This window comes from Microvirga lupini (assembly GCF_014191055.1).
Lineage (GTDB): Bacteria > Pseudomonadota > Alphaproteobacteria > Rhizobiales > Beijerinckiaceae > Microvirga > Microvirga lupini_A.
Genome location: NZ_JACHWB010000005.1, coordinates 56,958 through 113,343, shown reverse-complemented (window position 1 = coordinate 113,343; position 56,386 = coordinate 56,958). Strand labels below are relative to the sequence as shown.

Below are 56,386 nucleotides of genomic sequence, written 5' to 3'. Positions count from 1 at the left end.
ACCGGGCTCTCACCCGCTTGCCGCAGGCGCTCCATGACGGCCGCCGCCTGATCGGCCGAGGCGACCACGATCATGCCGATGCCGCAGTTGAAGGTGCGCAGCATTTCGGCTTCGGCCACGCCGCCGGTCTTGGCGAGCCAGCCGAACACGGGCGGGACCGCGATGGCATCGAGGTCGAGGCGCACGCCGACGCCGTCGGGCAGGACGCGCGGGATGTTGTCCGGGAAGCCGCCGCCGGTGATGTGGCAGAGCGCGTTGATGCCTACGCCGCCTTTGAGCACCTCGAGCAGGGTCTTCACATAGATCCTGGTCGGCTCCAGCAGGGCTTGGGCGAGGGTCTTGCCGGAGGCAAAGGGAGCCGGCGCATCCCACGCGAGGCCCGAATGCTCGACGATCCGGCGCACCAGGGAGAAGCCGTTGGAATGAACGCCGGAGGAGGGCAGGCCGATGAGCACGTCGCCCACGCTCACGTCCTTCGGCAGCAGCGTGCCGCGCTCGGCGGCGCCGACCGCGAAGCCTGCGAGGTCGTAGTCGCCCTTGGCGTAGAGCCCCGGCATCTCGGCCGTCTCGCCGCCGATCAGCGCGCAGCCCGCCTGGAGGCAGCCCTCGGCGATGCCCTTGACGATATGGACGCCGACTTCGGGCGAGAGCTTTCCGGTGGCGAAATAATCGAGGAAGAACAGAGGCTCGGCGCCCTGCACGATGATGTCGTTGACGCACATGGCCACGAGGTCGATGCCGATGGTGTCGTGGATGCCCGTATCGATGGCGATCTTCACCTTGGTGCCGACCCCGTCATTGGCCGCCACCAGGATCGGGTCCTTGAAACCCGCGGCCTTGAGGTCGAACAATCCGCCGAAGCCGCCGATCTCCGCATCCGCTCCGGGCCGGCGCGTGGAGCGCACCAGGGGCTTGATCTGGTCGACCATGGCGTTGCCGGCATCGATATCGACGCCCGCTTGGGCATAGGTCAGGCCGTTCGTCTGCTTCTCGGTCGTCATGGCTCACCCCGTGTTGAGGGGGCAGTAAGGCGGGAGGGACCGGGAGGCAAGGGGAGACTTCGCATTTTGCGAAGCGCCCACACCTCGTCATCCCGGACGAAGCGCAGCGGAGATCCGGGGTCGGGTTCAGGATGGAGCGCGTGTTTCCCTCCCCCTTGCGGGGAGGGGCAGGGGTGGGGGTGGTCCGACAGGGTGAGCGGGCAAACCAGCTCAACGCTGTAGTGCTCTTGAGTCATGACTATGATCCGCAGAGTTCCGACTTTTCGACCCCCACCCGGCCGCTTCGCGGCTGCCCCTCCCCGCAAGGGGGGAGGGAACAGAGTCTCACTCGTCCAGCGATCCCGAATCGGCTTAGCCGTCCGGGATGACCGCCTTTTCCCCTTATCCCCAACCCTCCGTCGCCCGATTGAACTCCGCCCTTTGAGCGTCCATCATCGGCCCGATGACCATTCCGAACATCATCACCATCGGCCGCCTCATCATCGTGCCCATCGTGATCGTCATGATCATGCAGCAGCGGTGGGGCGCGGCCTTTGTCCTGTTCGTGGTGGCGGGGATCTCGGATGCGGTCGACGGGTTCATCGCCCGCCGGTTCGACATGCGGAGCGAGTTCGGGGCCTATATCGACCCCATTGCCGACAAGGCGCTCCTGGTCTCGATCTACGTGACGCTCGCCATCGTGGGCGCCATCCCGGGCTGGCTTGCCATCATCGTGGTATCCCGGGACGCGATGATCGTGGCGGCGGTGCTCCTGTCCTGGGTCATGAGCCGCCCGGTCGAGATCAAGCCGATCCTGGTGAGCAAGCTGAATACGGGCGCGCAGATCGCCTTTGCGGCCTTCGCGCTCGCCGCCAATGCTTTCGGGGCCGAACTCGCGGGGCTTGAGGATGTTGCCATGGTGCTGGTGGCCACCTTGACCGTAGCCTCGGCGGGTGCCTATCTCGGGGGCTGGCTGAGGCACATGACCACCTGAAGGCCAGAATTGCTAGGTATGGAGTGCCGATGACGGTCCAACGGCAGATCGGGTTCTGGATTGCGGCGCTGGTCGTCGCGGTGCTGCTGCTGTTCGTGCTGCGCGGCATCCTGCTGCCCTTCGTGGCGGGCTTCGCGCTGGCTTACCTGCTCGACCCCCTGGCAGACCGGATGCAGAAGCTGGGCGTCGGTCGCCTGGGCGCGAGCCTGCTGATCCTCGTTCTGTTCGTGCTGGTCTTCATCACCGCCCTGATGATCCTGGTGCCCTTCGCGGCCCAGCAGGTGGGGGCTTTCGTGGAGAGGCTGCCCGGCTATGTGGCGCGGCTTCAGGAGCTGGGAGCCGAGCAGCTCGGGCCGCTCATCCGGCGCCTCGGCATCGAGGATGCGTTGCCCGCCGCACCCCCGTCCGTCGGCAATCTGATCAGCCAGGGCATCGCCTGGATGACCACCTTCCTGCAGGGGCTGTGGTCCGGCGGCCAGGCCCTGATCGGCATCTTCTCCCTGCTGGTGGTAACGCCGGTGGTGGCCTTTTACATGCTCGTCGACTGGGACCGCATGGTGAGGACGGTGGATTCCTGGATGCCCATGCGCCACCGGGACACGATCCGCGCCATTGCCCGCGACATCGACCGGGCGATTGCCGGCTTTGTGCGCGGGCAGGCTCTGGTCTGTCTCATCCTCGGCACCTTCTATGCGGTCAGCCTCGCGCTGATCGGGCTCAATTTCGGGGCGCTCATCGGCATGACGGCGGGCATCCTGAGCTTCATCCCCTATGTGGGCTCGCTCACCGGTCTCATCCTGTCGGTGGGCGTCGCCATCGTGCAGTTCTGGCCGGACTGGACCATGATCGCCGCGACGCTGGGCATCTTCATCTTCGGCCAGTTCGTGGAGGGCAACATCCTGTCACCGAAGCTGGTGGGCGAATCCGTCGGCCTGCACCCTGTCTGGCTCATGTTCGCGCTCGTTGCCTTCGGCGCCCTGTTCGGCTTCGTCGGCCTGCTGCTGGCAGTGCCGCTCGCGGCGGCCATCGGAGTCATTGCCCGCTTTGGCCTGCGCCAGTATCTCGCCAGCCCGCTTTACCGGGGCGCGGATCCGGTGCTCCTCAAGCCCCGCATCGAGATCGATCACAAGGCCGACCTCGATGCGTGAGGCCCCCAAGCAGCTGGCCTTCGACCTTCCCCTGGATCCCCGCTTCGGGGCCGAGGACTTTCTCGTCAGCCCCTCCAACGAGCAGGCCTATGGCCTCATCGAGAGCTGGCCCGACTGGCCGGACACGATCCTCCTTCTCGTGGGACCCCGCGGCAGCGGCAAGAGCCATCTCGCCTCCATCTGGGCGACGAACGCCCACGCCTGGACGGTGGATGCCAGTGCGATCACCCATGACAAGGTCCCGCACCTCGTCTCGAATGGGGCGCTCGCCATCGAGGATATGGACCGGGGTGAGCGCGACGAGGCGGCCCTGTTCCATCTCCTGAACCTGGCCAGGGAGAAGAGGGCGTCGCTGCTCATAACCTGCGAAACGCCGCCCGACCGCTGGTCCCTGAAGACGCCCGATCTCCTGTCGCGCCTGCGGCTGGCGCCCAGCGTCGCCCTGGACGCGCCGGACGATGCGCTGCTCAAGGCGGTGCTGGTGAAGCTGTTCGTCGACAGGCAACTCGTGGTCGATACCTCCGTTGTCGATTATATTGCTCTGCGGATCGAACGCTCGCTCGCGAAGGCCTCCGAGGTCGTGGCTCTCCTCGACCGGGAGGCCTTGAGCCGGGGTCGGCGCGTCTCGCGGGCGATCGCGGCCGAGATCCTTGGCGCTGCGCAGGAAGCGGAAGACCAGGAAACGGAAGAGAACGAGTGAAGCCCGAGAACAACGCCCTGTTGTCGAACCGTCGTGAAACCGTCACGAAGCCCAGAGCAAAACGGACGCCGAAGACAGAAGCGGCGGAGAACGAGGTGCGCAGCGCGATTGCCCTGAAAGAGGTGGAGACCGTCAGCGAGGCTCCCTTGCCGAAGGCCCCGCCGGATATCGAGTTCGACGGCGCGGCCCTGCGGAAGTTCCCGCAGCGATTCATCAACCGGGAGCTCTCCTGGCTCCAGTTCAACCGGCGGGTGCTGGAGGAGGCCTCCAACGGCAATCATCCGCTCCTGGAGCAGCTGCGCTTCCTGTCGATCTCGGCCGAGAACCTGGACGAGTTCTTCATGGTCCGCGTCGCGGGTCTGCGCGGCCAGGTCCGCTCCGGCGTCGCGACCATGTCCCAGGACGGGCTCTCGCCGCAGGAGCAGCTGGCCAAGATTTCCGTGGCGGTGTCGAACCTCGCCTCCGATCAGCAGAGGCGCTGGCGCGAGCTGCGGGACATGATCCTGGAGGAGGGCATCGTTCTCGTCGAAGGAGCGGGCCTGACCAAGGCCGAGGCGTCCTGGCTCGAGGATTACTTCCTCAACCATGTCTTCCCGGTGCTCACGCCGCTCGCCATCGATCCGGCCCATCCGTTCCCGTTCATTCCGAACCTCGGCTCCTCTATCGCCCTGAAGCTGGTGCGCCAGAGCGACGGCAAGGTGCTGAACGCCCTGATCCGTCTGCCGTCGCGGGGCGAGCGCTTCATCCGCCTGCCGGATTTCGCCGAGACCGGCGCGACCCGGTTCATCGCCCTGGAGCAGATGATCGTGCTCTACACGAGCAGGCTTTTTCCCGGCTACGAGGTGCAGGGGCAGGGCGCGTTCCGGGTGATCCGCGATAGCGATATCGAAGTCGAGGAAGAGGCCGAGGATCTGGTGCGCCTGTTCGAGACGGCGCTCAAGCAGCGCCGCCGCGGCAGCGTGATCCGTCTCGAGGTCGAAGCGGCCATGCCTGAGGACCTGCGCCTCTTCGTGGCCGAGGAATCGGAGGTATCCGCAGACGAAGTCTTCGTGGTCGAGGGTATGATGGGCCTGCGCGACCTGTCGCAGCTCGTGGCGCTGGAGCGTCCCGACCTCAAGTTCAAGCCGTACAATCCGCGCTTTCCGGAGCGCATCCGCGAGCACAGTGGCGATTGCTTCGCGGCCATCCGCGAGAAGGACATCATCGTCCACCATCCGTATGAGTCCTTCGATGCGGTGGTGCAGTTCCTGCATCAGGCGGCCCGAGATCCGAACGTCGTCGCCATCAAGCAGACGCTCTACCGCACCTCGTCCAACTCGCCCATCGTGGCGGCTTTGGCCGAGGCCGCCGAGGCGGGCAAGTCCGTGACCGCCCTGGTGGAGCTGAAAGCCCGCTTCGACGAGGAAGCCAATATCCGCTGGGCGCGCGATCTGGAGCGTGCGGGCGCGCAAGTGGTGTTCGGCTTCATCGAGCTGAAGACCCACGCCAAGCTGTCGATGGTTGTACGCCGCGAAGGCAGCCAGCTCATCACCTATTGCCATGTGGGCACCGGCAACTACCACCCGATCACGGCGCGCATCTACACGGATCTCTCCTACTTCACCGCCGATCCGGCCATCGGTCGCGACGTGTCGCGCATCTTCAACTTCGTGACCGGCTATGCGGAGCCGGCGGAGCTGGAGCGCATGGCGGTCTCACCGCTCACCCTCAAGAAGCGTCTGCTCCAGCACATCGACGAGGAGATCGCCCACGCCAAGGCCGGACGGCCCGCCGCGATCTGGGGCAAGTGCAACTCGCTCGTCGATCCCGTCATCATCGACGCGCTCTACGATGCCTCCGCCGCCGGCGTGCAGATCGACCTCATCGTGCGCGGCATCTGCTGCCTCAGGCCCGGCATCAAGGGCCTGTCGGAGAATATTCGGGTCAAGTCCATCGTCGGGCGATTCCTGGAGCACACGCGCATCTACGCCTTCGGCAACGGGCAGGGCCTGCCCAATACGAAGGCCCACGTGTACATCTCGTCCGCGGATCTCATGTCCCGCAATCTCGACCGCCGCGTCGAGGCCCTGATGCCGATCGTCAACCCCACCGTGCACCAACAGGTGCTCGACCAGATCATGCTCGCCAACCTGCTCGACAACGAGCAGAGCTGGACGGTCCTGCCCGACGGAACCAGTCAGCGGGTCGTGCCCTCCAAGGGCGAGGAACCATTCAACGCGCACAAGTATTTCATGACGAACCCAAGTCTGTCTGGCCGTGGCAAATCCCTCAAAACCTCAAGCCCCAAAGCGCTCGCCAAGCGCGGGCAGCGCTAGCATGCCGGCCCTCAGCTTCGAGGCTCCCGGACGGCTCAAGCTCGGCCGCCCTGTTGCGATCATCGACATCGGCTCCAACTCCGTGCGTCTCGTGGCCTATGAGGGCCTCTCCCGCGCCGTCACGCCGATCTACAACGAGAAGGTTCTCTGCGGTCTCGGCCGTCATGTGGCGACCACCGGCCGCCTGGACGAGGACGCCGTCGACCGGGCCCTTCGGGCGCTCGCCCGCTTTCGGGTTCTCTGCGACACGATGAACGTGTCGGACATCTTCGTGCTCGCCACCGCGGCGGCGCGCGATGCGTCCAACGGCCCCGCCTTCCTGGAAGCAGCCGCCAAGGCCTGCGGCCAACCGATCAGCCTATTGTCCGGCGCCGAGGAGGCGCGGGCCTCGGCGCTCGGCGTCATTGCCGGCTTTCATGATCCGGATGGCATGGTCGGCGATATGGGCGGCGGCAGCCTGGAGCTGGTGGACGTGCGCGGCTCGCAGGTGGGGCAGGGCATCACCATGCCGCTCGGCGGCCTCGCCCTGCAGGACGTCAGCGGCGGCTCGTTGAGAAAGGCCCAGAGGATCGTGCGCGAAGCCCTTGAACGCGCACCGGAATATCTCGAAAACCTGCATGGCCGCACCTTCTACGCGGTGGGCGGCACATGGCGCGCCCTCGCCAGGCTGCATCAGGCGGCACGGGACTACCCGCTCCATGTGATGCACGGCTATCTCATCGATCCTGACGACGGCCTCGACTTCCTGCGCCTCGTCGAAGAGGCCGACGCCAAGACCCTGAAGGATATCGAGAGCGTCTCGGAAGCCCGCCGCCCGCTGCTCGCCTACGGGGCCATGGTCCTGGAGGAGATCATCCGCCTCGGCCAGCCGATCGAGGTCGCGATCTCGGCCTTCGGCGTGCGCGAGGGCGTGCTGTTCGACAAGCTCGACCCGCAGACCCGCGAGCGCGACCCGCTGATCGCAGCGGCCAGCGATCTCAACCTCCTGCGCTCCCGCTCGCCGCGCCATGGAGAGGAGCTGTGCGCATGGACCGAGGCCTTCATCCGAAGCCTCGGCCTGCCCGAAGTGGAGTACGACGTCCGCCTGCGCCGCGCGGCCTGCCTGCTCGCCGATATCGGCTGGCGCGCTCATCCCGATTACCGGGGCGAGCAGAGCCTCAACCTCATTGCCTACGGGGCCTTCGCCGGGCTCGACCATCCGGGCCGTGCCTATCTGGCGCTGTCGATCTTCTTCCGGCATGAGGGGCTCTCGCCGGACAAGGTGGGCTCGCGCATCAGGACGCTTGCCGGCCCGCGCCTCCTGGAGCGGGCCCGCCTGCTCGCCGCCCTGATGCGCGTGGCCTATCCGGTCTCGGTCGCCATGGAGGGCGTGCTGCCCCAGGTGCCGCTGCTCGCCCGTGGCGGCCAGGTGGTGCTGCAGTTGCCGGCCCATCTGGAGCCGCTGGCCAACGAACGCCTGACGGGCCGCATGCGTGGCCTTGGCAAGCTTCTGAACATGGAAGCCGTGATCGAGATCCTCTGACGGAGCCGCTGAGCCGCTGTTGGAGAGGAGCTATGCCGCTTGGGCTAATTCATGTTAATTATCCGGCGCCTCTGCTCGGTTACTTTCAAGGCATAGAGGTGCCCAACCACCTGGGGATGCCCATGCAGCTGATTGATCTCGCGGCCGTAAGAAATGCAGAACGCTCCTCGGAGCCTTACGATTATCTTCTCGCTTCCAATCTCCTGAAGGCGGACGTCATCGACGACCTGCGTCGTGATTTTCCGGACATCAACAAGCCGGGTTACCTGACCGTCGACGAGGTCAAGCTCCATGGCCGCTTCAAGCAGCTCATCGAGGAGCTCGAAGGCCCCGAACTGACGGAGGAGCTGTCCAGGAAGTTCGGCCTGGATCTCCACCAATATCCGCGCCTGACCACCATCATGAGGAAGTCGCAGCCGAAATACGGCTCGATCCACACGGATGGCCCGTCCAAGGTCATGACCATGCTGGTCTACATGAATGACGAATGGCAGCAGGACGAAGGCGGTCGCCTGCGCGTTCTCTACGACGAGAAGAACTACGACAAGTACAAGCTCGAAGTGCCGCCCACCATGGGCACCATGTTCGCCTTCCTGCGCTCCGACAATTCCTGGCATGGCCATCTGCCCTTCGCCGGCGAGCGCCGGGTGGTCCAGATCGCCTGGGTGAAGAGCCAGGCCGACGTGGACCGCAAGAAGAAGCACAACAAGCTGGCCCAGTTCTTCAAAGGCATCTTCGGGCGGTAAGAGCCTGCTTTCACCTCATGGGCACGCTTGTAGCGCCCATCCACACATTTATCGGCCTCAAGACGTGGATGCCCGGAACAAGTACGGGCATGACGGGGAACAGGACTTCCACGCGGCTTCTGTGAGGCATAGCCGGTATGACGAAGCTCACCCGTCCTGACATCAAGACGCTTTCGAGCCGTGTCGTCTACGAGAACCGTTGGATGCGAGTCCGAGAGGATACCATCGAGCGGCCGGACGGCTCGCCCGGTATCTACGGCGTGGTTGAGAAGACGGATTTCGCCGTTATCGTTCCCCTCCACAATGGCCTGATCCATCTGGTGGAGCAGTATCGCTATCCCGTGCAGGGTCGCTATTGGGAATTGCCGCAAGGCTCATGGGAGGATGCGCCCGGCACCGATCCGCTGGAACTCGCACGAGCCGAGCTGCGCGAAGAGACGGGGCTGACGGCCACTACCATGACCCATGTGGGCCATCTGTTCGAGTGTTACGGCCACTCGACTCAAGGATACCACATCTATCTCGCTCACGGGCTTCAGGCGGGTGAAGCGCAGCGCGAGCCGTCCGAGCAGGACATGGTGAGCCGCGCATTTCCGGTCGAGAGCGTGCTCACGATGATTGCCGAAGGGGTGATCAAGGACGCGGCGACTGTCGCAGCCTTGGGCCTGCTGCGGCTGAAGGGACTGCTTTAGCGCCATCCCCACCCATCTCGAGATGAGGTGAGCAGCGTTTCTCGGGGCTGCATATCCGTCGTTGGCCGCATCTCCTGGGCTGACGATCTGACCAGCTACGCCTTTTCGTTCTGAATACAGTCCCTCAAGACGCTGATGTTACAGCCAAGGTGCCGTAGCGCACATGCAACATTCCCTAAGGAAACTATGTCTGACCAAAGAAGGTATGCTTAAACGATAAAGCATTTCTTCGCCGTCCTGTTATAGGCAGTCAGTAATCGAATCACCAACAGGGATAAACATAATGGGAACTTCTGCATTCTGGGGCGCGGACATCTACGTAAACGGCCTCGGAGATAACGATGAACCGCACATCACGGCTTTGGCCGACGGCCGTTTCGTGGTGGCCTGGGTCGATAACGACGCGCAGGAAGTCCGTGCGCAGATCCTAAACGCAGACGGCTCGCTCCGAGGCAGCCAGTTCACCCTCAACACAACTTCGGTAGGTGAGCAGCAATTCCCGAACATCACAGCTCTGGCCGACGGCCGGTTCGTGGCCGTCTGGACGGATCAAAGAGCCTATTTGGACAACAGCGAGAATGCCGATATCTGGGGGCAGCTCTTCAGCGTCGATGGCAATAAGATAGGCACTGAGTTCCAGGTCAACGATGGGATCAGCATTCCGTCAGCCCATGCTTTGGTTCAGCCGGGGATCACGACACTCAGCGATGGCGGGTTCGCTATTACATGGCGGGACCATCAGCCTCCGGAGAATGAAGATTACGTCGAGATGTGGCTTGCACGTTACGACAGCAATGGTGTCCGTGTTGGCCCGGTAGCGTCTCTCGGGCAGACCCAGGCCTATCAGACAGCAAAGCCCGTTATTCAGGGTTTGGATGACGGATCCTCCGTGATCCTCTGGACCGAGGGGACGGTTACCAATGCCGTGAAGTTAGCTGGGCGGATCATCGACGCCGATGGAAGCAAGATCGTCGATCTCATCATAGGCGACATACGCCCAGACAGCGAGAATACCGTTCAGATCGATCCGCAGATCGCGAAACTGGAGGATGGCGGTTTCGTCGTAACGTGGAAACTGGATGAAGGAAGCACACCTGTCCATGAGTACGGCATCTGGGCTCGTGTGTTCAACAGCGACGGTTCGCAGCGGACAACTGCCTTCGAGATCACCCCTCCGGCCGGTGTGGAAATTGACCCGGTGGTGACCGCTCTCAAGGACGGTCGCTTTATGGTCACCTGGGCCGATTTCGGCCAGCTCGACAACGGTGCGCCTGGGTACAAGGTGAAGAGCCAGGCTTACAAAGCAGACGGGACGGCGGACGGTAGCGCCATCACCATCCACGCTCCTGACGGATGGAACAATGGCAGGATGCCGAGCATCACGACCCTGGAGGATGGCCGCGTGGCGGTCAGCTGGTGGCATGACGGCGAGCCGACGATCCGTGTGAAGATCATCGATCCGCGCGAGGCGGGCATTGAGCTCTCGTCCAGGACGCTCACTGCACAAAAGCTGGCGCTCAGCAATGACTGGATCGGGACAGGTTTTGGCGATGTCTTCGATGCCGGTGGAGGAAACGACCTGATCGAAGGCGGGGGCGGGGCGGATGGCATCGCAGGCGGCGATGGCTTCGACACGGTCACTTTCGCTCATGCCGCGTCGGGAGTTGTGGCTAGCATGCAGGGTGGCACGGGCGGCGATGCGGCAGGCGACGTGTACTCATCCATCGAGCGCCTGATCGGCTCGCGCCACAATGACACCTTTTACGGCAACGGCTCGGCGGTGCTGCAGGGCTCCGGCGGCAATGACACTTATCATGTCATCGGACGCGATCAGGTGGTTGAGACCGCAGGCGGCGGCTATGACAAGGTCGTCGTGACCGGCACCAGCTATCAGCTCGATGTCGGCGCGGAGGTGGAGGAGGTTCTGTTCGCCAACGTCTCGAGCCGGAAGTCCTACAGCCTCACCGGTTCCAGCGCCGCCAACACCCTGAAGGGCAATGTGGGCAAGGACACCCTCAAGGGGCTGGACGGCAACGACAAGCTTTATGGCGGGTCGGGCGACGACAAGCTCCATGGCGGCTCCGGCAACGATCTGCTCTCGGGCAGCAAGGGCAAGGACAGCTTCGTGTTCGACACGAAGCTTGGGACCTCTACGACTGATCGGAAGGTCAATTTCGACACCATTGCCGATTTCTCGGCGAAGGACGACACGATCCGGCTGGAGAACAAGATCTTCACGAAGCTGAAGAAGACCGGCACGCTGAAGAAGGACTTCTTCGCCACCGGCACCAAGGCCAGCGATAAGAACGACTACGTCGTCTACAACAAGAAGACCGGTGTGCTGTCCTACGATGCCGACGGATCGGGCAAAGGCAAGGCGATCGAGTTCGCCCAGGTCAAAAAGGGCCTGGCCCTCTCCCATCTCGATATCTTCGTGATCTGATGCGCAGACCTGCCGTGTTCGGCGGCAATGAGATGAACAATAAGGCGGCTTGGGCCGCCTTATTGCATGGTGGCAGGGGGCTCGGCGTAGCCGGCCGTGTAGGAGGCTTTGGCTTGAGCTGACGATCGTCAGCTCAAGCGGCTCCAATCTCCCTGAGCTTCACCCGTCCGCGCTCCAGCACCAGCCCGAGCTGGCCGTTCTTGAGCGCCAGGGCTTTCTCGCCGAAAAGCTTGCGGCGCCAGCCGTGGAGGGAGGGGACGTCGGCATTGTCGCTGTCGGCGATGGCTTCCAGCTCTTCGACCGTGGCGATGATCTTCGGCGCGACGCCCTCCTGCTCGGCCACCGCTTTCAGCAGGACCTTCAGCAGGTCGACCACGGAACCGGTGTTGCTGCGGCCGCGACTGCGCTCCGGCATCGGGATCGTGGCGGGATCGCGGGCGAGCGCCCGCTCCACGGCCTCCAGAATTTCGCCGCCGGTGCGGGAGCGCTCGAACCCGTTGGGAATCGTGCGCAGGCGTCCAAGCGCCTCCACGCTGCGCGGCGCCGAGGTGGCGATGTCGATGACGGCGTCATCCTTGAGGATGCGCCCGCGTGGCACGTCGCGGTTCTGCGCCTCGCGCTCGCGCCAGGAGGCAACCTCCATGAGCACGGCGATCTCCCGCTGCTTGCGCAGGCGGCCGGCGAGGCGGCGCCAGGCATTGTCGGGATCAGCCTGATAGGTCTCGGGCGAGGTGAGGATCGCCATCTCCTCGCCGAGCCATTCGAGCCGGCCGTTCGCCTGCAGCTGGCTGACCAGCGCCTCGTAGACCTTCACCAGATGGGTAACGTCGGACAGGGCATAGGTGAGCTGGGCGTCGCTCAAGGGGCGGCGCGACCAGTCGGTGAAGCGGGAGGACTTGTCGATCTTCGCCTTGGCGAGATCGTTGGTCAGCTGCTCGTAGGACACCGAGTCCCCGTAGCCGCAGACCATGGCGGCAACCTGGGTGTCGAACAGGGGCTCGGGCACGATGCCCCCGAGATTCCAGACGATCTCCAGGTCCTGCCGGGCGGAATGGAAGACCTTCACGACATTCCGGTTCGCCATGAGGGCCATGAACGGCTCGAGGCTCATGCCCTCGGCGAGCGGGTCGATCAGCACGGCATCGGCCGGATCAGGACCCGCCATCTGGATCAGGCAGAGCTTCGGGTAATAGGTGGTCTCGCGCAGGAATTCCGTGTCGACGGTGACGAACGGGTGCTGGCTGAGGCGGTCGCAGGCGGCGGCCAGGGCGTCGGTGGAGGTGATCAGGTCCATGAAGCGTTCATAACCCATTGGGAAAAAGCCCGCGAGTCCGCTGTCAGGATATCCGCCAACGGCCCTAAGATAAGGTAAAACATTACCGATTGACTTACGTAGCCGGAGCTTTGTTACTTTGTATCACTGGCCGCTGAGCCAGGGTTTGGTGCCTAACAACACCTCAACGGTGGGGGAGGTCTTCATGAAGAAGACGCAGACCAAGACGGATAAGAAGGCCATCAAGGCCGTCGTCGAGCTGAGCGAGAAGGAACTCGCCGGCGTCGCGGGCGGTCGCCGGATCATCGTCTATCAAACCGATTGCTGATCGCGTCGGGCGCTCACACGCCCGGACTGTCAGGCAAGAGGGCGCGATCACACGGTCGCGCCCTTTTCTACGTCAGGTCCGGCCGAGGCCCTGGCGGGCCGCCTCGGCGAAGGCGAGCGCGTCGCCGTCCATGGGCGGGGAGACCCGGCCCTCGCGCAGCACCACGATCCGGTCCGCGGCGCGGATCGTCTCCGGCCGGTGGGCGATGACGATGCGGGTAATCTTCAACTCGGCCAGCGCCCGGTTCACCTCCCGCTCCTTGTCGAGGTCGAGGCTCGACGTGCCCTCGTCCATGAAGAGCATGCGTGGGCGACGGTAGAGGGCGCGGGCGAGGAGCACCCGCTGGCGCTGCCCGCCCGACAGGGTGGTGCCCATGTCGCCGATCAGCGTGTTGTAGTTCATGGGCATGGCCATGATCTCGTCGTCGACGCCCGCAATCCGTGCACATTCCCGCATCCAGTCGAGATCGATCCTTGCATCGAAGAAGCAGATATTCTCCGCAATGGATCCGGACAGAAGCTGGTCGTCCTGCATCACCACGCCGATCTGCTGGCGGAAACCCTGGATGCCGAAATGCGCGATGGGCGTGCCATCGATGAGCACCGCGCCGTCGCGCGGCTTGAACAGCCCGAGCATGATCTTGAGAAGCGTGGTCTTGCCGCCGCCGGACGGCCCGGTGATGGCCACGAATTCGCCGGCCTCGACCTTGAGATCCGCACCCGAGAGCACGTCGGGCTCGGTATCGGCATAGCGGAAGCTCACGTTCCTCAATTCCACCGCTCCAGCAACCGGCCGCGCCACGAGGCTGTCGCCGTGCAGGTCTCCCTCACGCTCGGTCAGGGCAATGTCGGAGAGGCGATCGAGATGGAGGTCGAGCATGCGGTATTGGATGCCGGTCTCGATCAGGTTGGTGGCCTTGGACAGGAACTGCTCTTTGTAGGCCATGAACGCGTAGAGCATGCCGATGGTCATGTCGTTCGCCATGATGGCCTTGGCGCCGAGCCAGACCACGAGCACGTTCTCGAGGCCATAGATCAGGTCGTTCGCCGTCTTGAAGCCGATAGTGAAGCGGCCCTGGCGGATGGAGCGGCTGATCGAAGCGGCATAGCGGTTCTGCCACACGGCCTCCCGGTCGGATTCCCGCCCGAAGATCTTGATGCTCTGGATGGCGCGTGCGGTCTCGATGAAGGTGGTCTGCTCCTTGGCTGCCGCCTCGATCATCTCCTCCTGCCGCTGGCGCAGCGATCGGTAGAGGGCGAAGCGCAGAAGCGCATAAAGGGCCAGCGCCGCGAACACGATGCCCGACAGCTTGGGGCTGTAGATCAGGATCATCGCGAGGGTGAGCGTTGCCATCACCCCATCGACGAGGGCAGCGACGAGGCCTTCCGAGATCAGCCGCTGGATCGGCTCCGCCGAGCGGAAGCGCGAGACGAGGTCGCCGATATGGCGCTTCTCGAACCAGGCGAGCGGCAGGCGCACGAGATGATGGAAGAGATTGGCCCCCATCTGGAAATTGAGCGCGCCGCTTAAGAAAAGCAGCACGTGCGACCGCAGCCAATCGGCCCCGATATGGATCAGCATGAGCAGGCCGAAGCCGAGCGCGAGCGCCGTCAGCAAGCCGCTGTCGCCCTTCATCACCGCCTCGTCGACGGCAAGCTGCATGTAGAAGGGCGCCGCCAGCACGGCGAACTGCAGCACGGTGGAGAGAACGAGCGCCTGAGCCAGCGCCCGCTTGATCCCGCGCATCCGACCCCAGAGGGCCGAGAGGCCGAGCCGCGAGATTTCCTTCTTGCGCTCGAAGGATTGCGTCGGCGTCAGCTCAAGGGCGATGCCGGTGAAATGGTGCCCGACCTCGTCGAGGCTCAGCGTGCGCACGCCCACAGCCGGATCGTGGATCGTCACCTTCCGGACGCCGACCTCTTTGAGCACCACGAAGTGGTTCATGTCCCAATGCAGGATGCAGGGCAGCTTGATGTCTCTCAGCTGCTCCGGCTCAAGCCGCAGGCCCCGGCCGCTCATGCCCAGGCGCTGGCCCATGAGGAGCACGTCCTTGAGCGTGACGCCTTTGAGCGAGATTGAAAACAGGCGGCGCAGGGCCGTGAGATCGACGTCGCGCCCGTGATAGGTCGCCACCATGGCGAGGCAGGCAAGCCCGCATTCGGCCGCTTCCGACTGCATGATCGCCGGCAGGCGAGGGGCGCCGAAATAATCGAGACGAGCGAAAAGCTTCACATCCGTCCCCTGACGCTGATGAGCGGCTCGAACAGCCAGGCGACGAGGGAGCGGCCCTCGAGCACGATATCGGCCTTGAGGCTCATGTCCGGCTGCAGCGGCACCTCGCGCCCGAAGGCGTCGATGACCTGCCGGTCGAGGCGCACGGTGACGCGATAGGCGGGTTCGGAGAGGCTGACTTTCCCGATCACGTCATTGGGCGAGAGAACGGCCTGCGACACGGTCTCGACGGAGCCGCCCAGCGTGCCGAAGCGCTGATAGGGAAAGGCATCGACCATCAGGCGCACCCGCTGACCGGGCTCGACGAAGCCGATGGCCCGGCTCGGGACAAAGAGTTCCGCCCGCAGGCTGGCGCCATCGGGCAGGAGGGTCATCAAGGGCTTGTTGGGATCGACGATCTGTCCCGTCGCGGCCTGCAGGGCCGTGACGCGCCCGCCGAGAGGCGCGGTGATCACCTGCGCGCCTTGCGCCTGAACCTCGGCCCGCTGCCGTTCCCGGTCGGCGAGGTTGAGGCGTAAGCCCGCCAGTCGCTCGGCCTGCTGCACCGGCAATTGCTCGCGCTGGAGCTGCGTCTGGCTCAAGTTTTTCTCGGCCTCCGCGAGCTCCCGGTCTATCTCGGCCATGTTCTGCCGGCGGGCGAGCAGAACCTCGTCCTGCTCCTGCAGGGCGGCGCGTGTCGTATGGCCCTGCTCGTTCAGCCGCGCGATGGTGTGGCGGCGCTCCTCCGTCACCCGGATGCGTTCGATCATGAGCGTGCGCTGGGCCGCGAGGGCGTCCCGCTCGGCCGTCACGGAGGCGATGGCGGAGTCAAGACGCCGGATCTCGTTGTCCATGCGGGCCGGATCGGCCGCGATCTGATCCTTCAGCACCTGAATCTGCGTATCGAGGGAGGCGAGGACCGCCGCATCCAGGGTGCCGCCGACCTCGAGTCCCTGGCGCGAGGCCACCGTGAAGAGCGGCTGGCCGGCAGTGACCCGGTCGCCTTCCTTCACCTTAAGCTCCGTCACCACGCCACCGCGGAGCGCACTGACCCGCACCGCGCCGCCCGCTGCCACGAGAGAGCCGCCGGCCGTTTCCTTGCGGGCATATTCGGCCGTGCCGAGGAAGAAGACCACGACGGCCACACAGGCGAGAATGAAGCCGCCGAGCAGCCGCCAGGACAGGGGCGCAACCGGCAGCGACACGGACGAGTGCTCGCCCGTGGCCGCCACCACGGCCTTTGGCCGGAACAAGGATTGCTGGGCCACCCCAACCCCCAACGCAACATTATTATGACACTATGTTGCAGAAAGGCCGGGGTGACACAAGGGACGGGACAGTCGAGAGGGCCGGTTCGGCTGTTCTGCCGCAGACGAGGGCTAAGCGCCGGGCTGCAGGCGGGCGAGATGTTTCCGGCGTGCCCGGGCCTGCCGCTCGGCAAGCTTCATGAGCCAGTCGAGAATGTTGTGCTCGACCACGAGGCCGGTCTCGGCATCCTCCAGGCGCTGGATGCGGTCGACCCGGAAGCCGCGATAGCCGTCCTCGGTGAGGATGTCGATTCCGCCCAGAAGCATCTTGCCCGGACCCACCTTCAGCTCGCGCGCCAGCACCCAGCGCCGGGTCGCATTGCCGGCCTGATCCACATAGTCGAGCTCCAGCGCGCCCTCCAGCGGATAGACGTGCCAATTGCCCTCGATCCGCTCCTCGACAGGAGCGTTCCGGGCCGGCCTCAACAGGGATGTCGCAAGGGTGGTAACCATAGGCAGAATATGGGGTTTCACCCTTTGTTCCGCAAGGATTTTGCCGCCTTTTCAGGAGCGAAAACGACGCGAATTCTAAAGCATCGGACGTGAGTTCGAATTCACGTCCGATGCTTTAAGTTTTTGGTTCGACGCATCTTTTCACGCAAAACCGGTGTTCACTTTTGCGTTCGATGCTCTAGGCCCGCGGTCCAAGCAGAATGAGGGCCGCTCCCATGAGGCAGATGGCACCTCCCGTGAGATCCCACCGGTCTGGGCGTATTCCCTCGACGGTCCACAGCCAAAGGAGCGAGGCGACGATGTAGACGCCCCCATAGGCAGCGTAGGCTCGGCCGGCGGCGCCGGCTTCAACAAGGGTCAACAAATACGCAAACAGGGCCAGCGAGAGCCCTCCCGGGATGAGCCACAGGAGGGATCTGTCCAGGCGCAGCCAAGCCCAGAATGCAAAGCAGCCTGCAATCTCCGCCAGGGCGGCCAACGAATAGGCAAGAATGGTCGTCATGGCGCGACCATCCACTATCTTGGCCGTTTGCACCATCCCGCTTCAGAGGCGTGCGACCCGTTGGGCGATGGGTCTGGCTTCAGGCATGCTCATGAACCGCCTTCCGTCACGACGGCGATGAGGCAGACTTCGTTCCGGCGCAGCCGCACCCGGCTCCGGTGGTTTCGCATGCGGGTGCCCGACGCTTGCGGTTCATCATCAAGAGAGCGACACCCGTGCCGGCCAGGAACGCAAACCCGATCCCCCAACCGAGCGATGTCGCGCTGAGACCGCCGAGGCCGAGGCCGACCATCAGGGTTCCGATGGCAGGCAACGAGCAGCAGGCGACGCAGGCAGCACCGAGTCCAAGAAGTTTGTAGGTGGTTTTCACGCAATCCTCGCAACATCCAAGTGACAGAGTTGCTGGAGGATGCGACCTCAAGTAACTTGAGGTTCAAGCCCATACTTTCCGAGTACACGAATATGTGTTCACGAGCTCTGACCATCGGTGCCTTGGCCGAGCAGACGGGATGCAATGTCCCGACTATCCGGTACTACGAGGAGATCGGCCTGCTGCCGCCAGCCCGTCGTCGGCCGGGAGGACATCGTTTTTATTCCGAAGACGACCTGCGGCAGTTGACGTTCATTCGCCGCTGCCGCGATTTCGGATTCTCCGTCGAGCAAGTGCGAACCCTCGTCTCCCTGGCCCAGGATCCGGATCGCGACTGCAACGAGACCCGCGATCTCGCCCAGGCGCATCTCGCCGAGGTTCGGCGGAAACTGATCGAGCTTCGCGCTCTCGAAAGCAGCCTGGAGGCGTTCGTCGATAACTGCACGGCAGCCTGTGCAGGCGGCCCCGCCTCGCAATGCACCATCACGCAAGATCTGACTGGGCCTCGTGGGAGCCGGTGTTGCGGGTAGAGGCAATGACCTCCAACGGCACTCAATGCGAAGGCAACCGGATGCAGATCGAGGTTCTCGAAGAAGCCAGCCCGCCCGGCGCGGACGACGTCACGGCCGGCCTGCGGGCTCACGTGATCGAGAAGACCGGCCCTCTGCCTCTGATCCCTCTCACCCTGCTTCTGCGGGACGACGAGAGCCGGGTGCGCGGCGGCATCCGTGGTGCCGTCGCCCTGTGCTGGCTGCAGGTGGACCATTTCTGGGTCGACGAGGACCTGCGCGGGCAGGGCTACGGCTCACGCCTGCTCGACATGGCCGAGGAGGCTGCCCGGATGCATGGCGCCATCGGGGCGCACCTGACCACGTCAACTTTCCAGGCGGAGGGGTTCTACCAAAAGCAGGGTTATGCCGAGATCGGCCGCCTGAAGGACCGCCCGCCCGGCCACGACCGCATCTGGATGGCCAAGCGCTGGGGGTGAGGGCGGCGAACACCCTGGGAAAGACTAAGGATTCTTCCTGAATGGCCGCTACCGCTTGCTGAAACTATGATTTCAGGGTGCCGAAGATCGGTTCAGGAAGGGACAGTCGCATGAGCGAGGACACCCGCACCACCGTCCCCTTGGCTCGCCAGGAGCCGGTGATCCGCCGGATCGGGCGCGCCGACATCGTCGATGCCCTGTCGGCGGGCCTCAGGGACTTCCAGGCCTATCCGGCCTTCGGGCTGTTTTTTGGGGGCGTCTATGCCCTCGGCGGTATCGTCATTCTGGCCTGCGCCTTCCTGTGGGACCTGCTCTATCTCGTCTATCCGCTTGCCGCCGGCTTCGTGCTGGTCGGGCCCTTCGTGGCGGTCGGGCTCTACGAGGTCAGCCGCCTCCGGGAGCAGGGGCAGGTTCCATCCTGGTCCGGCGTGTTCCGGGCGATCTGGGCGCAGGGCGGCAAGGAGATCTCCTGGATGGCCTTCGTGACCATCTTCCTGTTCATCATCTGGATGTATCAGGTGCGGCTGCTGATCGCCCTGTTCTTCGGCCTCCACGGCATGCCCGCGGGAGGCTTCCCGGGCGTTCTCTTCACCACGCCCGAAGGCCTGGCCTTCCTGGCGGTCGGCCATATCGTCGGGGCGGTGCTGGCCACCGTCACGTTCTCGCTCACGGTCGTGTCCTTCCCGCTGCTCCTCGACCGGGAGGTGGATTTCATTTCCGCCATGATCACCAGCGTCCGCGCCGTGGTGAGCAACCCGGCCGCCATGCTGGGCTGGGCGGCTTTCGTCGTGCTGATGCTGTTCACGGCGGCGCTGCCCGCTTTCTTGGGCCTCGTCGTGGTCCTGCCGGTGCTCGGGCATATCACGTGGCATCTGTATCGGAGGCTGGTGGGGTAGGGTTGGCCAATAGCGCCGCAATGGCTCGGCGGGGCTTGCCAAGTGCTCATGACATTGCTTGTAACCGCTTCTTGGAGACGTGACTGCGAAGCTACAAAAGTGTATGTTATCACGTATGTATTGGGGTTGAAGGGGAAGCCATGATGCGTAGCCGGATTTGGACTGCCGCAGTCCTGTTTCATGCGATTGTCGGCACGACCAATGTTGCGGCTGAAAATGCAGTCGGCTTTCGCTCGATGGTCACTCAGGCTTCCCCTCGCGGACAAGCAATAGAGTTGACGGTCTGGTATCCCACCGCATCGGCGGGTACGCCTCAGACTGTTGGAGAGGGCAAGATCTTCAAGGGAACATCCGGCCTGCGGAATGCTTCTGTTGCCGAAGGCCGCTATCCCGTCATCCTGCTGGCTCATGGGGGCTTTCGCGCGGCCCCCAACCACGAGGGTTGGATCGCCGCATCTCTCGCGGCTCGCGGGTACATTGTGGGTGTGACGCGGCCTCCGAAACTTGGCCCCCGGGATGCACAGGCGGCTGTTCAGGAAATCTGGTTGCGCCCCGCCGATCTCTCGGCAGCACTGACTACCATTGAGAACGATCCTGCGCTCTCTTCACGAATCATTCCGGAAAAGGTGGCTGCTGTCGGATTCTTCCTTGGTGGAACATCCGTACTGGCACTCACAGGAGCCCGTCTTGATGCGGCAAGCTACAAGCAGTCATGCGATTTGCCGGATGCAGGAGTGGATTGCGCTTGGTTTGCCAAGAACGGCGTTGATCTGAAAAGGATCGAAACTGCAAACCTCACTCGCTCTCATCAGGATCGGCGCGTCAAGGCCGTTGTCGCAGTCGACCCGGAACTGAGCAAGAGCTTTGCCCCTGAGAGTTTGGCGGGGATCAGGGTCCCGGTTCACATCATCAATCTCGGACAGCCCGGTCAGATCCCCCCAGCCCTTGAGGCTCGGGGCTTAGGCAGGAATATCCCCAGCGCCAGCTACGACACAGTGGCAGACGCCGTCGCCTTCAGCGCATTCAGCCTCTGTACATCGGCAGGGCCTGCGCTCCTTAAGGAAGAAGGGGGCGATGAGGATGTGATCTGCCGAGATGGCGGTAAGCGGTCACGAGAGGAAATCCATGTCGAGATTTCAGAAAAGATTGTGGCTGCTCTCAATCGGGACCTTTCCTCTCAATGATAAATTAAAGAATCTAATGTTCACTATTTGTTCTTGACAATTCTCCTAAGCTGAGCCATATCTTGGGTGTCCTGTCTCACGGGGACGCGCCCGAGGCGTCGGTTGTGGAGGCGGGATGCGGTTCTGGCCGCTGCGGGACAAGACGCTGGTCCCGTATGCCAGGGCCCTGAGTGGAGGATGAGGTTCATGGCGGCTGTTCGGGCAGGGCCATGCGCACGCCTTCCAAGCCTCGCCAGCCCGAGGATCTTCATCAAGGGCTGCGCACGAGAGGCGCCGTGAAGCGGGTCTGAGGGTGCCGTCCCTGATCCCGCCGGAGCGCGAGGCTCAGGGTCGAAAAGCCGTGCGCGGAAGGCCAAGGTGCTTCCCGTCCGGGCGGAACTCCCGTCCCGACCCGATCCTTCGCCCGCTCCACCGGAGTGCAGCGAAGCCGCCTTGCCTCCCGCGCTTCCCTTAAAGCAGCCCGAGACGAGCCAGGACAAAGCCCACAGCCGCCACCCCGATCAGGGGAGGGAGCGCTCCCGCACAGGCTCGATTTCAGCCTTCCGCCTTGACTTCCCCGGCCTCCCATGGATGTTGCGCCTCAAACCGAACCAGCAGGCTTTTGTCCATGTCCGCCTCCATGCACCGTTACCGTTCCCACACCTGCGGCGCGCTCCGCGAATCCGATGTCGGCGGGGTCGCCCGCCTGTCCGGCTGGTGCCACCGCATCCGCGACCATGGCGGCGTGCTGTTCATCGACCTGCGCGATCATTACGGCATGACGCAATGCGTGATCGATCCCGATTCCCCGGCCTTCAAGATGGCCGAGACGGCCCGGTCCGAATGGGTGATCCGGGTGGACGGCAAGGTGCGCAAGCGCCCGGCCGGCACCGAGAACGCCGAGCTGCCCACCGGCATGATCGAGGTCTACATCACCGATATCGAGGTCCTGGGTCCAGCGGCCGAGCTGCCGATGCCGGTCTTCGGCGACCAGGACTACCCGGAGGAGACCCGTCTTACCTATCGGTATCTCGACCTGCGCCGCGAGAAGCTGCACGCCAACATCATGAAGCGCGGCGCGATCATCAACAGCTTGCGCTCCCGCATGCAGCAGAGCGGCTTCTTCGAGTTCACGACGCCGATCCTGACCGCCTCCAGCCCTGAGGGCGCGCGCGACTTCCTGGTGCCGTCGCGCATCCATCCCGGCAAGTTCTATGCGCTGCCGCAGGCCCCGCAGCAGTTCAAGCAGCTGATCATGATCTCCGGCTTCGACCGGTACTTCCAGCTCGCCCCCTGCTTCCGCGACGAGGACCCGCGCGCCGACCGCCTGCCGGGCGAGTTCTACCAGCTCGACGTGGAGATGAGCTTCGTCACCCAGGAAGACGTGTTCCAGACCATGGAGCCGGTGATCCGCGACACCTTCAAGGAATTCGCGGACGGCAAGCCGGTGACGGAGACGTTCCCGCGCATCCCGTATTTCGAGTCCATGCTGAAATACGGCAACGACAAGCCGGACCTGCGCAACCCGCTCATCATCGCCGACGTGTCCGAGGTGTTCACCCGCGAGGACGTGACCTTCAACGCGTTCAAGAACGTGATCAAGTCGGGCGGCGTCGTGCGTGCGATTCCCGCGACGGGTGCTGCCTCGCAGCCGCGCTCCTTCTTCGACAAGCTCAACGACTGGGCCCGCACGGAAGGCGCGCCGGGCCTCGGCTACATCGTGTTCGAGGAAGAGGGCGGCCAGATCACCGGCAAAGGCCCCATTGCCAAGTTCATCCCGGAAGCCGCCCAGGCCGCCATCCGCGAGAAGGCCGGTATCAAGGCGGGCGATGCGGTGTTCTTCTCGGCAGGCTCTGAGGACAAGGCTGCGTCGCTTGCCGGCAAGGCGCGCACCCGTATCGGCGACGAGCTCGGCCTCATCGACAAGGACCGCTACGAGTTCTGCTGGATCGTCGACTTCCCGCAATACGAGTGGAACGAGGACGAGAAGAAGATCGACTTCTCGCATAACCCGTTCTCCATGGCAGATTACGACCACGACGCCTTCATGGCGCTCGATCCGTCCGACAAGGACAAGATCCTCAAGATCACGGCTTTCCAGTACGACATGGTCTGCAACGGCTACGAGATGGCCTCGGGCTCGATCCGCAACCACCGTCCCGACCGGATGGTGAAGGCGTTCGAGATCGCCGGCTACGGCGAGAAGGAGGTCATGGAGCGGTTCGGCGGCATGTACCGCGCGTTCCAGTACGGCGCACCGCCCCACGGCGGCATGGCGGCCGGCGTCGACCGCATCGTGATGCTGCTCTGCGGCGCGCAGAACCTGCGCGAGATCACGCTGTTCCCCATGAACCAGAAGGCCGAAGACCTGCTCCTCGGCGCCCCCTCCGAGGTGATGCCCAAGCAGCTGCGCGAGCTGCACATCCGGCTGAACCTGCCGGAGAAGTAAGACCCGTTCAGAAACGATCGGGTCGCTCCATCGGGTGAACCTTTCCGTCATGGCCGGCCTTGTGCCGGCCATCCACGTTTTCCGGCCATTTCGTCTCCCTCGACCCTCATCCTGAGGAGGTCGCGCAGCGACCGTCTCGAAGGAGGCTCCAGCGCTCTCTGGATCCTCCTTCGAGACGCAGACTGCGTCCGCTCCTCAGGATGACGCTGAAGAGGCGGAAAGGAAAAGCGTGGATTCCCGGAACAAGTCCGGGGATGACGTGGTGGGACGAGCATTGGCGATCCTGTCTTGCGCCCCCTCGACTTTCCGAACCGATAGAGAAGAACGTTGACGGCGAAGGGCAGGGCGCTCACAAGGTCCTGAGTCATACGTTTGGTGCAAGGAGCGTTGGGGATGGCAGAGAACATCTCGCAGGATCTGAAATCGGGAGCGATGTTCTACCATCAGCATCCGCGCCCCGGTAAGCTCGAGATCCAGCCGACCAAGCCCCTCGGCAACCAGCGCGACCTGGCGCTGGCCTATTCCCCCGGCGTCGCCGCCCCCTGCGAGGCCATCGCGGCCGATCCGGCGCAAGCCGCCAATCTCACGTCGCGCCAGAACCTCGTGGCCGTGATCTCCAACGGCACGGCCGTGCTCGGCCTCGGCGATATCGGCCCGCTCGCCTCCAAGCCCGTGATGGAAGGCAAGGCGGTCCTGTTCAAGAAGTTCTCCGGCATCGACGTGTTCGACATCGAGGTGGCCGAGACCAACGTGGACAAGCTCGTCGAGGTGATCGCAGCCCTCGAGCCCACGTTCGGCGGCATCAACCTTGAGGACATCAAGGCGCCGGAATGCTTCGAGGTCGAGGAGCGGTTGAAGGCCCGCATGGGCATCCCGGTCTTCCACGACGACCAGCACGGCACGGCCATCATCGTCGGCGCGGCGGTGACGAACGCGCTGGAATTGGCCGGCAAGCGCATCGAGGAGGTGAAGATTGTCACCTCAGGCGCCGGCGCCGCCGCGCTTGCGTGCCTCAACCTGCTGGTGTCGCTCGGCGCCAAGCGCGAGAACATCTGGGTCACGGACATCAAGGGCGTGGTCCACGAGGGCCGCAACGAGCTCATGGACCGTTGGAAGTCGGTCTATGCGCAGAAGACGGATGCGCGGACTCTGGCCGACGTGATCCCGGACGCCGACGTGTTCCTCGGTCTCTCCGCCGGCGGCGTTCTCAAGCCCGAGCTGCTGGCCCAGATGGCGCCGCGCCCGCTGATCATGGCGCTCGCCAATCCCTATCCTGAGATCATGCCGGAAGAGGCCGAGGCTGCCCGTCCCGATGCGATGATCTGCACCGGGCGTTCGGACTATCCGAACCAGGTCAACAACGTCCTGTGCTTCCCCTACATCTTCCGCGGCGCGCTCGATGTGGGTGCGACCACGATCAACGAGGAGATGAAGGCCGCGGCCGTGAAGGCGATCGCGGGTCTTGCCCGCGAGGCGCCTTCCGAAGTGGTGGCGCGCGCCTATGGCGGCGAGGCGCATCCCTTCGGGCGCAAGTCCCTGATCCCGAGCCCGTTCGATCCGCGCCTGATCCTGCGCATCGCGCCCGCCGTCGCGAAGGCCGCGATGGATTCCGGCGTCGCCACGCGGCCGCTTGAGGATCTGGAGGCCTATGCCGAGTCGCTCGGCCGTTTCGTGTTCCGCTCCGGCTTCATCATGAAGCCGCTGTTCTCGCAGGCGAAGGCTGCCCCGAAGCGTGTCATCTACGCCGAGGGCGAGGACGAGCGCGTGCTGCGGGCCGTGCAGGTCATCGTCGAGGAGGGCCTCGCCAAGCCGATCCTGATCGGCCGTCCCAACGTGGTCGAAGCCCGCATGAAGCGCTTCGGTCTCTCCATGGAGATCGGCCGGCACTTCGAGCTGGTGAACCCGGAGGACGATCCGCGCTACCGCGATTACGTCGCCACCTACGTGGAGGCGGCGGGCCGCAAGGGCATCACGCCGGACGCAGCCCGAACCCTGGTGCGCACCAACTCCACGGTGATCGGTGCGCTGGCCGTGAGGCGAGGGGATGCGGACGCGCTGATCTGCGGCCTCGAAGGCCGCTTCCAGTCGCGCGTCAAGCACATAAAGGACATCATCGGGCTCGCTCCCGGCGTGAACGAGCTGGCGGCCCTGTCGCTGGTCATCACCTCGAAGGGCGCCTACTTTCTGGCCGACACGCATGTGCAGATCGACCCGACCGCCGAGCAGCTCGCCGACATGACGATCGCCTGCGCGAGCCATGTGCGCCGCTTCGGCATGGAGCCCAAGATCGCGCTGCTGTCGCATTCGGATTTCGGCGCCGCCGACAGCCGCTCGGCGCTCAAGATGCGCGAGGCGCTGGCCTGCATCACCGAGCGTGCGCCGGACCTCGAGGTCGACGGCGAGATGCAGGCGGACACGGCCCTCTCCGAGATGCTCCGCGAGCGGGTGAACCCGCACTCGCGCCTGACCGGCGAGGCGAACGTGCTGATCATGCCGAACCTGGACGCGGCCAACATCGCGTTCCAGTTCACCAAGATCTTGGCGGATTCGCTGCCCGTCGGCCCGATCCTCATCGGCCCGGCCAAGCCCGCCCATATCCTGACGCCGTCCGTGACGGCCCGCGGCATCGTCAACCTCACGGCCATCGCGGTCGTCGAGGCGCAGGCCGCCGAGCAGGATCAGCCGATGCTGATTTGAGACTGTTGAAGGTTATCTGAGCCCTCATCCTGAGGAGGTCGCGTCAGCGACCGTCTCGAAGGATCATCCAGTGCTTTCTGGAACCTCCTTGACGCAGCTGCGCTGCTCCTCAGGATGAGGCGAGTGTCAGAATGCCAGCCGGCCTACTCCACCTTCGCGGAGATGTTCAGCTTCGCCAGCGCTTCCTTCGGGTCGGACGCCATCATGGCATCCATCACGCCGAAGCCGGACGGGTTCTTGGGCTGAGCGTTGATCGTGAGCTTGCCGGGCTTGGCGATGAAGCGACCGATGGCCTGGCCCAAGGTGCTGGCCTGTTCCGAATTGCCCATCATGGCTGACACCACGAACGGCGCGGCGCTCGCATAGATCGTCCGCAGTGCCTCGGGCGTGGTCTTCTGATCCTTGGCGGCTTGGGCCAGGTAGCGCCCGAGCAGGCCCTTGTCCTCGACCACGATGTCGGCCGATTTCGCCTTGGCGCCGATCAGCGCGGCAGCGGCTGTGGCTTCGTCCGCACTGAAGAGGTCCCTGGTGACATTGCCAATGGTGCCCGTCAGCGAAAGGCTGCCCATGTCCTGCCCCTGAACGGACACCTCCTTGAGGGCAATCTCATTCGCCGTCTCGTTCCAGGTGGCGGCGACCAGGAAGGACGAGTCGAGCGTCTTGTAGCCCAAGGCCGTGAGTTGCTTGGCAAGATCGTCCGTGCTGTTCGAAGGCAGCGTTATGACGAGGTTGCGCTGTTCGATCCGGATGTTCGTGGGAAGGCCGTTCAGAGGCTTGTCCGCCGTCAGCTCGAAATCCTTGAGCGAGAAATTCACCCGGTCGGTCTTCTTTTCACCGGTCTTGTTCGGCACATCCACATCGATGCCCGACAGGCGCAGGGTGCCCAGCGTCGGAATGAGCGTGCGAAGCGCCTCCTGGTCAAGCTCGTCGATCCGCTTGCCCTGAAGCGCTTTCAGGCCGTTCAGCATCGGCGTGAAGGAGAAGCCGGTCAGGCTGATCGTGCCGATTTTCGCGCGACCGTCCTGATCGCCGATCTCCAGCCCTTCCAGGCGGGTTTCCGCCGGCTGGCCTCCCGTGCCGCCGGTAAAGGCAATCCGGTCGATGCGGCCAGCCACGAGTGAATTCTGATCTTTGGATTTCCGGTCCTTCGCTGCGGCGGCCTTTTTAGGCGTGGCCTTGATCCGAATGTCGGCCGCTTCCATGAAGCCGATGTCAAAGGCCCCCAGGATATCGACCATCGCGGTGGTGAGGCGGGTCTCTTCCTCAGGCGACAGGTTCTCCTTGCCGCCCATCTCGGTCAGGAACGACATGGCGCCGCCCCAGGAATCCTTGGTCGGCCGGGCCATGACGTCCCGGCCGTTCAGCCGGGCGATCTGCACCGAAACGTTCTCAGCATTATCGACCACGTCGAGGTTTTCGATCGTGAAGTCACTATAGATCCTGGTCATCGGCGCGGAGGCGGACTCGTCCTTCGTCTCGTAGAGCCTCACGAAAGCCGGGGTGTTAAGATCGCTGATGGTGGTCCGGCCATAGCTGAACAGCAGGTTGCCCTTCCCGCCGGGCGTTTCGACCGCCATGGTTCCGATAACGGCCTTTGCGACCTGTCCTTGGACGACATCGTTCAGGGTGACGTTCCTGTAGAAGATCGTCTGCGTCTCCTTGCCGATCTTCTGCGTCACCTTGATTTCGGGAGACGTGACCTGCTTGGCGCCGACCCGCATCAGGCGGTCGGCCAGCGGCTCGGAGGCGGACGAGAACAGCGATTCGATTTCGCTGCGGGAGACGGTCACACCCGAAAAGTCGATCCGCTTGGCCTCATAGGTGAAGTCGCCCCAGGTGAAGCGCGCATTGTCCAGGCTGAAGCTGTCGGCGGATTGCGCGAAAGCCGCGCTCCAGAGCGGGACCCGGATCGCCTCGACGGAGACGTGCCGGTCTGCGTGACCGGAGACCAGGTTGCGAACCACGGCCGGTTCGAGCTGCAGAGCAGCCGAGCCTGCCATCAGAGCAAGCGCGCAGATGCCCGCGCGGTAACGAAGTCGCATGTGATCCCCCAAAGCAGGCCCAATCAGAGCCGGCATCCTTTAGCCTATAAATGTCCGCTGGGGGAGATCGGTCTGTTACGTAATGGTTTTACAGCGAGAACGAGGTTCCGCAGCCGCAGGAAGCGGTGGCATGGGGATTCTCGATCTTGAACGATTGCCCGATCAGGTCGTCCACGAAGTCGATCACCGAGCCGTCCATGTACTGGATCGACACCTCGTCCACGACCACTTTGGCCCCGTCCTTTTCGATCACGAGATCGTCGTCCTGCCGGGTACGGTCCACGTCGAAGGCATACTGGAAACCCGAGCAGCCGCCGCCATTGACGCTGATTCTCAAGTGGGAACCGTCCGGCTCCGAGGCCATGATCTCGTTGATGCGGCGGGCCGCGCGCTCAGTCAGGGTGATACCGGTCATGGTCACTTCCAGTCCATCGAAGGACGCAATTCTTGCGCTAAGTGTTAAGAGCAAGGTAAGTGCGCCCTGACAAGGCTTCAACCCGGGGATATGTGTGCGGCCCTTTGGCGAGAGATGGCGAGCCCCTTATGCCTGCAACCCGTGGGGAAGCCGCGGCCGGCTCTTCCCTGAGGCGGTGTCCCCGACCCGCAGCGAATTTCAGCGCGACCGGGACCGGATCATCCATTCCTCGGCCTTTCGCCGGCTCAAGCACAAGACGCAGGTCTTCGTCTATCACGAGGGCGACCATTTCCGGACACGCCTGACCCACACCATCGAGGTGAGCCAGATCGCCCGCGCGCTCGCCCGCTCCCTGGGCCTCGACGAGGATCTGGCCGAGGCGCTGGCGCTCTCCCACGACCTCGGCCACACGCCCTTCGGTCATACGGGCGAGGATACGCTCGACGAGTGCATGGCGGGTTTCGGTGGCTTTGACCACAATGCCCAGGCCCTGCGGGTGGTGACCCGCCTGGAGCGCCGCTATGCGGAATACGATGGCCTGAACCTCACCTGGGAGACCCTGGAGGGCTTGGTCAAGCACAACGGCCCGCTCCTTGATGCCGAAGGAAAGCCGACCCTGCGCTACGTCGCCCGAGGCGTGCCGCTGGCGATCCTCGAATACAACGCCCAGCAGGACCTGGAACTCGCCACCCATGCCGGCGGCGAGGCTCAAGCCGCGGCCATCGCCGACGACATCGCCTACGATGCCCATGACATCGACGATGGCCTGAGGGCCGGGCTGTTCCGGATCGAGGACCTGCGCGAGGTGCCGTTCCTCGCCGAGCTCCTGGCCGAGATCGAGAGCCGCTATCCCAATCTCGACCTGTCCCGCCGCATCCACGAGCTCACCCGACGTGTCATCACCCGCTTCGTCGAGGATGTGGTGAGGGAGGGCGAGCAGAGGATCGCGGCCCTGGCGCCGCAGAGCGCGGGCGACATCCGGCAGGCGGGGAGCACGATGGTCTGCTTCTCGAAGGCCATGGTGGAGGCGGACGCCTCGATCAAGCGCTTCCTCTATGCCCGCATGTATCGCCACCCGGACGTGATGCGGGTCCGGGCCCAGGCCGACGACGTGCTCCGGGACCTGTTCCGCCGCTTCAAGGCCGAGCCGGAACTCATGCCGGAGGAATGGCGAGCCGACCTGCCGAGGGAGGACGAGCCCCGCTTGGCGCGAAGGGTTGCGGACTACATCGCCGGCATGACGGACCGCTATGCGATCCTCGAACACCGGCGCCTGTTTGACGTGACGCCGGACTTGCGTTAGGCGCGGCTCAGTCATTTTAGAGCCTTGAAACGCAACCCTCATCCTGAGGAGCAGCTGTAAGCTGCGTCTCGAAGGAGGGTCCAGCGAGCACTGGAGACGCCCTCGCGCCCGGACAATATGTCCGGGACCTTGAGACGGCCTGACGGCCTCCTCAGGATGAGGGCTCAGGAAGCGTTTTCCGGCTGTGGTCGGGCCGTTGCGCCCAGTTGAGAAGAGTACCATGAACATTTTCGGGCTGTTCGAAAAGCGGGTTGCAGATGCGCTTGGCCGGTTGGCCGCGGCGGGGAAGATTCCATCGGAGCTGGATTTCAGCCGCGTCGTGGTCGAGCCGCCGCGCGATCCCTCCCATGGCGACCTCGCCACGAACGCCGCCATGGTGCTGGCCAAGGAAGCGCGCATGAACCCGCGTGCCCTGGCCGAGCTGCTCGTCGCCGATCTCCAGGACGATCCACGCGTCACCAAGGTCGAGATCGCCGGCCCCGGGTTCATCAACATCCGCCTGAACGCCGACGTGCTGCACGAGGTGCTGCGCGCAGCCGTGGTCGACGCCAGCGGCTTCGGCCGGAGCGACCAGGGGGCGGGCACCCCCGTAAACGTGGAATATGTCTCGGCGAACCCGACCGGCCCCATGCATGTGGGCCATTGCCGTGGCGCCGTGTTCGGCGACGCGCTCGCCGGGCTGCTCGACTTCGCCGGCTACAAGGTCACCCGCGAGTACTACATCAACGATGCCGGCGCGCAGGTCGATGTGCTCGCCCGCTCGGCCTATCTCCGCTACAAGGAGGCCCTGGGTGAGGCAATCGGCGAGATCCCGGAGGGACTCTATCCGGGGGATTACCTGAAGCCCGTCGGCGAATTGCTCGCCAAGGAGCATGGCCAGAGCCTGCTCGACAAACCGGAAGAAGAGTGGCTGCCGCTCGTGCGCGAGGCGTCCATCAACGCCATGATGGAGATGATCCGCAACGATCTCGCAGTGCTCAACATCCACCACGACGTGTTCTTCTCCGAGCGCTCCCTGCAACTCGGCGCCGAGGATCAGGTCAAGGCGCTGATTGAGGGGCTGCGCTCGCGCGACCTCGTCTATATGGGCCGCCTGCCGCCGCCCAAGGGGCAGAAGGACGAGGATTGGGAGGACCGCGAGCAGCTCCTGTTCCGCGCCACCGCCTTCGGCGACGAGGTGGACCGTCCGCTGCTGAAGTCCGACGGCTCCTACACCTATTTCGCCTCCGACATCGCCTATCACCGCTCCAAGTTCGAGCGCGGCTTCGCCTCCATGATCGACGTCTGGGGTGCGGACCACGGCGGCTACGTGAAGCGCATGCAGGCGGCCGTGAAGGCCGTTTCCGACAATCAGGCGGACCTCGACGTGAAGCTCTGCCAGCTGGTGAAGCTGCTGCGCGGCGGCGAGCCGGTGAAGATGTCGAAGCGCTCGGGCGACTTCGTGACCCTGCGCGAGGTAGTCGACGAGGTGGGCCGGGACGCCACCCGCTTCATGATGATCTTCCGCAAGAACGACGCGACCCTGGATTTCGACCTCGCCAAGGTGGTCGAGCAGTCCAAGGACAACCCGGTCTTCTACGTCCAATACGCCCATGCCCGCTGCGCCTCCGTGTTCCGGCAGGCGGCCGAGGCGTTCCCGGGCGCGGATTTCTCGGCGGCTCAGCTTGAGAGGGCCGACCTGTCGATTCTGGGTGACGAAGCGGAAATGGACATCATCCACCGCATCGCCCAGTTCCCGAGGGTTATCGAGGCGGCGGCGGAAGCACATGAGCCGCATCGGGTGGCTTTTTACCTCTATGATCTCGCCAGCGCCTTCCATAGCTTATGGAATAAGGGCAAAGACTTGCCGCAATTACGCTTTGTTAATCTAACTGATAAAGATTCAACACAGGCGAGGCTCGCTCTCGTGCATGCCCTGAAGGGTGTGCTCGCATCTGGTCTCGCAATCCTGGGCGTTACGGCACCCGACGAAATGCGATAGTGTTTCCTGAGGCGGATCAAGCGCTTAGGAGGTTTCGCGTCGGGTCCTGTCGCGTCGTGCCTGCGGAGCAGTTGGTGCTCCTGTCGCGTAACTGGAGATCCGGCGCATGAGCGAATCAGTGAAGCCCCGTTTTGCCATCGACCTCAACGAGATCGAGAGGCAACTCGCCCAGGCGGGCTCCCCGCAGAGCCATCAGGCCTCTGCCTCGCGGAACGATCCGCTGGCGGAATTGGCCCGCATTGTGGGGCAGGACGATCCTTTTCAATCGATTTTAGCCAATGACGGCTCGTCGCGCCCCCGCCAGCAGACCGCATCGGTCGACGACCTTTTTGCCGTCCGCGACACTGTGACGCCCATGACCCGCGAGGTCCCGGTTCGTGCGCCTCACGCAGGTCAGGCCCAGCAGTCTTATGGTCAGGGCGGGTATGATCACGCTCGAGCCTCCGAGCCGCCCTATGCCCATCAGCCTGTCCATCAGGGCCAAGCCTATGACGAGCAGGACTCGTACGGCAACGAAGCCTATGCTCAGGACTATTACTCGGATCAGGCTGCCCAGTATCCCGACCAGGGCTATGACGACGCCGACCGCCTCCAGTATCCGCCGGTGGAGAAGACCCGCTCGCGGAAGGGGCCTGTTGCCATCGCGGCCGTGATCGGCGCTCTGGTGCTCGGCGGCGGCGGAGCCTATCTGGCCTCGGGCTCGTCCTCGATCACGGGCGGCGAGCCGCCGTTGATCAAGGCGAACAACGAGCCCACCAAGGTGCAGCCGCAGAATCCGGGCGGGGTCGAGATCCCGAACCAGAACAAGCAGATCTACGAGCGCGCCAGCCAGGACGGCGCCACCAAGGTGGTCAATCGCGAGGAGCAGCCCGTCGACGTGCAGCAGGCCGTGCGCATGAACGGCAATGCCGTGGCGGACGCCACCGGCGGCGCCATCGGTGCATCGGGCAAGCCGCAGCATACCGCCAGCCTGAACCTCGGCGAGCCGAAGAAGGTCCGCACCGTCACGATCCGTCCCGACGGAACCGTCGCCGGCGAGGCACCGGCTCCCCAGCCCATGGCTCCGGCGGCCATGACCCTGCCGCCGCAGGCCCAGCCTGCTCCGGTTCACACGGCTTCGGCTCAAATTCCGGCGGCACAGCCCCGGCCGGTTGCCAGCACCCCGGTGGCGGCTCCCGCCACGCCAGCCCCGACCCCCAAGCCCGCTCCGGCCGCAGCGACGCCTTCCAGCACCCCGGCGCCGCAGCAGGTCGCCTCAGTCCAGCCGGTTGCCCCGGCGGCTGCGGAAACCACCCCGACCGGCGGCTTCGCCGTGCAGCTCGGCACCGCCGGCTCTGAGGCGGCCGCGCAGTCGGTCCTCGCCTCGGCCCAGCGCAAATATGCCGATCTCGGAGGCGTGCCCGGGATGATCCGCAAGGCTGAGGTGAACGGCAGCACGGTCTATCGCGTCCGTGTCGGGCCCATGGCCAAGGAGGAGGCCTCGTCGCTCTGCTCCAAGCTCCAAGGCCAGGGCGGCCAGTGCTTCGTGGCCAAGAACTGAAGAAGTTTGGAACTGAACAAGCTTGGCAACCAAGATTTCTTGACCCTGCCGAGCAGGGGACGTAAGGCGCGGGTATGACCACCCGCGCCTTTATTGCTGGATGCTCCGGCCTTGAGCTCACTCCCGACGAGGCTGCCTTCTTCCGGGAAGCGCAGCCCTGGGGCTTCATCCTGTTCCGCCGCAATGTGGGCAGCCCTGAGCAGGTGAGGGCGCTCTGCGCTTCCTTGAGGGATACGATCGGACGAACCGATGCCCCGATCCTCATCGATCAGGAGGGCGGCCGGGTTCAGCGCATGGGACCGCCGCATTGGTCGAAATACCCGTCCGGACGCACCTATGGGCAGCTGCACGCCAACGATCCTCTCGTCCAACGGGAGATCACCCGGCTCGGAGCGCGGCTGATCGCCCACGATCTGCGATCCGTCGGCGTGACCGTGGATTGCCTGCCCGTTCTCGACGTGCCGTCGCCGGGCGCTCACGACGTGATCGGCGACCGGGCCTATGGCAGGACGCCCGCTCAGGTGGCCGTGCTCGGCCGCGCTGCCGCCGAGGGCCTGCTGGCCGGCGGCGTGCTGCCGGTGGTCAAGCACATGCCGGGCCACGGCCGGGCTGGGGCCGACAGCCATCTGGCGCTCCCCGTGGTCGAGGCCTCCCGCGAGGAGCTGGAGCGGCACGATTTCGCGCCCTTCCGGATGCTCACCGACATGCCGCTCGCGATGACGGCCCACGTGGTCTACACGGCTCTCGACCCGGAGAACCCCGCCACCACCTCCCGCATCGTCATGGAGGAGATCATCCGCGACTATCTCGGCTATGACGGGCTGGTCATGACCGATGACCTCTCCATGCACGCCCTTTCAGGATCGTTCCGGGGGCGAACCGAAGCCGCCTTCGCGGCCGGCTGCGACATGGCCCTGCACTGCAATGGTCAAATGGAGGAGATGAGCGCAGTGGCCGAGGCCGCTCCCGTCCTGGAGGGCGATGCCCTGCGCCGCGCTAACGCTGCGTTAGCGCGCATCACCCACGATCCGGAGCCTCTGGATCCTGTGGATGCCCGGGCGCGGCTCGATTCTGCTCTTGCGATGATCGCGTAAAGCTAATGAAGCTTCGAACTCTGTGAGTTGAGTACGATCATGGCGAACCCCTTACCCTTCGAGGATGTTGAGCGCACCGAGCGGGCTGAAAGCGAGCCCGCTCTGCTCGTCGACGTGGACGGGTTCGAAGGGCCGCTCGATCTTCTGCTCGAACTGGCTCGTCGCCAGAAGGTCGACCTTCACCGGATCTCGATCCTGGCTCTGGCCGAGCAGTACATCACCTTCATCGAGGCGGCGCGACGCATGCGCCTGGAGCTTGCGGCCGATTACCTCGTGATGGCGGCGTGGCTGGCCTATCTCAAGTCCCGTCTCCTGCTGCCCGAGCCGCCTAAGGGCGAGGAGCCGAGCGCCGAGGATCTCGCCTCGGCCTTGGCCCTGCGCCTGCGCCGCCTGGAGGCCATCCGTGAGGCGGCGAAGAGGATGGGCGAGCGCGCCTGGCTCGGCCGCGACGTGTTTGCCCGCGGCGCCCCGGAGCCGGTCATCATCAACCGGGATTCTCACTACGAGGCGAGCCTCTACGATCTGCTCAAAGCCTATGCCCAGCAGCGGCAGATCCAGTTCAACGCCAGGGTTTCCCTGCACAAGCGCAATGTTTGGTCCCTGGTCGAGGCCCGCGAGGCCTTGGAGCGTCTGGTCGGTCACCTGAACGATTGGGTGACCCTCGACACCTATCTTGTGGAATACATGGTCGAGCCCGCCATGCGCCCGACCGTTCTGGCCTCGGCTCTCTCCGCCACCCTGGAGATGGTGCGCGAGGGCAAGCTCACGGTCCGCCAGGACGAGGCCTTCGCACCGGTCTGGGTCAAACCCGTCGCCGATCCGGCCGAGGCAGGAGTTTAGGATGCTGCCCGACATGCAGGACGAAGCCCCCGAGACCATGGACGACGTTGCCCCCGAGGTCAGTCACGTGCCCGACCATGGCGAGGCCATGCGCATCGCCGAGGCGCTTCTGTTCGCTGCCGCTGCGCCTTTGAGCGCCCAGGAACTGGGCGGCCGCCTGCCGGAAGGCGCCGATGTGGAGAAGATCCTTCAGGACCTCACCGAGCTTTATGCCCTGCGGGGCGTCAATCTCGTCAGGGTGGCCGGCAAATGGACGTTCCGCACGGCGAGCGATCTGTCCTTCGTGCTCGCCCGCGACGTGGTCGAGCAGCGCAGGCTCTCCCGCGCCGCCATGGAGACGCTGGCCATCATCGCCTATCACCAGCCGGTGACCCGGGCCGAGATCGAGGAGATCCGCGGTGTCGCCACCTCGAAGGGTACCATCGACACGCTCCTGGAGACGGGTTGGATCCGCCTGCGCGGCCGCAGGAAGGCGCCCGGGCGCCCGGTCACCTACGGCACGACGCCGGCCTTCCTGGAGCATTTCGGCCTCGACGCCATCGAGGATCTGCCGGGCCTCGAGGAGTTGAAGGGCGCGGGCTTCATCGAGGGTCGTGTTCCGTCCGACTTCTCGGTGCCGGTCCCGTCCGATGCCGATGCCCTGCGCGAGGATGAGGACCCTCTCGAGGACGATCTCCTGCAGCCTCTGGACATGCACCAGACCGAGGCCGGCGAGGAATGACCGACAGGCCCGCCGGCCTCGCCCGCGACCGGTTCCGTTTGCCCCGCTGGGGCCAGCGTGGCACAGCGGGCGCTTCGATCCCGGCCCAGCTGACTTTTGAGAACATCGTCCAGGTCTATGGCAGCCAGCGTGCCCTCGACGGGGTCTCGCTCACCATCGAGCCAGGGGAGATCGTCTGTCTGCTCGGCCATTCCGGCTGCGGGAAGACGACCCTGCTGCGCATTGCGGCTGGCGTGGAGGCTCCAACCTCCGGCCGGGTGCTCATGGACGGCATGGAGGCGAGCGGGCCCAAGACCTTTTTGGAGCCCGAGAAGCGCGGCATCGGGCTGATGTTCCAGGATTATGCCCTGTTCCCGCACATGACGATTCTGCAGAACATCATGTTCGGCCTAAAAGATCTCTCGGCCTCCGAGGCCGGGGTCGCGGCCCGCCGGGCCCTGTCCCGCGTCGGCCTGGAGCATTACGCCAACGAGTACCCGCACACCCTGTCGGGCGGCGAGCAGCAGCGGGTGGCGCTGGCCCGCTCCATCGCGCCCCGTCCCGGCGTGCTGCTCATGGACGAGCCCTTCTCCAACCTCGACCGGCGCATGCGCGATGCGATCCGCGACGAGACCGTCGCAATTCTGAGAGAAACCGGCGCTACGACCATTGTTGTGACCCACGACCCGGAGGAGGCGATGCGGATCGCCGACCGGATCGTTTTGATGCGGGCAGGCCGGATCATCCAGCAGGGCGAGGCCGAGGAGATCTACCGGCGGCCGGAAAACCTCTTCGCGGCCCGGTTCTTCTGCGACTTCAACGAGCTTGAGGGCGTGGTTCGCAATGGCCAGGTAAGTTGTCCGGTCGGCGTCTTTCCGGCGCCGCATCTGGCGGATGGCCCTGCCATCGTCTGCGTGCGTCCGCAGGGGGTGAGACTGCGGCCGGCGGGCTTCTGCCTGCCTGGACGGGTGGTCTCGCGCCGGTTCCTCGGGGAGGTCGATCTGGTCCATATCGACGTGCAGGGCGTCGACCGTCCGCTCCAGGCCCGTGTTCACGATCCTGTGGACGTGAAGGAAGGGCAGGATGTGGGCATCGATGTCGATACGAAGGATGTCCTTGTTTTCGCCGCGTCCGACGCATAGGTTGACGGCGAGTTCCTAATCTGAAACGCCGCGCCCTACGGGGCGCAGGAGGATTGCCATGGGTGGCACGAGTATTTGGCACTGGATCGTTGTAGGTCTGATCGTTGTCCTGCTGTTCGGACGCGGCAAGATCTCCGACATGATGGGCGATGTCGCAAAGGGCATCAAAGCCTTCAAGAAGGGGATGTCCGAGGACGACACTCCGGCAAAGCCGGTTCAGCCCTCCGAGCCGGTCCGGACCATCGATCATCAGAACGGCACGACCACCACGACCGTCACGACGGATCACAAGGTCGGCTAAGCTTTCGTCAGCCGCCGCTTCATGCGGTGGATTCAGTACGCGTGAGTACCTAAAGGCAGGTTCGAGGCCACGTCATGTTGGACATGAGCTGGGGTGAGATCATGGTGATCGGCGCCGTCGCGCTGATCGTGATCGGCCCGAAGGATCTGCCGAAGGCCCTGCGGACTGTTGGGCAGATGACCGCCAAGGTCCGCCGCATGGCGTCGGAGTTCCAGGGCCAGTTCAACGAGGCCATGCGGGAAGCCGAACTCGACGAGGTCAAGAAGCAGCTCCAGAGCGTGAACGAGTCCGTTCCATCGCTCAACACGAGCTTCAACCCGATCCAGACGATCCGGGATGAGCTGAAGACCTCCATCGAGGCGCCTGTTGCAACCCCGGAGAAAGCGCCCGAGCCTGCGAGCACTTCGGAGGATGCCCCGGAGATCGCTCAAGCGCCTTCCGACGCTTCGGTGCAGGCCGTGGTCGAGGGGCGGGAGCCGGCGCCCGCCGATCCGCTCGTCGACCTGCCGCTTCCGCCAGCCGTCGATCCGGCAACGGAGATCGCCGAGTCCCTGCGACGGGAAGCAGAATACGAAGCCCAGCAGGCTGCACTTGCTGCACAATTGTCAGAAAAACCGGACGCGAAAGTCGGATGACCACTGCCGTTGAACAGGACGAGGTCGAGGCTTCGCGCGCGCCTCTGATCGAGCATCTGACCGAACTGCGCTCGCGCCTCATCAAGGCGCTGGTCGCCTTCGTGGTGCTGTTCTTCGTCTGCTTTGCCGGCGCGAAATACATCTACAACGCCCTGGTCTGGCCTTACGTGCTCGCCGTCGGCTCGCCTGAGAAGGCCCATCTCGTCTATACCCACGGCCTGGAATATCTGTTCACCCAGATCCAGGTCGCAGCCTTCGGTGCGGGCTTCCTGGCCTTCCCGGTCATCGCCATTCAGATCTACAAGTTCGTGGCGCCGGGCCTCTACAAGAACGAGCGCCGAGCCTTCGTCCCGTACCTGTTTGCAACGCCGGTTCTCTTCACGATCGGCGCGGCCTGCGTCTACTTCATTGCCATGCCGCTGCTCATGCGCTTCTCCGTGGGCATGCAGCAGCTGGCGACGGACTCCAGCCCCTCCATCGAGTTCCTGCCGAAGGTCAGCGAGTACCTGTCGCTGATCATGACCTTGATCTTCGCCTTCGGCGTCTGCTTCCAGCTCCCGGTGATCCTGACCCTGTTGGCTCGGGCAGGGATCATCGATTCGCAGTTTCTGAAGGACAAACGCCGTTACGCCATCGTCATCGTGTTCGTGATTGCCGCGGTTCTCACCCCGCCCGACGTGATCAGCCAGTTCGCCCTTGCGGTCCCCACCTTGCTTCTTTACGAGGCATCCATCTTCTCTGTCCGTATGGTCGAGAAGAAGCGTGCGGAAGCCGAGGCCGCGCGCGCGGCAGAGGAGTAGGGCCTGCGGGCTCTAAACACCAGCCGCCACCCTCGGCACGAGTTGAAGGGGCGGCTTTGTCGAAAAGGCGGGCCGCCTGACGAAGCAGGTCCTCATCCCATGCACGACATCCGTTCCATCCGCGAGAATCCCGCGGCTTTCGACCAAGGCCTCCGGAACCGGGGCATGGAGCCCTTGTCCGCGCAGCTGATCGCCCTCGACGACCAGCGCAAGAGCGCCATCTCGGCCCTGCAGGCCGCTACCGAGCGCCGCAATGCCATGTCCAAGGAGATCGGCCAGGCCAAGGCCAAAAAGGACGAGGCGCGGGCGAGTGAGCTGATGGCCGAGGTGGGCCGGATCAAGGAGACGATGCCCGAGCTGGAAGAGGCCGAGCGCGTCGCCGAGAAGGCCCTGTTCGATGCGCTTGCCGCCATTCCCAACATCCCGAAGCCGGACGTGCCCGTTGGAGCCGACGAGCACGGCAACGTGGAGCGTCACCGGGTCGGCATGCCGCGCATGTCGAACAGCGCCAAGCAGCATTTCGAGATCGGCGAAGCCCTCGGCCTGATGGATTTCGAGACGGCCGCGAAACTCTCCGGTTCGCGCTTTGTCGTGCTCAAGGCTGGGCTCGCGCGCCTGGAGCGCGCACTCGGCCAGTTCATGATCGACCTGCACGTCAACGAGCATGGCTACACGGAAGTGAACCCGCCGCTGCTGGTGCGCGACGACGTCATGTTCGGCACGGCGCAGTTGCCGAAGTTCGAGGACGATCAGTTCTGGGCCTTCCCGGGCAATTCGCTCGAACAGGTCATGCAAGCTGCTCTCGAAGGCCAGCCACGCGATGCCGTCGCCAAGATGATCAAGGACACCCGCTACGGCATGATTCCGACCGCCGAGGTGACGCTCACGAATCTCGTGCGCGAGCAGATTCTCTCAGAGGAGGAACTGCCGCTGCGCTTCACCGCGCTCACCCCGAGCTTCCGCGCCGAGGCGGGCTCCGCCGGTCGCGATACGCGCGGCATGATCCGCCAGCATCAGTTCGTGAAATGCGAGCTCGTCTCGATCACCACGCCTGAGACTTCCGCCGACGAGCACGAGCGCATGCTGACCAGCGCCGAGAACGTGCTGAAGAAGCTGGAGTTGCCGTTCCGCACCATGACGCTCTGCACGGGAGACATGGGCTTCGCCTCGACCAAGACTTACGACATCGAGGTTTGGCTGCCGGGGCAGGGGGCTTATCGCGAGATTTCGAGCTGCTCGGTCTGCTCGGATTTCCAGGCCCGGCGCATGAACGCCCGCTACCGCGCCGCCGGCGAGAAGCAGCCGCGCTTCGTGCACACGCTCAACGGCTCAGGGCTTGCGGTCGGTCGCACCCTCGTGGCGGTGCTGGAGAACTACCAGAACGAGGACGGCAGCGTCACGATCCCGTCTGTGCTGCAATCCTATATGGGCGGTCTCACCCGTATCGAGCGTCAGGCTTAGAACATGCGCATTCTCTGCACCAACGACGACGGCATTCATGCACCGGGGCTGAAGACCCTAGAGGCCATCGCCCGCGCGCTGTCGGACGACGTGTGGGTCGTGGCGCCCGAGACGGATCAGAGCGGCGTCGCCCACTCGCTCTCGCTCAACGATCCGCTGCGCCTGCGCGAGATCTCCAGCCGGCACTTCGCCGTCAGGGGCACGCCGACGGATTGCGTGATCATGGGCGTGCGCCACCTCATGCAGGACGCCAAGCCCGATCTCGTGCTCTCCGGCGTGAATCGCGGGCAGAACGTGGCCGAGGACGTGACCTATTCCGGCACGGTGGCGGGCGCCATCGAGGGCACGATCCTCGGTGTTCCCTCCATCGCGCTCTCCCAGGCCTACGGCCCCACCACGCGCGATGCGCCGCGCTGGCAATGCGCCGAGCATCACGGCCCCAAGGTGGTGCGTAAGATCCTCGAAGCTGGTGTGGACAAGGGCATCTTGGTCAACGTGAACTTCCCGGATTGCGAGCCGGAGGACGTCGAGGGGACGGCTCTCGTCAATCAGGGCCAGCGCACGCAGGAGCTTCTGCGGCTCGACGAGCGCCGGGACGGGCGTGGCAACCCTTACTTCTGGATCGCCTTCGAGCGTCGTCCCTTCACGCCCGGCAACGGCACCGATCTCTGGGCCATCGCCAACCGGCGCATCGCCGTCACGCCATTGCGCATCGACATGACCGACGAGCCGACCCTCACCCGCTACGCGCAGGCCTTCGGCTGATGAGGGTACTGGCGCGATGAATCGTGATCTGCCGTACTTGCCAGAGGTGGATGATGCCCGTGGCGAGCAGGCGGCGATCGGGGCCGCGTCGTTCATCCTATCGTTGCGGGCGAAAGGCATCCGCGACACGGCCCTCCTGCGGGCCATGGAGTTGGTGCCGCGCGAGGTCTTCGCCCCGCGCCGCTTCACCGATCTCGCTCGTACCGACGTCGCCCTGCCTCTGCCCTGCGGCCAGACGATGACCGGCCCTGCGACCGTGGCCGCCATGCTGCTGGCGCTGGGCGTGCAGCCCGGCCAGCGCGTGCTGGAGGTCGGCACAGGCAGCGGCTACGTGACGGCGCTCCTGGCGCGGCTCGGGGCCGAGGTGACGAGCGTCGAGCGCTTCAACACCCTGGCGGCGGCGGCCGCCCAGCACCTCAAGATCGTAGAGGCGGGCAAGGTTCGTCTGGAGGTGGGCGACGGGCTTGCCACACGGGTGCGGGACCGGTTCGATCGTATTCTGCTGAATGGCGCGCGCCCTGAGCTTCCCGAAGCCCTGATGCCGCTCCTGGGACCTGGAGGGCGCCTCGTGGGAGCGCTGACCGTCGAGGGCATGCCTCGCCTCGTGAAGGTCGAGCGCGGTGCCGATGGGGAACTGACGCAGAGCCTTGGGACGCCACTGCGGATTTCGCCCCTCGTCACCGGCATTGCGGCGACTCTCTAGCGCATCGTGCGGAAAAGTGGAGTCCGGTTTTCCGCGTCAAGCGATGCGCCATAGAGGGAGGAGCATCGGATGGATTCAAAAAATTGCAGGCCACCTTTTGGTCCGATGCTCGCCCGAATCGAAATTTTTTTCGACAAGGTTACGGCTAAGTGCGAGCCATCAACCGTTGCTTAACCTGAACAGGCTTTTAATAGCCCCATCGAGTTGCGTTCGGTTGGGGTTGAGTGATGCGTTTGCGTGTGAGTTCTGGACATTGGGCTGCGGTGTCTCGGATCGCTCTGGTGGGTTTGATCGGCAGTGCGGCGGCCGCATGCAGCACCGATAGTGCGCGGTTTGCGGAGAACCCCTTCTCGAACCCCTTCGCCGCCAGCGAGCGCATGGACACCGGCGCCTCAGCCCCGTCGCAACCTCAGGCCTCCCCCTCGTACGCGGCCGCTCCGATGCCGACCGCTTCGGTCCAGGCTCAGGCCCTGCCGCCTGTACAGGCCCAGCCCCTGTCGCAGCCCACCCGCATCGCCTCGGCTCCCGCTCCTGTTCAGTCGCGCCCTGCGCCGGCCGTTCAGGCAGCCTCGTCCCAGCCCAAGTTCCGCCTCGTCGACACGTCTAAGGTGCCGGCCGCCACGACACCCGTCGCTGCCGCTGAGCCCGCCCGACGTGTTCGCCCCGGCATGACCGCGACCACAACCGCGCAGGCCCCGGCTCCCGCTGCTCCGGCCCCCGCAAAGTCGCCCCCGATACAGGTCGCGTCGGCCACGAATGAGCCTCTCGTCTCGGCTCCGAAGCCGCTCGTCTCCGCGCCGAAGCCGGTCGTCGAGCAGCCCAAGGTGGCGGCTCTCAGCCAGCCCGAGCCGGTGAAGACCATTGCTCCTGCGCCGGCGGCTCCGGCTCCGCAGCCGGAGGTCGCGAAGGCTCCCGCGCCGGAGCCCGAGGCGACCGCCAGCGTGTCGGGCGACTTCCGCTGGCCGGCCCGCGGCCGCGTCATCGCCGGGTTCGGCGCCAATGGCGGCAACGAGGGCATCAACATCGCCGTTCCCGAAGGCACCCCGGTGAAGGCAACGGAAGCCGGCACCGTGACCTACGCGGGCAGCGAGGTGAAGGGCTACGGCAACCTCGTCCTGATCAAGCACGAGAACGGCTACGTCTCGGCTTATGCCCACAACGGCTCGCTGAGCGTGAAGCGCGGCGAGCAGGTGAAGCGCGGTCAGGTGATCGCGACCTCCGGCCAGACCGGCAACGTGACCTCGCCGCAGCTGCACTTCGAGATCCGCAAGGGTGCGCAGCCCGTCGATCCGATGAAGTATCTCGGCGGCTGATCGCGCACAAAGCTTGCATCGGCTTCTAACTTCGAAGCCGATCAAATGAAGGGACGGTGGGCTCAGCCACCGTCCCTTTGTCGTTTCAACTCCCTTGAGAATAAATGATCCCTCATCCTGAGGAGGTCGCTTAAGCGACCGTCTCGAAGGAGGTTCCAGAGAGCTCTGGAGCCTCCTTCGAGACGCAGCCTCACGGCTGCTCCTCAGGATGAGGGCGAGGGGTAACCAGACCGCCCCTCTGGGCGAGGCGGGTTTACTTTCAGATCGCCTTCCCGAGACGCCCGGCCAAGTCCTGAATGAACTGCCAGGCGGTACGGCCCGAGCGGGCGCCGCGGGTCGTTGCCCACTCAAGGGCTTCCGCGCGGATCGCGTCGCGATCAGCCTGCAGGCCAAGATGATCGACATAGCCGAAGACCATGTCGAGATATTCGTCCTGGCTGCATTTGTGGAAGCCGAGCCACAGGCCGAAGCGGTCGGAGAGCGACACCTTCTCCTCGATGGCCTCGCCCGGATTGATGGCCGTCGAGCGCTCGTTCTCCATCATGTCCCGGGGCAGGAGGTGACGGCGGTTGGACGTGGCGTAGAAGATCACGTTGTCAGGCCGTCCTTCGATCCCGCCCTCCAGCACGGCCTTGAGCGACTTGTACGATGTGTCGTCCGCATCGAAGGACAGGTCGTCGCAGAACACGATGAAGCGGTGCGGATCGGCCCGCAGCAGCCCCATGAGGTCGGGCAGGGTCTCGATGTCCTCGCGATGAATCTCGATCAGCTTCAGGGGGCGGGAATCGGCGGGCCGCGTGTGGTTGATCTCCGCATGAACGGCCTTGACCAGGGACGACTTGCCCATGCCCCGGGCGCCCCAGAGCAGGGCATTGTTGGCCGGAAGCCCCCTGGCGAAGCGGCCGGTATTCTCCGCGAGCTGATCCCGCACCCGGTCGATGCCTCTCAGGAGGCTCATCTCGACCCGGTTCACCTTCGGCACGGGGGAGAGCCTGCGCCCGGCGGCCTGCCAGACGAAAGCGTCGGCAGTCGTCACATCCGCGTGAGCCATGCTGACGGGCGCAAACCGCTCCAGAGCGTCGGCGATGCGCGTCAAAAGCGCCAAGGATTCAGCGGAATTGAGGTCTATGGACATTATGATCAAGGCCATCCGGGGTGGGTGAGGGGATTGCTTAGCGCAGAAAGCGTCAATGGGTCCACCGAGAGGCCTTTGGAAACTCCAGCAACTTCATTGATTTCGGCGAGTCGATGGGTATAGTCCGCCACGCTTTGTATCCCGTCCGGCGCGGGTAGGCCCAAAAGGGCCTGCCACGCGCCTTTATCCATGGAGAGCCGCTTGTTCATTTCACCTGCCTACGCACAAGGGGCCCCCGCGGGGGGCGGAATGGAGATGATCCTTCAATTCGTCCCGTTCATCCTCATTTTCGTCATCATGTGGTTCCTGATCATTCGGCCCCAGCAGCGCCGGGTGAAGACCCACCAGGAGATGATCAAGAATGTGCGCCGCGGCGATACCATCGTCACCTCGGGCGGCATCATCGGCAAGGTCACCAAGGTAACCGAGGATTCGGCCGACATCGAGGTCGAGATTGCCGACGGCGTGAAGGTGAAGGTGGCCCGGGCCATGATCTCCGACGTCCGCTCCAAGAGCGAGCCGGTCAAGGCCTGATGAAGACGAGGCCGGCCCGCCGAGCGCGGATGGGCCGGTTCGCCGCAGCGCGCTGCGGCAGAGAGTGTGAAAGGTTGAGCTGACGATGCTGCGCTTCTCAAGATCGAAGATCATCGCCACGGTGGGGATCATCCTGATCGGCCTGCTCCTGGCGGTTCCGAGCATGATGTCCCGTGAGCAGCGTCAGGCTTATCTGAATGCCATTCCGGGCTGGGTGCCTTCCTGGCTCGTTCCATCCCGCGCCATCGTGCTGGGCCTCGACCTGCAGGGCGGGTCTCACGTTCTCCTCGAGGTCGACAACCAGGATCTGCTGCGCGGTCAGATTACCCTGTTGCGTGACGATGTCCGCCGCATTCTGCGCGACACCCGTGTATCGTCGCAGAACGGCATCCAGACGGTGCAGCGCGGGGTGCAGATCCGCGTGCCGGATGCCGCCGACCGCGACCGACTGCTGCCGCGCCTGCGGGAGCTGTCTCAGCCGACGGGCAATGCCATGCTGGGACAGACCGGCGGCAACACCATCGAGATCAACACCAATCCGGACGGCGTGATCACGCTGACGTACACGGAAGCCGGCATCAGCGAGCGTGTCCGCCGCGCCGTAGATCAATCCATCGAAGTCGTTCGGCGTCGTATCGACGCGACCGGCACCACGGAGCCCAGCATCCAGCGCCAGGGCGCCGACCGCGTGCTCGTCCAGGTTCCAGGCCTTCAGGATCCGCAGCAGCTCAAGGCGCTGCTCGGCGAAACCGGCAACCTTGAGTTTCGCCTCCTTGCTCAGCAGGGTGCAACTGATGTCGACCTGCTTCCCATGGACGATCAAGGCGGCCAGCGCGTTCCGGTCGAGCGCCGGGTCATCGCCGAGGGCGGCGATCTGACGGACGCCCAGCCCGCCTTCGACACCCAGACCAACCAGCCCATCGTCAATTTCCGCTTCAACATCCGCGGCGCGCAGCGCTTCGGTCAGGCGACAACGGAAAACCTCGGGCGCCAGCTCGCCATCGTGCTGGACAACCGGGTGATCTCCGCACCGACGATCCAGTCGCCCATCACCGGCGGCTCTGGTCAGATCTCGGGCAGCTTCACGGTCGAGCAGGTCAACAACCTCGCGGTGCTGCTCCGCTCCGGCGCCCTGCCGGCCAAGCTGACCATCGTCGAGGAGCGCACCGTCGGCCCAGGTCTCGGACGCGACTCCATCGAGGCCGGCAAGATGGCCACCTATGTGGCGGCCATCTTCGTGATCATCTTCATGTTCGCCACCTACGGCCTGTTCGGACTGTTTGCGAACATTGCGCTCCTCGTCCATGTGGGTCTCATCTTCGGCCTCATGTCGGTACTGGAAGCGACGCTGACCCTGCCGGGCATCGCCGGTATCGTGCTCACCATCGGCACCGCGGTCGATTCCAACGTGCTGATCTACGAGCGCATCCGCGAGGAGGTGCGGTCGGGCCGGTCCATCGTGTCGGGCATTCAGGCAGGCTTCGACCGGGCGTTTGCCACCATCGTCGACTCCAACAGCACCATGGCCATTGCGGCGGTGATCCTGTTCTTCCTCGGCTCCGGCCCCGTGCGCGGCTTCGCCGTCGTGTTCATTCTCGGCATCCTGACGACGGTTCTCACCGCCGTGACCCTGACGCGCATGATGATCGCGCTCTGGTATCACTGGATGCGTCCCAAAGCTCTTCCGTTTTAAGGAGTGCGTATCGTGCGCCTCGTTCGCCTCTGGCCCGAAAACTCCCATTTCGACTTCATGCGCTTCAGGCGCTGGTCGTTCCCGCTGTCGGCTGTCATCTCTATCCTGACCGCCCTGATGCTCGTGACCATCGGATTGAACTTCGGCATCGATTTTCGGGGCGGCACGCTCATGGAAATCCAGGCCAAGTCCGGCCAGGCGAACGTCGCTCAGATCCGCCAGACCGCCGAAGGCTTCGGCTTTGGCGATGTCGAGGTGCAGGAGTTCGGCACCGCCGGCGAGGTATCGCTGCGCTTCCCGATCCAGCCCGGCGGAGAGGCTGGACAGACGGCCGTGGTGCAGAAGGCGCGCGATACGTTCAGCGCCGAGTACGACTTCCGCCGCGTCGAGACCGTGGGACCGCGCGTTTCGGGCGAACTCGTGCAGTCCGGCACCATCGGCGTGGTGCTCTCGGTCATCGCCGTTCTGTTCTATCTCTGGTTCCGCTTCGAGCGGGAGCTGGCGATGGCGTCCATCATCGGCACGCTCCATGACATCGTGCTCACCATCGGCTTCTTCGTCATCACCCGCCACGAATTCAACATGACCTCCATCGCGGCGATCCTCACCATCGTGGGCTATTCGCTCAACGAGACCGTGGTGGTGTTCGACCGCACCCGCGAGCTGATGCGCCGCTACAAGACCATGCCGGCCGAGGAGCTGTTGAACCTGTCGATCAACAACACCATGTCCCGCACGATCATGACGGCGACCACGACCGCGCTTTCGCTGCTGGCTCTGGTGCTGTTCGGCGGTCAGGCGATCCAGGGCTTTGCCCAGGTCATGCTCTTCGGCGTTGTCATCTGCACCTATTCGGCCATCTGCATTTCGACCCCCATGCTGATCTATATCGGCCTGCGCGGCTCGGAAGCCGCGAAGGTTCCGGAGGGCAGGGCCGCAGCCGCGGAGTAAGCTCATGAACACCGGCCGCCTCTATGACGGGTTCCTCCCGGGGCGCTACCAGTTCGATGCCTACGGCAATGGCGGCTTTCGCTTCGCGGACATGTCCCATCGCGGCTCCCTGCTCGCGCTGCCTTCGGGAATCAGGGCTTGGCCGGTCGCGTCCATGGCAGATCTGACGGACGAGGTGCTCGATCCTGTCTTCGCCGAGGGCGATGCTCTCGAACTCCTGCTGTTCGGCACGGGAGCCGACATCGCGGCGCTGCCAGTTGCGTTCCGGACGCGATTTCGCGAGGCGGGGATCGGGCTCGATGTAATGCAGACCGGTGCGGCCGCGCGGACCTACAACATCCTGCTCGCCGAGAACCGTAAGGTCGGTGCCGCCCTGATCGCCGTCCCTTAACATGGCTGAAGCGATTTCCAACTTCGCGCATTGCGAAGCCCTCGTGCGCGAGGCTGATCCGGACCGCTACTGGGCGAGCCTCTTCGCGCCGGCCGACAAGCGGCCACATCTCTACGCGCTCTACGCCTTCAACTTCGAGATTGCCCGAGTCCGCGAGGCGGTGCGCGAAGCGCTCGTCGGCGAGATCCGCCTGCAATGGTGGCGCGATGCCCTGCAGGGCGAGGCGCGGGGCGATGTGCGGGCCAATCCCGTGGCGGCTGCGCTCGACGATACCATCGTCCAGTTCCGCCTGCCGCGCCAGTCGCTGGTCGACCTGATCGATGCCCGGATCTTCGATCTCTACGAAGACCCCATGCCGAGCCTCAACGACCTGGAAGGCTATTGCGGCGAGACCTCGTCGAGCCTGATCCAGCTCTCGAGCCTCATCCTGTCGGACGGCACGAATCCGGGTACGGCCGACGCCGCCGGACATGCGGGCGTCGCCTATGCCATCGCAGGACTGCTGCGCGCCTTTCCGCATCATGCGCGGCAGGGACAGGTCTATGTGCCCGCCGATATTCTGGCGAAGCATGGCGTGGTGCGCGAGGACATCGTGACGGGGCGCGGCGGTCCGGGGCTCAAGAGCGCACTCGCCGATATGCGTGCCGTCGCCCGCCACCATCTCGAACAGGTGCGCAAGCTGCGTACGACCATTCCCGATGTCGCGAAGCCGGCGTTCCAGCCAATGGCGCTGGTCGAGCCTTATCTCAAGGCTATGGAGCGAGGAGATTACGACCCGTTCCACACGCCTGTAGACCTGCCGCAATGGCGGCGCATCTGGGCGCTCTGGCGCGGGCCGTTTTAAACAGCCCACTCTCCTGGTGTCATCCCGGACGGAGCGCAGCGAAGATCCGGGATCGTAAGCAGAATTGGGCGCCGGCAGCGCTCTCCCCACAAGGAGGGAGGGGAACGGTGCCACTCTCGTCCCACGATCCCGGCTCACGGCCCTACCGCGTCCGGGATGACAGTGGTGAATTACTCTGCGGCCACCGGCAGTGCGCCACCAGCCATCCACGCAGCCAGATCAGCCCTTGCCCGATCCGTGAGCGCCTTCTTCCTGGCAACTGCCTTGGCCGGCCCGCGCAGGCGCTTGCCGTCTTCGGACTTGGGCGCCTGCGCCAGCGGCGGAAAGAGGCCGAAATTGACGTTCATCGGCTGGAAGGAGCGCGGCCCCTCGTCGATGGTCTCGATATGCCCGCCGGTGATGTGGTTGATGAGGGCGCCGAGCGCCGTGGTGTGGGGCAGCGGCTGGATCGGACAGCCCAGTCGCTCGGCAGCCGCGAAGCGGCCGGTCATCAGGCCGACGGCCGCGCTCTCCACATAACCCTCGCAGCCGGTGATCTGGCCGGCGAAGCGAAGGCGCGGCATCGCCTTCAGGCGGAGCGTCGGGTCCAGGAGCTTCGGCGAGTTGAGATAGGTGTTGCGGTGAATGCCGCCGAGGCGGGCGAACTCCGCGTTCTCAAGGCCCGGGATCATGCGCAGGATCGCTGTCTGGGCGCCGTATTTCAGCTTGGTCTGGAAGCCCACCATGTTGAACAGGGTGCCGAGCGCATTGTCCTGGCGCAGCTGCACGATGGCATAGGGCTTCTTGTCGGGGTTGCGCGGATCGGTGAGGCCCACCGGCTTCATCGGGCCATGGCGCAGGGTCTCGCGGCCGCGCTCGGCCATGACCTCGATAGGCAGGCAGCCGTCGAAATAGGGGGTGTTGGCCTCCCACTCCTTGAACTCGGTCTTGTCGCCGGCGATCAGCGCATCGATGAAAGCATCGTACTGCTCCCGGGTCATGGGGCAGTTGATGTAGTCCTTGCCGGTGCCCCCGGGTCCGACCTTGTCATAGCGCGACTGGAACCAGGCGACGTCCATGTTGATGGACTCGCGGTACACGATGGGCGCGATGGCGTCGAAGAAGGCCAGCGACGTCTCGCCCGTAAGCTCAAGAATGGCCTCCGCCAGGGGCGGCGAGGTGAGGGGGCCGGTGGCGATGATCACCGAGGACCATTCCTCCGGCGGCAAGCCTGCAATCTCGCCCCGCTCGATGGTGATGAGGGGATGGGACTCGAGTGCCGCCGTCACGGCATGGGAAAACCCGTCGCGATCAACCGCCAAGGCGCCGCCGGCAGGCACCTGATTGGCATCTCCCTTGGCCATGATAAGGGAGCCGAGGCTGCGCATCTCCTGATGCAGCAGGCCCACCGCGTTGGTCTCGGCGTCATCCGAGCGGAAGGAGTTGGAGCAGACGAGCTCGGCAAGGCCCTCCGTCTTGTGCGCGTCGGTGCCGCGGACGGGGCGCATCTCGTGAAGCACGACAGGCACACCGGCTTGGGCGATCTGCCAGGCTGCTTCGGAACCGGCGAGGCCGCCGCCGATGACGTGGATGGGATCGAGTTTGCTCATGGGCTTGAAGTAGCGAGCGCCGGTTGGGCAATCAACCATTATCTCACAAGGGAAAACCAAGCGCATAAGCCAAGTTATGACAAAAAAGGGCGCGGCCGCAGAACGGCCACGCCTGCCCGGCATTCCTCTCACGCGAGGAGTGGGAGTTCTTCTTAGAAGATGATGAAGCAATCCGCCGACAGAGCGGTACCAGCCTTCAGCTGCGCGAACTGGATCGCGGCACCGGCGCCGTTGCCATCGGCATCGTAAGACAGGGCACCCGTCGCCTTGTCGTAGACGAGATGATCATCAGCGTCCTTGGCGCTCTTGCCGATGCAGAAGTTGGACGACGCAAGGGTGCCGCGATCCTTGGCGCCTGGATCCACAGGGAGCTTCGACCCGACCTCGAGAGCTTCGAAGACATACGCATTGAGCATGATCTTCTCGCCGATCCTGCTGTTGAAGTCGGTGATGCGATCAACGCCGGCAACATCGAGGTCGCTGCTGAAGACAAAGGTGTCGACGCCGGCACCGCCCCTGAGAAGGTCAGCGCCTGCTCCGCCGCTCAGAAGGTCCTTGCCGGCGCCTCCGTTCAGGACGTCGCGTCCGCCACCTCCGGACAGGTGGTCGTCGTCTTTGGTGCCGGTGATCCTGTCGTCGGCAGCGTTGGCCTTGAAGTAAAAGCCTTCGCCATCGAACTTGATGTCGAACGGCTCGTAACCTTTGGTGCTGAACTTCTTGTAGGACATGGTCCTCTCCTTGAAGATGTAGGTTCTTACTTTCTGCAACAGAGTATCGGCTGCGAAAGCAGTGGCGAAATAAAGTTGCAAAATGTTCAATCAAGGGGGCCAATCCCGCAAAGATGGGGCACGCATGGTCAAGCTGTTCTGTCTGTGCGAAATGTCACCAGGGCAGACTGCCGACCCTGCGTAGGCTGTCCCTGCAATGCCGGCCTCAGTCTAGGAAACTTGGATATGACTTCTCACCGTCCCGTGGTTCTCATAACAGGCGGAAGCCGCGGCATAGGGGCTGCGGTGGCGCAGCTCGCGGCCGAGCGCGGCTATGATGTCGCCATCACTTATCGCGCGGAGCATGGGGCCGCCGAGCAGGTCCTTGCCGCATGCCGCAGGGCTGGGGCAAAAGCGGTGGCCTGCCGTGGCGACGTGGCTGTCGAAGCCGACGTCATCCGCTTGTTCGATGAGGCTGAGGAGGATCTGGGACCGATCTCGCATGTGGTCAACAATGCAGGCATTACCGGCAAATCCGGCAAGCTGGCGCAGACCTCCGCCGAGACGATCCAGGCCTGCATGGACATCAATGTCCTGGGCGCCCTGTGGGTGGCACGCGAGGCTGCGCGCCGGCTGCCGAAGAGCCCCGGTGCCAGGACCATCGTCAACATCTCGTCTGTTGCAGCCACCCTCGGCAGCCCCAACGAGTATGTCTGGTATGCGGCCTCGAAGGGCGCCATCGACTCCCTGACGCTCGGGATGGCCAAGGAGCTGGCGCCCGAAGGCATCCGGGTCAATGCGGTTTCGCCCGGTATGACGAAGACCGAGATCCATGAGCGCAGCACCCAGGATGCCGGCCGTTTGGAGCGGCTGAGGCCGAATATTCCACTCGGTCGGATTGGCGAGCCGGAGGAGATTGCCGAAGCGGTGCTGTTCCTGATGTCCGACGCTGCGGCCTATATCACGGGTGCCAACATCCCCGTTTCCGGCGGGCGCTGAGGACCTCCAGACAAGCAAACGCCCGCCAGAGGGGCGGGCGAGGGCCTTATGCTGCGATGCAGCAGAAATTTACGCGACAGCGTGCTCGCGAGCGATGCTCTCGATCTGGAAGCGGGAGATGCCGAGATCGTCGAGCTCGCGGTCCGAGAGCAGGGAAAGCTCACGGACGGTCTCACGATAACGCATATAGGCGCGGACTTTAGACAGAATGTAGGACACGAACATGGGAAGCTCCTCGTCAGTTACCGGCCCCTGTGGCCGGTGGCCTTTGTTCTTGCGTGTGCAGTGCGGATATAAGTGTGTGCAGTGCCGAAGAGGAGTGGTAATAATGTAGGGCTGTTATGCTTTAGTAGCATAACGGACTAACGCCAAGTTAATGGGGGTGCTCACCGGGCATGCCTTCTCTCTAGGGCGGTCTCGCATCGGCCAGGATCCATGTAGCCTCGCTTTCGCTGATCCTCGACAGGAAGGCGAGATTTAGAATCAGCATTGGACGTTGCGATAAATTGAAATGCGCCGATGTAGCATTTTGAATAAACGTTCATCTTAAGTCATACATTAACGAGCGAGTGCATTTACTTAATGAGTGTTGGAACAGTCTCCTAAGGTCTGCGTTCATACCGCACCTTTACAGTAATGGAGATGGTTCCGTGAAGAAAATAGCACTTGGAGCCGCCCTTCTCTTGTTGAGTAGCGCGGCCTATGCCCAGACGTCGACCCAGACCAATACCAGCACGGCATCCCAATCGCAGTCGTCGGACTCGAACAACCTGCTGCGCAACCAGTCCGGGGTCGGCAATCGTACCGAAACCACCGGGGCAGCCCGCAGCGAGTCGTCAGGCCAGGCCAGCATCCGCACCCGGAATGAGGGCAGCACCCGTGTCGGCGTCGGCATCGAGACCCGTGAGCGGTCTGGCGTGTCCGTTCGCTCCCGCACGGTGCGCGAAGTCGAGGAGCCGAGCGTCTCCGTCACCCGTCGCCGTACCGTGACCGCCATCGAGGAGCCAGACACCGAGGTGCACCGTACGGTGGTCAAGAAGAAGCCCACCAAGAAGGTTGCGGTTAAGAAGACCAAGAAGACCAAGAAAGTCGTTTCGAAGAAGCGTCGCTATCAGGTTGTCGACGAGCCGGTGGAGGTCCGTCGTCGGACCGTGCGCCGCTACGAGGAAATCAATGAGCCGAGCGTTTCCGTCAACCGCCGCACGACGATCCGTCGGACGCAGGATACCTCGCCGAGCGTCGGCGTGTCGGTGGAGCAGCGCCGCTCCAATGACGTGAATGTCTCGACCACCCGGACCCGTTCGAGCGCTCCGGAGACGACCGGCAGTGTTTCGACCCGCAGCCGTACGGATGTGAACAGCAACACGAGCGGCAACACGTCCGGTTCTGGCAGCAATTCCAAGACCATTCGCCCGCAGCAGGGCGGTTCCTCCTCCGGGAGCAACACCAGCACCAGCGAGTAACTTGGCCGCCAAGCTGTAACAAAGAGGGCCGGATGATCGGCCCTCTTTTGCTATTCGGGTGGTCGCTCTGCGCACGACGTGTTGCTCAAGAAGTTTGATTGTCGCAACAAAGAATAATCTGGAAGCAGATGTGACTGATAAGAAGATAATCATTGTGTTGGTGATGAATTAAACTGCGACGTATTTCTGATTTAGTATAATCTTTGGAACCGTTCTTTGAGATGTTTTTTATATACCAAACTGTACTGGAGTAGATCGATGAGGAAAGCTCTTGTTGCAATAAGCGCGGCCCTTCTGGCTGCGACCTCGTTCACTGGTGTTGCCGACGCCCGGCCCGGAAAGGGCAAGGGCCATGCCTATGGACATCAGAAAAGCCACAAGGCTCAGCGCTACGTCGTGCAGCGGCGTAACAATAATAACGCGGCCATTGCCGCCGGTGTGACGGGGGCCATCCTTGGTGGCGCGCTCGCTGCGACGGCCCGCCCGGCCTACCGCACTTATGAGCGGCCTGCCTACAGGACTTACGAAGCTCCCCGGCGTACCTATTACCGCGAAGAGTACTACGATAGTTACGACTACTGATCGGCCGGTCCAAGGGCGCCTTCGGGCGCCCTTCTTCTTGGCCTTACCGGCGCAGATTTCCTACAGCGATTACGGCTCGCAAGGGGCCGTAATCGGTCTGTTTCCTCACGTCGATCTGCAAGCGTGCGCCCGACTGAATGCGTGACGAATTCGACCCATTGAGTAGCCCTGAGCCGGCGAGAGCATCGGAACGGACGCTGCCGCTGATCCGCACGCAGGTGTCCGAGGCTTGAAGCACGGCAAAGCCAGGCGGGCAGGGAGATCCCGCCAGCGCTTGGCCCGTCAAGGCCAAGCCGATCAGGGAAACGGCGATGAGGAGGTGCTTCATGGCAAAGCGGAGCTTAGCGTCTCCGCTTCAGGAGGCAAGGCAGGAATGCGGATGTCTTCAGAGCCCGCCCGATCCGCTCCGGCGGCCATAATGCTCTGCCACGTCAGGACGGTCGACCTCCACGTGGAACTGCTCGGCCTTCGGGCTGTAATCCTGAATGGCCCCAATGCCATAGCGGTAGGCCAGTTCACCGCCGAGCCAGCCGCTGAACAGCAGCAGGGCCGTCTGGATTCCGGACAGCCAGATGCCCCAGCCCTGAACCCCGGCAGCCGGATCGCCCAGACGCACACCCACATTCACGAGGGCAAGGGCTACAACAATCAGGTTGGCTACCATGTGAGCCCATGAGACCCAGAGATTGCGTACCCGGTCGATGGTCACGAAGTCGATCATGCCGGGAATCGCGGCCACCAGGGCGGTGACGATCCCGGCAATGAGAAGCCAATAAGAGGCTTCAGCCCAAAAGGGGGTCTGAGTTGCCAGGAAGACGATGTCGGTTCCCAAGGCTCCGATCAGGAAGGCCACCGGGAAGACGATCAGCATGTGATGGAGCGGATGGCCGGCAATGGCTGCCGTGCTCTGCACCCCATGACGATGATACCGACCCATGACAAAGCTCCCCCATCATGCTTGGCTTGAGGAAAATGCTTCGGCCTATCCTTCGTTCCGATTCCGGGTCATCCGTCGCACTGTTTGGCGCTGGACATTCGCCCGACGATAGAGGATAGCGTAGCCCCGCATTCCGCAGGGGAATGTCCTGCGGGACCCATCTCTGCGGCAGTCTCGCCAACCGCATGACAGCTGCTGCTCCGATGGTTCTTGATCCCGCTACCCTTACCGTCGCCTTCATCCTGCTGTCGGCCGTGCTCGGAACGCTGCTGATCTTCTCATGGACGTTGAATCGCAAGCTGAAGGCCCTGGCTTGCTGGGGAATCGCTTTCTGGCTGATCGCGACCGGCATCGGCTGGGCTAATCTGGGGAAGGGGCCGCCAAGTTATTGGGTCCTCCTGCTGGCCAACGCACTCGGTATCCTGTCCTACGGCGCCCTTTATGTCGGCTGCCGGATCTTCAACGGACGTCGTGTGATTCTGCTTCACGGAGGCATCGGGGCCGCTGTCTGGATCTGTGCCTTTCCGTTCATCTACGACTCGCAAGGGTACCGGCTCATCCTGGCCTCGCTGGTGACAGGGATGTATTCAGCCTTGTCTGCCTGGGAACTGGGACGACACGCGGCGCACACGCTTGCCTCGCAGCGTGTGGCGGTCGTCCTCCTGTCCGGCCTTGCGGTGTTCAACCTCTTCCGTGGGCTGCTCGGCGTCTCCCTTACGTCGGTTCCGTGGATCGATACCTTTGCCCGACGCTGGTCCTCGGAAATGGCTCTCTTCCTCGTGGTGGTGGGGCCGACCCTCGCCTTCATGTTCCTCTTCATGGCTAAGGAGCGCCTGAAGCTCGAGTACAAGCAGGCAGCTCTCGTCGACGATCTGACGGGAATTCCCAACCGGCGGGCGTTCCTTCAGGCCGCGTCCAGGCTGCTCAATCGGCTGAACGGCCAGCCAGCCAGTTGCCTTCTGTTCGATCTCGACAACTTCAAGGCCATCAATGATCGTCATGGCCATGCCGCTGGCGACCGCATTCTCAGCGTCTTCGCCCGCACGCTCTCCGATCACCTGCCGAAGGGGACCTTCGGCAGGTTCGGAGGAGAGGAATTCGCCGCGATCCTCCCCATAGGGGCGCAAGACGCTGCCATCCTGGCGGAGAAGATCCGCCACGCCTTTGCCGATGCCGGGGGGACAGCCCTCGGGAAAACCGACGAGGTGACCGTCAGCATCGGCTGCGCAACGATACCCCGCGCTCAAGCCGAGGATCTGCTGCGGCATGCCGACCAAGCTCTCTACCGCGCGAAGGAAAGCGGCCGGAACCTCGTCGTGGTGGCGTGAGCCGGCTCTTTCGTTTGGCTT

Annotated in this window: 54 protein-coding genes (2 of these 54 only partly in view); 38 read left to right on the top strand and 16 right to left on the bottom strand. The window is 64.2% G+C overall.

The genetic code is table 11. The features are described from left to right. A protein-coding gene (gene purM / locus FHR70_RS17995; RefSeq protein ID WP_183452726.1) for a phosphoribosylformylglycinamidine cyclo-ligase crosses the window boundary here: on the bottom strand, positions 1-1,001 show its 5' portion. The gene continues 70 nt to the left of window position 1, outside the view; 1,001 of the gene's 1,071 nt are visible here — the first part of the coding sequence; it begins with the start codon at positions 999-1,001; the stop codon falls past the left edge of the window. Positions 1,002-1,443: 442 nt separating this feature from the next. Between purM and FHR70_RS17990 the strand changes: the two genes are divergently transcribed. The 8 genes from FHR70_RS17990 to FHR70_RS17955 all read left to right on the top strand — a co-directional run bounded on the left by FHR70_RS17990 (position 1,444) and on the right by FHR70_RS17955 (position 11,540). Then, entirely contained in the window at positions 1,444-1,974 is a 531-nt protein-coding gene (locus FHR70_RS17990) for a CDP-alcohol phosphatidyltransferase family protein (protein ID WP_183452723.1), read from the top strand. 29 nt (positions 1,975-2,003) lie between these two features. Then, positions 2,004-3,122 carry an AI-2E family transporter gene (locus FHR70_RS17985; RefSeq protein WP_183452721.1) on the top strand — a complete coding sequence of 373 codons (1,119 nt, stop codon included), beginning with the start codon at positions 2,004-2,006 and terminating at the stop codon, positions 3,120-3,122. Beyond that, positions 3,115-3,822, top strand: a complete 708-nt coding sequence (locus FHR70_RS17980) for a P-loop NTPase family protein (RefSeq protein WP_183452719.1) — start codon at positions 3,115-3,117, stop codon at positions 3,820-3,822. The genes FHR70_RS17985 and FHR70_RS17980 overlap by 8 nt, the downstream gene beginning before the upstream one ends. A 122-nt stretch (positions 3,823-3,944) precedes the next feature. Next, entirely contained in the window at positions 3,945-6,137 is a 2,193-nt protein-coding gene (locus FHR70_RS17975; protein WP_425487883.1) for an RNA degradosome polyphosphate kinase, read from the top strand. A gap of 1 nt (position 6,138) precedes the next feature. Beyond that, positions 6,139-7,659, top strand: coding sequence for an exopolyphosphatase (ppx, locus tag FHR70_RS17970; RefSeq protein WP_183452715.1), 1,521 nt, complete (start codon positions 6,139-6,141; stop codon positions 7,657-7,659). A 122-nt stretch (positions 7,660-7,781) separates the two neighbouring features. After that, on the top strand, positions 7,782-8,405 hold the full coding sequence (locus FHR70_RS17965; protein ID WP_183452713.1) for a 2OG-Fe(II) oxygenase: 624 nt from the start codon (positions 7,782-7,784) through the stop codon (positions 8,403-8,405). 137 nt (positions 8,406-8,542) lie between these two features. Further along, the gene (locus FHR70_RS17960) at positions 8,543-9,097 is read left to right on the top strand and encodes an NUDIX domain-containing protein (RefSeq protein ID WP_246408266.1); all 555 of its coding nucleotides are present in this window, start codon (positions 8,543-8,545) and stop codon (positions 9,095-9,097) included. A 283-nt stretch (positions 9,098-9,380) separates the two neighbouring features. After that, positions 9,381-11,540, top strand: a complete 2,160-nt coding sequence (locus tag FHR70_RS17955) for a calcium-binding protein (RefSeq protein ID WP_183452711.1) — start codon at positions 9,381-9,383, stop codon at positions 11,538-11,540. Between the two features lie 133 nt (positions 11,541-11,673). On the opposite strand, the gene rnd is transcribed toward FHR70_RS17955, so the two are convergent. Further along, on the bottom strand, positions 11,674-12,834 hold the full coding sequence (rnd, locus tag FHR70_RS17950; protein WP_183452708.1) for a ribonuclease D: 1,161 nt from the start codon (positions 12,832-12,834) through the stop codon (positions 11,674-11,676). Positions 12,835-13,018: 184 nt separating this feature from the next. Here rnd and FHR70_RS24380 point away from each other — a divergent pair, with 184 nt between their 5' ends. Then, positions 13,019-13,141 (top strand): hypothetical protein, encoded by a 123-nt coding sequence (locus tag FHR70_RS24380; RefSeq protein WP_281381376.1) that lies wholly within the window; start codon positions 13,019-13,021, stop codon positions 13,139-13,141. 72 nt (positions 13,142-13,213) lie between these two features. On the opposite strand, the gene FHR70_RS17945 is transcribed toward FHR70_RS24380, so the two are convergent. The 5 genes from FHR70_RS17945 to FHR70_RS17925 all read right to left on the bottom strand — a co-directional run bounded on the left by FHR70_RS17945 (position 13,214) and on the right by FHR70_RS17925 (position 17,984). Then, positions 13,214-15,373 carry an ABC transporter transmembrane domain-containing protein gene (locus FHR70_RS17945; RefSeq protein ID WP_210277693.1) on the bottom strand — a complete coding sequence of 720 codons (2,160 nt, stop codon included), beginning with the start codon at positions 15,371-15,373 and terminating at the stop codon, positions 13,214-13,216. Then, complete coding sequence (locus FHR70_RS17940; RefSeq protein WP_183452707.1) at positions 15,370-16,620, bottom strand: beta-barrel domain-containing protein; 1,251 nt, start codon at positions 16,618-16,620, stop codon at positions 15,370-15,372. Before FHR70_RS17940 ends, FHR70_RS17945 begins: the two co-directional genes overlap by 4 nt. A gap of 111 nt (positions 16,621-16,731) precedes the next feature. Next, positions 16,732-17,133, bottom strand: a complete 402-nt coding sequence (locus FHR70_RS17935; protein WP_343058842.1) for a hypothetical protein — start codon at positions 17,131-17,133, stop codon at positions 16,732-16,734. Positions 17,134-17,290: 157 nt separating this feature from the next. Next, positions 17,291-17,614 carry a YnfA family protein gene (locus FHR70_RS17930; RefSeq protein ID WP_183452705.1) on the bottom strand — a complete coding sequence of 108 codons (324 nt, stop codon included), beginning with the start codon at positions 17,612-17,614 and terminating at the stop codon, positions 17,291-17,293. Positions 17,615-17,720: 106 nt separating this feature from the next. Beyond that, positions 17,721-17,984 (bottom strand): hypothetical protein, encoded by a 264-nt coding sequence (locus FHR70_RS17925; RefSeq protein WP_183452702.1) that lies wholly within the window; start codon positions 17,982-17,984, stop codon positions 17,721-17,723. A gap of 92 nt (positions 17,985-18,076) precedes the next feature. Here FHR70_RS17925 and FHR70_RS17920 point away from each other — a divergent pair, with 92 nt between their 5' ends. From FHR70_RS17920 to FHR70_RS17895, 6 genes are all read left to right on the top strand, one after another. Beyond that, positions 18,077-18,514 carry a MerR family transcriptional regulator gene (locus FHR70_RS17920; RefSeq protein WP_183452700.1) on the top strand — a complete coding sequence of 146 codons (438 nt, stop codon included), beginning with the start codon at positions 18,077-18,079 and terminating at the stop codon, positions 18,512-18,514. Positions 18,515-18,519: 5 nt separating this feature from the next. After that, positions 18,520-18,972, top strand: a complete 453-nt coding sequence (locus FHR70_RS17915; RefSeq protein ID WP_183452698.1) for a GNAT family N-acetyltransferase — start codon at positions 18,520-18,522, stop codon at positions 18,970-18,972. A 110-nt stretch (positions 18,973-19,082) separates the two neighbouring features. Further along, positions 19,083-19,868, top strand: coding sequence for a DUF2189 domain-containing protein (locus tag FHR70_RS17910; RefSeq protein WP_183452696.1), 786 nt, complete (start codon positions 19,083-19,085; stop codon positions 19,866-19,868). A 140-nt stretch (positions 19,869-20,008) separates the two neighbouring features. Then, on the top strand, positions 20,009-21,052 hold the full coding sequence (locus FHR70_RS17905; protein ID WP_183452694.1) for an alpha/beta hydrolase family protein: 1,044 nt from the start codon (positions 20,009-20,011) through the stop codon (positions 21,050-21,052). A gap of 619 nt (positions 21,053-21,671) precedes the next feature. Then, positions 21,672-23,480 (top strand): aspartate--tRNA ligase, encoded by a 1,809-nt coding sequence (aspS, locus tag FHR70_RS17900; protein WP_183453040.1) that lies wholly within the window; start codon positions 21,672-21,674, stop codon positions 23,478-23,480. Positions 23,481-23,873: 393 nt separating this feature from the next. After that, positions 23,874-26,177 carry an NADP-dependent malic enzyme gene (locus tag FHR70_RS17895; protein WP_183452692.1) on the top strand — a complete coding sequence of 768 codons (2,304 nt, stop codon included), beginning with the start codon at positions 23,874-23,876 and terminating at the stop codon, positions 26,175-26,177. Positions 26,178-26,320: 143 nt separating this feature from the next. Here FHR70_RS17895 and FHR70_RS17890 read toward each other — a convergent pair whose 3' ends face one another. Next, the gene (locus tag FHR70_RS17890; protein WP_183452689.1) at positions 26,321-28,219 is read right to left on the bottom strand and encodes a hypothetical protein; all 1,899 of its coding nucleotides are present in this window, start codon (positions 28,217-28,219) and stop codon (positions 26,321-26,323) included. Between the two features lie 88 nt (positions 28,220-28,307). Continuing rightward, positions 28,308-28,634: an iron-sulfur cluster insertion protein ErpA gene (erpA, locus tag FHR70_RS17885; protein WP_183452687.1), complete on the bottom strand. Its 327-nt coding sequence runs from the start codon at positions 28,632-28,634 to the stop codon at positions 28,308-28,310. An 88-nt stretch (positions 28,635-28,722) separates the two neighbouring features. Between erpA and FHR70_RS17880 the strand changes: the two genes are divergently transcribed. The 14 genes from FHR70_RS17880 to FHR70_RS17815 all read left to right on the top strand — a co-directional run bounded on the left by FHR70_RS17880 (position 28,723) and on the right by FHR70_RS17815 (position 43,212). Then, on the top strand, positions 28,723-29,937 hold the full coding sequence (locus FHR70_RS17880) for a deoxyguanosinetriphosphate triphosphohydrolase (protein WP_183453038.1): 1,215 nt from the start codon (positions 28,723-28,725) through the stop codon (positions 29,935-29,937). A 220-nt stretch (positions 29,938-30,157) separates the two neighbouring features. Further along, the gene (argS, locus tag FHR70_RS17875; protein ID WP_183452685.1) at positions 30,158-31,918 is read left to right on the top strand and encodes an arginine--tRNA ligase; all 1,761 of its coding nucleotides are present in this window, start codon (positions 30,158-30,160) and stop codon (positions 31,916-31,918) included. 106 nt (positions 31,919-32,024) lie between these two features. Beyond that, a complete protein-coding gene (locus FHR70_RS17870; RefSeq protein ID WP_183452682.1) occupies positions 32,025-33,458 on the top strand; it encodes an SPOR domain-containing protein in 1,434 nt (477 codons plus the stop codon). A gap of 74 nt (positions 33,459-33,532) precedes the next feature. Then, positions 33,533-34,552 (top strand): beta-N-acetylhexosaminidase, encoded by a 1,020-nt coding sequence (nagZ, locus tag FHR70_RS17865; RefSeq protein ID WP_183452680.1) that lies wholly within the window; start codon positions 33,533-33,535, stop codon positions 34,550-34,552. A 39-nt stretch (positions 34,553-34,591) separates the two neighbouring features. After that, positions 34,592-35,392, top strand: a complete 801-nt coding sequence (locus FHR70_RS17860; protein WP_183452678.1) for a segregation and condensation protein A — start codon at positions 34,592-34,594, stop codon at positions 35,390-35,392. A gap of 1 nt (position 35,393) precedes the next feature. Then, positions 35,394-36,113 (top strand): SMC-Scp complex subunit ScpB, encoded by a 720-nt coding sequence (gene scpB, locus FHR70_RS17855; RefSeq protein ID WP_210277692.1) that lies wholly within the window; start codon positions 35,394-35,396, stop codon positions 36,111-36,113. Then, a complete protein-coding gene (locus FHR70_RS17850) occupies positions 36,110-37,234 on the top strand; it encodes an ABC transporter ATP-binding protein (RefSeq protein ID WP_183452676.1) in 1,125 nt (374 codons plus the stop codon). Before scpB ends, FHR70_RS17850 begins: the two co-directional genes overlap by 4 nt. Before the next feature lie 58 nt (positions 37,235-37,292). Then, positions 37,293-37,535: a twin-arginine translocase TatA/TatE family subunit gene (locus tag FHR70_RS17845; RefSeq protein WP_181052297.1), complete on the top strand. Its 243-nt coding sequence runs from the start codon at positions 37,293-37,295 to the stop codon at positions 37,533-37,535. Positions 37,536-37,609: 74 nt separating this feature from the next. Beyond that, complete coding sequence (gene tatB, locus FHR70_RS17840; protein ID WP_183452674.1) at positions 37,610-38,170, top strand: Sec-independent protein translocase protein TatB; 561 nt, start codon at positions 37,610-37,612, stop codon at positions 38,168-38,170. Then, positions 38,167-38,970 carry a twin-arginine translocase subunit TatC gene (tatC, locus tag FHR70_RS17835; RefSeq protein ID WP_183452672.1) on the top strand — a complete coding sequence of 268 codons (804 nt, stop codon included), beginning with the start codon at positions 38,167-38,169 and terminating at the stop codon, positions 38,968-38,970. Before tatB ends, tatC begins: the two co-directional genes overlap by 4 nt. A gap of 99 nt (positions 38,971-39,069) precedes the next feature. Continuing rightward, on the top strand, positions 39,070-40,431 hold the full coding sequence (gene serS / locus FHR70_RS17830; RefSeq protein ID WP_183452670.1) for a serine--tRNA ligase: 1,362 nt from the start codon (positions 39,070-39,072) through the stop codon (positions 40,429-40,431). 3 nt (positions 40,432-40,434) lie between these two features. Further along, positions 40,435-41,196 (top strand): 5'/3'-nucleotidase SurE, encoded by a 762-nt coding sequence (gene surE, locus FHR70_RS17825; RefSeq protein ID WP_183452668.1) that lies wholly within the window; start codon positions 40,435-40,437, stop codon positions 41,194-41,196. 16 nt (positions 41,197-41,212) lie between these two features. Continuing rightward, positions 41,213-41,899 carry a protein-L-isoaspartate O-methyltransferase family protein gene (locus FHR70_RS17820; protein ID WP_183452666.1) on the top strand — a complete coding sequence of 229 codons (687 nt, stop codon included), beginning with the start codon at positions 41,213-41,215 and terminating at the stop codon, positions 41,897-41,899. A gap of 263 nt (positions 41,900-42,162) precedes the next feature. Continuing rightward, positions 42,163-43,212 (top strand): peptidoglycan DD-metalloendopeptidase family protein, encoded by a 1,050-nt coding sequence (locus FHR70_RS17815; protein WP_343058841.1) that lies wholly within the window; start codon positions 42,163-42,165, stop codon positions 43,210-43,212. A gap of 259 nt (positions 43,213-43,471) precedes the next feature. Here FHR70_RS17815 and FHR70_RS17810 read toward each other — a convergent pair whose 3' ends face one another. Beyond that, positions 43,472-44,347 carry an ATP-binding protein gene (locus tag FHR70_RS17810; protein WP_183452662.1) on the bottom strand — a complete coding sequence of 292 codons (876 nt, stop codon included), beginning with the start codon at positions 44,345-44,347 and terminating at the stop codon, positions 43,472-43,474. A 255-nt stretch (positions 44,348-44,602) separates the two neighbouring features. Between FHR70_RS17810 and yajC the strand changes: the two genes are divergently transcribed. The 5 genes from yajC (at position 44,603) to FHR70_RS17785 (ending at position 48,760) form a co-directional block, all read left to right on the top strand. After that, positions 44,603-44,881, top strand: a complete 279-nt coding sequence (gene yajC, locus FHR70_RS17805) for a preprotein translocase subunit YajC (RefSeq protein ID WP_183452660.1) — start codon at positions 44,603-44,605, stop codon at positions 44,879-44,881. Between the two features lie 85 nt (positions 44,882-44,966). Further along, positions 44,967-46,574, top strand: coding sequence for a protein translocase subunit SecD (gene secD / locus FHR70_RS17800; protein ID WP_183452658.1), 1,608 nt, complete (start codon positions 44,967-44,969; stop codon positions 46,572-46,574). Positions 46,575-46,586: 12 nt separating this feature from the next. After that, positions 46,587-47,525, top strand: a complete 939-nt coding sequence (secF, locus tag FHR70_RS17795; protein WP_183452656.1) for a protein translocase subunit SecF — start codon at positions 46,587-46,589, stop codon at positions 47,523-47,525. Between the two features lie 4 nt (positions 47,526-47,529). Continuing rightward, complete coding sequence (locus tag FHR70_RS17790) at positions 47,530-47,916, top strand: Mth938-like domain-containing protein (protein ID WP_183452639.1); 387 nt, start codon at positions 47,530-47,532, stop codon at positions 47,914-47,916. Position 47,917: 1 nt separating this feature from the next. Further along, complete coding sequence (locus tag FHR70_RS17785; RefSeq protein WP_183452637.1) at positions 47,918-48,760, top strand: phytoene/squalene synthase family protein; 843 nt, start codon at positions 47,918-47,920, stop codon at positions 48,758-48,760. Between the two features lie 170 nt (positions 48,761-48,930). Here FHR70_RS17785 and trmFO read toward each other — a convergent pair whose 3' ends face one another. Beyond that, entirely contained in the window at positions 48,931-50,349 is a 1,419-nt protein-coding gene (gene trmFO / locus FHR70_RS17780; RefSeq protein WP_183453034.1) for a methylenetetrahydrofolate--tRNA-(uracil(54)-C(5))-methyltransferase (FADH(2)-oxidizing) TrmFO, read from the bottom strand. Between the two features lie 152 nt (positions 50,350-50,501). Further along, complete coding sequence (locus FHR70_RS24375; protein WP_183452635.1) at positions 50,502-51,077, bottom strand: calcium-binding protein; 576 nt, start codon at positions 51,075-51,077, stop codon at positions 50,502-50,504. A gap of 225 nt (positions 51,078-51,302) precedes the next feature. On the opposite strand from FHR70_RS24375, the gene FHR70_RS17770 reads away from it, so the two are divergent. Continuing rightward, positions 51,303-52,055 (top strand): SDR family NAD(P)-dependent oxidoreductase, encoded by a 753-nt coding sequence (locus tag FHR70_RS17770; RefSeq protein ID WP_183452633.1) that lies wholly within the window; start codon positions 51,303-51,305, stop codon positions 52,053-52,055. A gap of 69 nt (positions 52,056-52,124) precedes the next feature. Here FHR70_RS17770 and FHR70_RS17765 read toward each other — a convergent pair whose 3' ends face one another. Then, positions 52,125-52,280: a DUF1127 domain-containing protein gene (locus tag FHR70_RS17765; RefSeq protein ID WP_084731585.1), complete on the bottom strand. Its 156-nt coding sequence runs from the start codon at positions 52,278-52,280 to the stop codon at positions 52,125-52,127. Positions 52,281-52,705: 425 nt separating this feature from the next. Here FHR70_RS17765 and FHR70_RS17760 point away from each other — a divergent pair, with 425 nt between their 5' ends. Further along, on the top strand, positions 52,706-53,518 hold the full coding sequence (locus FHR70_RS17760; protein ID WP_183452631.1) for a hypothetical protein: 813 nt from the start codon (positions 52,706-52,708) through the stop codon (positions 53,516-53,518). 258 nt (positions 53,519-53,776) lie between these two features. Further along, positions 53,777-54,100: a hypothetical protein gene (locus tag FHR70_RS17755; RefSeq protein WP_183452629.1), complete on the top strand. Its 324-nt coding sequence runs from the start codon at positions 53,777-53,779 to the stop codon at positions 54,098-54,100. Between the two features lie 43 nt (positions 54,101-54,143). On the opposite strand, the gene FHR70_RS24600 is transcribed toward FHR70_RS17755, so the two are convergent. Together FHR70_RS24600 and FHR70_RS17745 are read right to left on the bottom strand one after the other, a co-directional pair. Then, the gene (locus tag FHR70_RS24600) at positions 54,144-54,428 is read right to left on the bottom strand and encodes a porin (RefSeq protein ID WP_183452627.1); all 285 of its coding nucleotides are present in this window, start codon (positions 54,426-54,428) and stop codon (positions 54,144-54,146) included. Positions 54,429-54,485: 57 nt separating this feature from the next. Further along, positions 54,486-55,037, bottom strand: coding sequence for a DUF2231 domain-containing protein (locus FHR70_RS17745; protein WP_183452625.1), 552 nt, complete (start codon positions 55,035-55,037; stop codon positions 54,486-54,488). 185 nt (positions 55,038-55,222) lie between these two features. On the opposite strand from FHR70_RS17745, the gene FHR70_RS17740 reads away from it, so the two are divergent. Beyond that, positions 55,223-56,365: a GGDEF domain-containing protein gene (locus tag FHR70_RS17740; RefSeq protein ID WP_183452623.1), complete on the top strand. Its 1,143-nt coding sequence runs from the start codon at positions 55,223-55,225 to the stop codon at positions 56,363-56,365. 20 nt (positions 56,366-56,385) lie between these two features. On the opposite strand, the gene FHR70_RS17735 is transcribed toward FHR70_RS17740, so the two are convergent. Next, position 56,386: a 1-nt sliver of a glycosyl hydrolase family 28-related protein gene (locus tag FHR70_RS17735; protein ID WP_183452621.1), read on the bottom strand. The gene runs 1,781 nt beyond the window's last position; just 1 of its 1,782 coding nucleotides falls inside the window; its start codon lies beyond the right edge, outside the window — the gene reads right to left on this strand; only part of the stop codon is in view: it crosses the right edge, with 1 base visible at position 56,386.

Excerpts from the sequence above, each read along its gene's own strand:
- FHR70_RS17890 (WP_183452689.1), bottom strand. The coding sequence starts at position 28,219 with ATGCGACTTCGTTACCGCGCGGGCATCTGCGCGCTTGCTCTGATGGCA.
- FHR70_RS17810 (WP_183452662.1), bottom strand. The coding sequence starts at position 44,347 with ATGTCCATAGACCTCAATTCCGCTGAATCCTTGGCGCTTTTGACGCGC.
- FHR70_RS17910 (WP_183452696.1), top strand. The coding sequence starts at position 19,083 with ATGAGCGAGGACACCCGCACCACCGTCCCCTTGGCTCGCCAGGAGCCG.
- FHR70_RS17770 (WP_183452633.1), top strand. The coding sequence starts at position 51,303 with ATGACTTCTCACCGTCCCGTGGTTCTCATAACAGGCGGAAGCCGCGGC.
- FHR70_RS24375 (WP_183452635.1), bottom strand. The coding sequence starts at position 51,077 with ATGTCCTACAAGAAGTTCAGCACCAAAGGTTACGAGCCGTTCGACATC.
- FHR70_RS17850 (WP_183452676.1), top strand. The coding sequence starts at position 36,110 with ATGACCGACAGGCCCGCCGGCCTCGCCCGCGACCGGTTCCGTTTGCCC.
- FHR70_RS24380 (WP_281381376.1), top strand. The coding sequence starts at position 13,019 with ATGAAGAAGACGCAGACCAAGACGGATAAGAAGGCCATCAAGGCCGTC.
- FHR70_RS17980 (WP_183452719.1), top strand. The coding sequence starts at position 3,115 with ATGCGTGAGGCCCCCAAGCAGCTGGCCTTCGACCTTCCCCTGGATCCC.
- aspS (WP_183453040.1), top strand. The coding sequence starts at position 21,672 with ATGCACCGTTACCGTTCCCACACCTGCGGCGCGCTCCGCGAATCCGAT.
- yajC (WP_183452660.1), top strand. The coding sequence starts at position 44,603 with ATGATCCTTCAATTCGTCCCGTTCATCCTCATTTTCGTCATCATGTGG.
- erpA (WP_183452687.1), bottom strand. The coding sequence starts at position 28,634 with ATGACCGGTATCACCCTGACTGAGCGCGCGGCCCGCCGCATCAACGAG.
- FHR70_RS17870 (WP_183452682.1), top strand. The coding sequence starts at position 32,025 with ATGAGCGAATCAGTGAAGCCCCGTTTTGCCATCGACCTCAACGAGATC.
- FHR70_RS17930 (WP_183452705.1), bottom strand. The coding sequence starts at position 17,614 with ATGACGACCATTCTTGCCTATTCGTTGGCCGCCCTGGCGGAGATTGCA.
- FHR70_RS17755 (WP_183452629.1), top strand. The coding sequence starts at position 53,777 with ATGAGGAAAGCTCTTGTTGCAATAAGCGCGGCCCTTCTGGCTGCGACC.
- FHR70_RS17895 (WP_183452692.1), top strand. The coding sequence starts at position 23,874 with ATGGCAGAGAACATCTCGCAGGATCTGAAATCGGGAGCGATGTTCTAC.
- surE (WP_183452668.1), top strand. The coding sequence starts at position 40,435 with ATGCGCATTCTCTGCACCAACGACGACGGCATTCATGCACCGGGGCTG.
- FHR70_RS17965 (WP_183452713.1), top strand. The coding sequence starts at position 7,782 with ATGCAGCTGATTGATCTCGCGGCCGTAAGAAATGCAGAACGCTCCTCG.
- FHR70_RS17820 (WP_183452666.1), top strand. The coding sequence starts at position 41,213 with ATGAATCGTGATCTGCCGTACTTGCCAGAGGTGGATGATGCCCGTGGC.
- FHR70_RS17745 (WP_183452625.1), bottom strand. The coding sequence starts at position 55,037 with ATGGGTCGGTATCATCGTCATGGGGTGCAGAGCACGGCAGCCATTGCC.
- FHR70_RS17990 (WP_183452723.1), top strand. The coding sequence starts at position 1,444 with ATGACCATTCCGAACATCATCACCATCGGCCGCCTCATCATCGTGCCC.
- trmFO (WP_183453034.1), bottom strand. The coding sequence starts at position 50,349 with ATGAGCAAACTCGATCCCATCCACGTCATCGGCGGCGGCCTCGCCGGT.
- tatC (WP_183452672.1), top strand. The coding sequence starts at position 38,167 with ATGACCACTGCCGTTGAACAGGACGAGGTCGAGGCTTCGCGCGCGCCT.
- FHR70_RS17985 (WP_183452721.1), top strand. The coding sequence starts at position 2,004 with ATGACGGTCCAACGGCAGATCGGGTTCTGGATTGCGGCGCTGGTCGTC.
- FHR70_RS17845 (WP_181052297.1), top strand. The coding sequence starts at position 37,293 with ATGGGTGGCACGAGTATTTGGCACTGGATCGTTGTAGGTCTGATCGTT.
- FHR70_RS17765 (WP_084731585.1), bottom strand. The coding sequence starts at position 52,280 with ATGTTCGTGTCCTACATTCTGTCTAAAGTCCGCGCCTATATGCGTTAT.
- tatB (WP_183452674.1), top strand. The coding sequence starts at position 37,610 with ATGTTGGACATGAGCTGGGGTGAGATCATGGTGATCGGCGCCGTCGCG.
- ppx (WP_183452715.1), top strand. The coding sequence starts at position 6,139 with ATGCCGGCCCTCAGCTTCGAGGCTCCCGGACGGCTCAAGCTCGGCCGC.
- serS (WP_183452670.1), top strand. The coding sequence starts at position 39,070 with ATGCACGACATCCGTTCCATCCGCGAGAATCCCGCGGCTTTCGACCAA.
- FHR70_RS17920 (WP_183452700.1), top strand. The coding sequence starts at position 18,077 with ATGTGTTCACGAGCTCTGACCATCGGTGCCTTGGCCGAGCAGACGGGA.
- FHR70_RS17960 (WP_246408266.1), top strand. The coding sequence starts at position 8,543 with ATGACGAAGCTCACCCGTCCTGACATCAAGACGCTTTCGAGCCGTGTC.
- FHR70_RS17905 (WP_183452694.1), top strand. The coding sequence starts at position 20,009 with ATGATGCGTAGCCGGATTTGGACTGCCGCAGTCCTGTTTCATGCGATT.
- FHR70_RS17915 (WP_183452698.1), top strand. The coding sequence starts at position 18,520 with ATGACCTCCAACGGCACTCAATGCGAAGGCAACCGGATGCAGATCGAG.
- FHR70_RS17740 (WP_183452623.1), top strand. The coding sequence starts at position 55,223 with ATGACAGCTGCTGCTCCGATGGTTCTTGATCCCGCTACCCTTACCGTC.
- nagZ (WP_183452680.1), top strand. The coding sequence starts at position 33,533 with ATGACCACCCGCGCCTTTATTGCTGGATGCTCCGGCCTTGAGCTCACT.
- FHR70_RS17955 (WP_183452711.1), top strand. The coding sequence starts at position 9,381 with ATGGGAACTTCTGCATTCTGGGGCGCGGACATCTACGTAAACGGCCTC.
- scpB (WP_210277692.1), top strand. The coding sequence starts at position 35,394 with ATGCTGCCCGACATGCAGGACGAAGCCCCCGAGACCATGGACGACGTT.
- secD (WP_183452658.1), top strand. The coding sequence starts at position 44,967 with ATGCTGCGCTTCTCAAGATCGAAGATCATCGCCACGGTGGGGATCATC.
- FHR70_RS17785 (WP_183452637.1), top strand. The coding sequence starts at position 47,918 with ATGGCTGAAGCGATTTCCAACTTCGCGCATTGCGAAGCCCTCGTGCGC.
- FHR70_RS17790 (WP_183452639.1), top strand. The coding sequence starts at position 47,530 with ATGAACACCGGCCGCCTCTATGACGGGTTCCTCCCGGGGCGCTACCAG.
- rnd (WP_183452708.1), bottom strand. The coding sequence starts at position 12,834 with ATGGACCTGATCACCTCCACCGACGCCCTGGCCGCCGCCTGCGACCGC.
- FHR70_RS17860 (WP_183452678.1), top strand. The coding sequence starts at position 34,592 with ATGGCGAACCCCTTACCCTTCGAGGATGTTGAGCGCACCGAGCGGGCT.
- FHR70_RS24600 (WP_183452627.1), bottom strand. The coding sequence starts at position 54,428 with ATGAAGCACCTCCTCATCGCCGTTTCCCTGATCGGCTTGGCCTTGACG.
- argS (WP_183452685.1), top strand. The coding sequence starts at position 30,158 with ATGAACATTTTCGGGCTGTTCGAAAAGCGGGTTGCAGATGCGCTTGGC.